This is a genomic window from Arthrobacter sp. NPDC056727 (genome assembly GCF_042790555.1).
GTDB lineage: Bacteria > Actinomycetota > Actinomycetes > Actinomycetales > Micrococcaceae > Arthrobacter.
The window spans coordinates 1-57,245 of the sequence record NZ_JBHTZA010000022.1; the positions used below are offsets into that span (position 1 = coordinate 1).

51 protein-coding genes (1 of these 51 running past the window's edge) are annotated in these 57,245 nt (G+C 67.2%); 28 read left to right on the forward strand and 23 right to left on the reverse strand.

The annotated features are described in order from the left end of the window. Positions 1-161 precede the first annotated feature (161 nt). Positions 162-1,361 (reverse strand): amidohydrolase, encoded by a 1,200-nt coding sequence (locus ACFRAH_RS18785; RefSeq protein WP_377992421.1) that lies wholly within the window; start codon positions 1,359-1,361, stop codon positions 162-164. Between the two features lie 99 nt (positions 1,362-1,460). Beyond that, positions 1,461-2,594 (reverse strand): mannose-1-phosphate guanylyltransferase, encoded by a 1,134-nt coding sequence (locus ACFRAH_RS18790; protein WP_377992422.1) that lies wholly within the window; start codon positions 2,592-2,594, stop codon positions 1,461-1,463. Between the two features lie 257 nt (positions 2,595-2,851). Here ACFRAH_RS18790 and sdhC point away from each other — a divergent pair, with 257 nt between their 5' ends. From sdhC to ACFRAH_RS18815, 5 genes are all read left to right on the forward strand, one after another. Next, on the forward strand, positions 2,852-3,232 hold the full coding sequence (sdhC, locus tag ACFRAH_RS18795) for a succinate dehydrogenase, cytochrome b556 subunit (protein WP_076798412.1): 381 nt from the start codon (positions 2,852-2,854) through the stop codon (positions 3,230-3,232). A gap of 3 nt (positions 3,233-3,235) precedes the next feature. Further along, the gene (locus tag ACFRAH_RS18800; RefSeq protein ID WP_377992423.1) at positions 3,236-3,727 is read left to right on the forward strand and encodes a succinate dehydrogenase hydrophobic membrane anchor subunit; all 492 of its coding nucleotides are present in this window, start codon (positions 3,236-3,238) and stop codon (positions 3,725-3,727) included. A 105-nt stretch (positions 3,728-3,832) separates the two neighbouring features. After that, positions 3,833-5,635, forward strand: a complete 1,803-nt coding sequence (sdhA, locus tag ACFRAH_RS18805) for a succinate dehydrogenase flavoprotein subunit (protein ID WP_377992424.1) — start codon at positions 3,833-3,835, stop codon at positions 5,633-5,635. A gap of 1 nt (position 5,636) precedes the next feature. Then, on the forward strand, positions 5,637-6,419 hold the full coding sequence (locus ACFRAH_RS18810) for a succinate dehydrogenase iron-sulfur subunit (RefSeq protein ID WP_377992425.1): 783 nt from the start codon (positions 5,637-5,639) through the stop codon (positions 6,417-6,419). Positions 6,420-6,522: 103 nt separating this feature from the next. After that, a complete protein-coding gene (locus ACFRAH_RS18815; RefSeq protein ID WP_377992426.1) occupies positions 6,523-7,293 on the forward strand; it encodes an alpha/beta hydrolase family protein in 771 nt (256 codons plus the stop codon). Here the strand turns inward: ACFRAH_RS18815 and ACFRAH_RS18820 are convergent. From ACFRAH_RS18820 to glyA, 13 genes are all read right to left on the reverse strand, one after another. Beyond that, positions 7,250-8,314, reverse strand: coding sequence for a YihY/virulence factor BrkB family protein (locus ACFRAH_RS18820; RefSeq protein ID WP_377992491.1), 1,065 nt, complete (start codon positions 8,312-8,314; stop codon positions 7,250-7,252). The genes ACFRAH_RS18815 and ACFRAH_RS18820 overlap by 44 nt on opposite strands. 37 nt (positions 8,315-8,351) lie before the next feature. Then, positions 8,352-8,960: a 2'-5' RNA ligase family protein gene (locus ACFRAH_RS18825; protein ID WP_377992427.1), complete on the reverse strand. Its 609-nt coding sequence runs from the start codon at positions 8,958-8,960 to the stop codon at positions 8,352-8,354. 4 nt (positions 8,961-8,964) lie between these two features. Continuing rightward, entirely contained in the window at positions 8,965-10,053 is a 1,089-nt protein-coding gene (gene trpS / locus ACFRAH_RS18830; protein WP_377992428.1) for a tryptophan--tRNA ligase, read from the reverse strand. 18 nt (positions 10,054-10,071) lie between these two features. Continuing rightward, positions 10,072-10,905 carry an exodeoxyribonuclease III gene (locus tag ACFRAH_RS18835; RefSeq protein ID WP_377992429.1) on the reverse strand — a complete coding sequence of 278 codons (834 nt, stop codon included), beginning with the start codon at positions 10,903-10,905 and terminating at the stop codon, positions 10,072-10,074. A 10-nt stretch (positions 10,906-10,915) separates the two neighbouring features. After that, positions 10,916-11,473, reverse strand: a complete 558-nt coding sequence (locus ACFRAH_RS18840) for a hypothetical protein (RefSeq protein WP_377992430.1) — start codon at positions 11,471-11,473, stop codon at positions 10,916-10,918. 78 nt (positions 11,474-11,551) lie between these two features. After that, positions 11,552-12,385, reverse strand: a complete 834-nt coding sequence (locus ACFRAH_RS18845) for an ABC transporter permease (protein WP_377992431.1) — start codon at positions 12,383-12,385, stop codon at positions 11,552-11,554. Then, positions 12,382-13,200 (reverse strand): ABC transporter permease, encoded by an 819-nt coding sequence (locus ACFRAH_RS18850; RefSeq protein ID WP_377992492.1) that lies wholly within the window; start codon positions 13,198-13,200, stop codon positions 12,382-12,384. Before ACFRAH_RS18850 ends, ACFRAH_RS18845 begins: the two co-directional genes overlap by 4 nt. 79 nt (positions 13,201-13,279) lie before the next feature. Then, positions 13,280-14,215, reverse strand: coding sequence for an ABC transporter ATP-binding protein (locus tag ACFRAH_RS18855; RefSeq protein WP_377992493.1), 936 nt, complete (start codon positions 14,213-14,215; stop codon positions 13,280-13,282). Between the two features lie 194 nt (positions 14,216-14,409). After that, positions 14,410-14,730: an SHOCT domain-containing protein gene (locus ACFRAH_RS18860; RefSeq protein WP_377992432.1), complete on the reverse strand. Its 321-nt coding sequence runs from the start codon at positions 14,728-14,730 to the stop codon at positions 14,410-14,412. Positions 14,731-14,917: 187 nt separating this feature from the next. Then, complete coding sequence (locus tag ACFRAH_RS18865) at positions 14,918-15,583, reverse strand: response regulator (RefSeq protein ID WP_377992433.1); 666 nt, start codon at positions 15,581-15,583, stop codon at positions 14,918-14,920. Continuing rightward, positions 15,580-16,776: a sensor histidine kinase gene (locus tag ACFRAH_RS18870; RefSeq protein WP_377992434.1), complete on the reverse strand. Its 1,197-nt coding sequence runs from the start codon at positions 16,774-16,776 to the stop codon at positions 15,580-15,582. The genes ACFRAH_RS18865 and ACFRAH_RS18870 overlap by 4 nt, the downstream gene beginning before the upstream one ends. Positions 16,777-16,883: 107 nt before the next feature. After that, entirely contained in the window at positions 16,884-17,783 is a 900-nt protein-coding gene (locus tag ACFRAH_RS18875; RefSeq protein WP_377992435.1) for a bifunctional methylenetetrahydrofolate dehydrogenase/methenyltetrahydrofolate cyclohydrolase, read from the reverse strand. A gap of 3 nt (positions 17,784-17,786) precedes the next feature. Beyond that, positions 17,787-19,091, reverse strand: a complete 1,305-nt coding sequence (glyA, locus tag ACFRAH_RS18880) for a serine hydroxymethyltransferase (RefSeq protein WP_377992436.1) — start codon at positions 19,089-19,091, stop codon at positions 17,787-17,789. 303 nt (positions 19,092-19,394) lie between these two features. On the opposite strand from glyA, the gene purU reads away from it, so the two are divergent. Together purU and ACFRAH_RS18890 are read left to right on the forward strand one after the other, a co-directional pair. Beyond that, complete coding sequence (gene purU, locus ACFRAH_RS18885) at positions 19,395-20,255, forward strand: formyltetrahydrofolate deformylase (protein ID WP_377992437.1); 861 nt, start codon at positions 19,395-19,397, stop codon at positions 20,253-20,255. Between the two features lie 100 nt (positions 20,256-20,355). Next, positions 20,356-20,727 carry a class I SAM-dependent methyltransferase gene (locus ACFRAH_RS18890; RefSeq protein WP_377992438.1) on the forward strand — a complete coding sequence of 124 codons (372 nt, stop codon included), beginning with the start codon at positions 20,356-20,358 and terminating at the stop codon, positions 20,725-20,727. On the opposite strand, the gene ACFRAH_RS18895 is transcribed toward ACFRAH_RS18890, so the two are convergent. Further along, complete coding sequence (locus ACFRAH_RS18895) at positions 20,630-21,661, reverse strand: DMT family transporter (RefSeq protein ID WP_377992439.1); 1,032 nt, start codon at positions 21,659-21,661, stop codon at positions 20,630-20,632. The genes ACFRAH_RS18890 and ACFRAH_RS18895 overlap by 98 nt on opposite strands. Between ACFRAH_RS18895 and ACFRAH_RS18900 the strand changes: the two genes are divergently transcribed. From ACFRAH_RS18900 to ACFRAH_RS18915, 4 genes are all read left to right on the forward strand, one after another. After that, on the forward strand, positions 21,660-23,072 hold the full coding sequence (locus tag ACFRAH_RS18900) for a PLP-dependent aminotransferase family protein (protein ID WP_377992440.1): 1,413 nt from the start codon (positions 21,660-21,662) through the stop codon (positions 23,070-23,072). The two genes, ACFRAH_RS18895 and ACFRAH_RS18900, sit on opposite strands and share 2 nt — an antisense overlap. A gap of 114 nt (positions 23,073-23,186) precedes the next feature. Beyond that, a complete protein-coding gene (locus ACFRAH_RS18905; RefSeq protein ID WP_377992441.1) occupies positions 23,187-23,510 on the forward strand; it encodes a DMT family transporter in 324 nt (107 codons plus the stop codon). A gap of 19 nt (positions 23,511-23,529) precedes the next feature. Then, positions 23,530-24,282, forward strand: coding sequence for a haloacid dehalogenase type II (locus ACFRAH_RS18910; protein WP_377992442.1), 753 nt, complete (start codon positions 23,530-23,532; stop codon positions 24,280-24,282). A gap of 101 nt (positions 24,283-24,383) precedes the next feature. Further along, entirely contained in the window at positions 24,384-24,908 is a 525-nt protein-coding gene (locus ACFRAH_RS18915; protein WP_377992443.1) for a gamma carbonic anhydrase family protein, read from the forward strand. Between the two features lie 65 nt (positions 24,909-24,973). Here ACFRAH_RS18915 and ACFRAH_RS18920 read toward each other — a convergent pair whose 3' ends face one another. Then, entirely contained in the window at positions 24,974-26,707 is a 1,734-nt protein-coding gene (locus ACFRAH_RS18920) for an FAD-dependent oxidoreductase (protein WP_377992444.1), read from the reverse strand. Between the two features lie 33 nt (positions 26,708-26,740). After that, positions 26,741-28,279: an amino acid permease gene (locus tag ACFRAH_RS18925; RefSeq protein ID WP_377992445.1), complete on the reverse strand. Its 1,539-nt coding sequence runs from the start codon at positions 28,277-28,279 to the stop codon at positions 26,741-26,743. Positions 28,280-28,381: 102 nt separating this feature from the next. Between ACFRAH_RS18925 and alr the strand changes: the two genes are divergently transcribed. After that, the gene (gene alr, locus ACFRAH_RS18930) at positions 28,382-29,614 is read left to right on the forward strand and encodes an alanine racemase (RefSeq protein WP_377992446.1); all 1,233 of its coding nucleotides are present in this window, start codon (positions 28,382-28,384) and stop codon (positions 29,612-29,614) included. Continuing rightward, a complete protein-coding gene (locus ACFRAH_RS18935) occupies positions 29,604-31,238 on the forward strand; it encodes a PucR family transcriptional regulator ligand-binding domain-containing protein (RefSeq protein WP_377992447.1) in 1,635 nt (544 codons plus the stop codon). The genes alr and ACFRAH_RS18935 overlap by 11 nt, the downstream gene beginning before the upstream one ends. Before the next feature lie 24 nt (positions 31,239-31,262). Here ACFRAH_RS18935 and ACFRAH_RS18940 read toward each other — a convergent pair whose 3' ends face one another. Next, positions 31,263-32,063, reverse strand: a complete 801-nt coding sequence (locus ACFRAH_RS18940) for a nitrilase-related carbon-nitrogen hydrolase (RefSeq protein ID WP_377992494.1) — start codon at positions 32,061-32,063, stop codon at positions 31,263-31,265. 226 nt (positions 32,064-32,289) lie between these two features. Here ACFRAH_RS18940 and ACFRAH_RS18945 point away from each other — a divergent pair, with 226 nt between their 5' ends. From ACFRAH_RS18945 to ACFRAH_RS18995, 11 genes are all read left to right on the forward strand, one after another. Further along, positions 32,290-33,480, forward strand: a complete 1,191-nt coding sequence (locus ACFRAH_RS18945; protein WP_377992448.1) for an ROK family transcriptional regulator — start codon at positions 32,290-32,292, stop codon at positions 33,478-33,480. A 129-nt stretch (positions 33,481-33,609) separates the two neighbouring features. Then, positions 33,610-35,166, forward strand: a complete 1,557-nt coding sequence (mmsA, locus tag ACFRAH_RS18950) for a multiple monosaccharide ABC transporter ATP-binding protein (RefSeq protein ID WP_377992449.1) — start codon at positions 33,610-33,612, stop codon at positions 35,164-35,166. Positions 35,167-35,211: 45 nt separating this feature from the next. After that, the gene (mmsB, locus tag ACFRAH_RS18955; RefSeq protein WP_377992450.1) at positions 35,212-36,489 is read left to right on the forward strand and encodes a multiple monosaccharide ABC transporter permease; all 1,278 of its coding nucleotides are present in this window, start codon (positions 35,212-35,214) and stop codon (positions 36,487-36,489) included. A 54-nt stretch (positions 36,490-36,543) separates the two neighbouring features. Further along, positions 36,544-37,644 (forward strand): substrate-binding domain-containing protein, encoded by a 1,101-nt coding sequence (locus ACFRAH_RS18960; RefSeq protein WP_377992451.1) that lies wholly within the window; start codon positions 36,544-36,546, stop codon positions 37,642-37,644. Between the two features lie 246 nt (positions 37,645-37,890). Further along, positions 37,891-39,369 carry an ABC transporter permease gene (locus tag ACFRAH_RS18965; RefSeq protein ID WP_377992452.1) on the forward strand — a complete coding sequence of 493 codons (1,479 nt, stop codon included), beginning with the start codon at positions 37,891-37,893 and terminating at the stop codon, positions 39,367-39,369. A 2-nt stretch (positions 39,370-39,371) separates the two neighbouring features. Beyond that, positions 39,372-40,079: an ABC transporter ATP-binding protein gene (locus ACFRAH_RS18970; protein ID WP_377992453.1), complete on the forward strand. Its 708-nt coding sequence runs from the start codon at positions 39,372-39,374 to the stop codon at positions 40,077-40,079. A gap of 153 nt (positions 40,080-40,232) precedes the next feature. Next, on the forward strand, positions 40,233-41,303 hold the full coding sequence (locus ACFRAH_RS18975) for a Gfo/Idh/MocA family protein (RefSeq protein WP_377992454.1): 1,071 nt from the start codon (positions 40,233-40,235) through the stop codon (positions 41,301-41,303). Between the two features lie 498 nt (positions 41,304-41,801). Beyond that, positions 41,802-42,584, forward strand: coding sequence for a hypothetical protein (locus ACFRAH_RS18980; protein WP_377992455.1), 783 nt, complete (start codon positions 41,802-41,804; stop codon positions 42,582-42,584). 87 nt (positions 42,585-42,671) lie between these two features. After that, a complete protein-coding gene (locus ACFRAH_RS18985; RefSeq protein WP_377992456.1) occupies positions 42,672-44,459 on the forward strand; it encodes a beta strand repeat-containing protein in 1,788 nt (595 codons plus the stop codon). Positions 44,460-44,780: 321 nt separating this feature from the next. Then, entirely contained in the window at positions 44,781-45,890 is a 1,110-nt protein-coding gene (locus ACFRAH_RS18990) for a serine/threonine-protein kinase (protein ID WP_377992495.1), read from the forward strand. Further along, positions 45,887-46,393, forward strand: a complete 507-nt coding sequence (locus ACFRAH_RS18995; protein WP_377992457.1) for a mucin-associated surface protein — start codon at positions 45,887-45,889, stop codon at positions 46,391-46,393. Before ACFRAH_RS18990 ends, ACFRAH_RS18995 begins: the two co-directional genes overlap by 4 nt. Positions 46,394-46,464: 71 nt before the next feature. On the opposite strand, the gene ACFRAH_RS19000 is transcribed toward ACFRAH_RS18995, so the two are convergent. Beyond that, positions 46,465-48,681: a catalase gene (locus ACFRAH_RS19000; protein WP_377992458.1), complete on the reverse strand. Its 2,217-nt coding sequence runs from the start codon at positions 48,679-48,681 to the stop codon at positions 46,465-46,467. 272 nt (positions 48,682-48,953) lie between these two features. Between ACFRAH_RS19000 and ACFRAH_RS19005 the strand changes: the two genes are divergently transcribed. Then, positions 48,954-49,814, forward strand: coding sequence for an SRPBCC family protein (locus ACFRAH_RS19005; protein ID WP_377992459.1), 861 nt, complete (start codon positions 48,954-48,956; stop codon positions 49,812-49,814). 106 nt (positions 49,815-49,920) lie between these two features. Here ACFRAH_RS19005 and ACFRAH_RS19010 read toward each other — a convergent pair whose 3' ends face one another. Next, positions 49,921-52,140, reverse strand: coding sequence for an NADP-dependent isocitrate dehydrogenase (locus tag ACFRAH_RS19010; protein WP_377992460.1), 2,220 nt, complete (start codon positions 52,138-52,140; stop codon positions 49,921-49,923). 371 nt (positions 52,141-52,511) lie between these two features. Between ACFRAH_RS19010 and ACFRAH_RS19015 the strand changes: the two genes are divergently transcribed. Both ACFRAH_RS19015 and ACFRAH_RS19020 read left to right on the forward strand, forming a co-directional pair. Further along, positions 52,512-53,513, forward strand: coding sequence for a trypsin-like serine peptidase (locus ACFRAH_RS19015; RefSeq protein ID WP_377992461.1), 1,002 nt, complete (start codon positions 52,512-52,514; stop codon positions 53,511-53,513). Next, positions 53,497-53,667: a hypothetical protein gene (locus ACFRAH_RS19020; protein ID WP_377992462.1), complete on the forward strand. Its 171-nt coding sequence runs from the start codon at positions 53,497-53,499 to the stop codon at positions 53,665-53,667. The genes ACFRAH_RS19015 and ACFRAH_RS19020 overlap by 17 nt, the downstream gene beginning before the upstream one ends. A gap of 233 nt (positions 53,668-53,900) precedes the next feature. On the opposite strand, the gene purH is transcribed toward ACFRAH_RS19020, so the two are convergent. Next, a complete protein-coding gene (gene purH / locus ACFRAH_RS19025) occupies positions 53,901-55,571 on the reverse strand; it encodes a bifunctional phosphoribosylaminoimidazolecarboxamide formyltransferase/IMP cyclohydrolase (protein WP_377992463.1) in 1,671 nt (556 codons plus the stop codon). 179 nt (positions 55,572-55,750) lie between these two features. Between purH and ACFRAH_RS19030 the strand changes: the two genes are divergently transcribed. Next, on the forward strand, positions 55,751-57,103 hold the full coding sequence (locus tag ACFRAH_RS19030) for an MFS transporter (protein ID WP_377992464.1): 1,353 nt from the start codon (positions 55,751-55,753) through the stop codon (positions 57,101-57,103). Between the two features lie 117 nt (positions 57,104-57,220). On the opposite strand, the gene purN is transcribed toward ACFRAH_RS19030, so the two are convergent. Next, positions 57,221-57,245 carry the final stretch of a phosphoribosylglycinamide formyltransferase gene (gene purN / locus ACFRAH_RS19035; protein ID WP_377992465.1) on the reverse strand. 554 nt of this gene lie beyond the right edge of the window, so only the last 25 of its 579 coding nucleotides appear in the window; its start codon lies off the right edge, out of view — the gene reads right to left on this strand; its stop codon occupies positions 57,221-57,223.

Genomic DNA, 57,245 nt, shown 5'->3' on the forward strand with positions numbered 1-57,245 from the left:
TCTATACCTGTGGGGGCATATTCTGTTTGCCACACTTTACGGCCCCCACACACCGCGGCCCCTTACTTTTGGGCCCCTAAAACCAGGGTTTCAGGGGGCCACAACTGTACGTTCGCGCGGGAGGCGGAGCTGAAGTGTCCGCTTGCGGGGGGACGGCCGGCTTAGAGGTCCCGGATGGTGCGGAGTGCTGCGGCGGTGAGGACCTGGATACCGAGTCCAAGGGCACGCTCGTCCAGGATGTAGTCGCCGCGGTGCAGGTCATACTCCTCGCCGCCGGGGGTCTTGGTGCCAAGGCGCATCATGGCCCCGGGCAGCTCGGCGAGGAACCATGCAAAGTCCTCCCCGCCCATGGACTGCGGCGTCAGCACCACTGCGCCTTCGCCGATCTCAGCGCGTGCCGCGGCTTCGATCAGTGCGGTTTCGTGCTCCGAGTTGACCACCGGAGGAACGCCCCGGGTGTGCTCCAGCCGAACGTCCACGCCGTAGGGAGCGGCCACCTGGTGCACCACCTCATCCAGCAGTTCGCCGGCGCTGTGCCAGGCATCCCGGTCCAGGCAGCGCATGGTGCCTGCCATGTATCCGGTGGCGGGGATCGCGTTGGGGGCCGAACCCGCGGAGATGTGTCCCCACACCACCGAGACGCCGCTGCGGACGTCCACCCGGCGGGACAGGACGGCCGGCACGTTCACGGCAATCTGGGCCAGCGCGAACACCAGTTCCTCAGTCAGGTGCGGGCGCGAGGTGTGGCCTCCACGGCCGGACAGTTCGATCCTGATGGTGTCGGACGCCGAGGTGATGGCGCCGATGCGCGTGCCGATCTTGCCCACTTCGATGCGCGGGTCGCAGTGCAGCGCCAGGATGCGCGGGACGCCGTCCAGGACGCCCTGCTCGATACAGGAGTGTGCGCCGCCGGGCATGGTTTCCTCGGCCGGCTGGAAGATGATGCGCACTGTCGCCCCAAGCGGGGACTCCTGGTGCATGCGGTGCAGCACCAGGGCGATGCCCAGCATGGTGGTGGTATGCACGTCGTGGCCGCAGGCGTGCGTGACGCCGTGGTTCTTCGAGGCGAACGGCAGTCCCGTTTCCTCGATGATCGGCAGGGCGTCGATGTCGCCGCGCAGCGCCGTGGCGATCGGGCCCTCACCGATGTCCACGGTCAGGCCGGTGCCCTCCAGGCGGCGGGGCTCGAGGCCGGCGGCCTCGAGGCGCTCTGCCAGCTTGTCCGTCGTCCGGAATTCCTTGAAGGACAGTTCGGGGTGCGCATGCAGGTCACGGCGAAAATCGATCAGTTCCGGCAGCAGGGGCTCGAGCCACGGCCCCACCAGGGCGGTGGGCTCAGCTTCAGTAGTGTAATTGCGCACACCTCAACTGTAGCGATGCCGGAAAAATTAGCGGCATCGCCTTCCCCGCGTTACGTGTCCGCCGCCCCGGGTTCACGTACCCCTGGGCGGTGCCGCCCGCTAGAGAACGTCGGTGTCGCCGCTGGCCTTCAGCGCGTCCACGGCCTGCTTGACCCGCTGGGCGTGCTGCTTGGTGGTGACCAGCAGCGCATCCGGGGTATCCACAATGACGACGTCCTTGATGCCGATCAGTGCGATCACGCGCTTGGTGTCCGAGACCACCACGCCGCTGGCGTTTTCGGTGAAGACGCGCGCGCCCTCCCCGAGGACGGTCACCTCGTCCACCTCTTTGGCGCTGTTCAGCCGGCCCACGGAGGCGAAGTCACCGACGTCGTCCCAGCGGAAGGATCCGGGCACGACGGCGACGTCCCCGGCTGCCGCAGCAGGCTCCGCTACCGCATAGTCGATGGCGATCTTGGGCAGGGTGGGCCAGATGCGCGCGGTGACTTCGTCACGCTGCGGCGTGTCCCAGGCCTGGGCGATTTCCTGGAGGCCGTTGAAGAGCTCGGGCTGGTTCGCTTCCAGGTGCTTGAGCATGAGCGAAACGGGCGCGACGAACATGCCGGCGTTCCAGACATAATCGCCGCTGTCCACGTACTGCTGGGCAACGTCCTCGTCCGGCTTCTCCACGAACTCGACGACGGCCTGGGCGCTGGGCGCCCCGGGGATGTGCAGCGAGTTTCCGGACCGGATGTAGCCAAAGCCCGTGGAGGGGTGGGTCGGCTTGATGCCGATGGTGACGATCTTGCCGGCCGCGGCAGTGTGGATGGCTTCGCGCACGGCGTCCTGGAAGAGGCCGTCGGGGCTGATCACCTGGTCGGCGGCGAAGGAGCCCATGATGACGTCCGGATCGCGCTGGTGCAGGATGGCTGCGGCCAGGCCGATGGCGGCGCCGGAGTCCTTCGGTTCGCTCTCGAGCACGAGGTCAGCGTCCTGGACCTCGGGCAGCTGACGGCAGACGGCCGCGCGGTGGGCCTGGCCGGTGACCACCAGGACGCGGTCTCCGGCCAGCGGCTCCAGGCGGTCGTAGGTGGCACGCAGGAGTGTGCTGCCGGAACCGGTGAGGTCGTGAAGGAATTTGGGAGCTGCTGCACGCGACAGAGGCCAGAGGCGGGTCCCCACACCACCTGCAGGAATCACAGCGATAAAACGGCTGAGAGGTGAATCCTGGCTTGTCACTTTGTCGTTACTCATCACGGCCTACTTTAGCCGACGCGCCCCAGGGCGCCCTTTCGCCGGCCGCCAGCATGCGGATAGGGCGGCAACAGATGTGGTGTTTGTCTCAAAAGAGCCGAAAATCCGTACAGTACGTGGCGGGCAAGGAACACCTGAATTGAATAAGCTGTAAGCGAAGCCTAGATTTAGGCCTGAGCTACGAGTGCTCTCGCAGCAGGCGTTTCCCCCGGCGTGGATCCCGCGCCAGCGCCGCTGTGTTCAGGGAGGTTTATTCAGTGCCGACGAAACCAGCTGGCACCTTGTACCGCGGCCGTGAAGGCATGTGGTCCTGGGTTGGACACCGCATTACTGGTGTAGTGATCTTTTTCTTCTTGTTGGTCCATGTGCTTGACACCTCGCTGGTGAGGGTGTCGCCGGAGGCCTACACCGCCGTAATCGGTGCCTACAAGAACCCGCTGATGGCCCTGGGTGAAACGGGCCTTGTCGCAGCGATCGTGTTCCACGCCTTCAACGGCCTGCGGATCATCGCCGTCGACTTCTGGAAGAAGGGCGCCAAGTACCAGCGCCAGATGCTGTGGGTGGTCCTGGGCCTGTGGGTCGTGACCATGGTCGCCTTCGCCATCCGCCACCTGTCCCTCGCGCTCGGAGGTCACTAAGCCATGTCTGCAACTGAGATCCAGTCCCCGCGCAGCGGACAGATCAGCGGCAAGCCCGAGTCCGGCAAGATCGCCCCGAAGTACCGCCGTAACGGCAGCTCGCGCGGCAACTTCGAAATGCTGGCCTGGCTGTTCATGCGCCTCTCCGGCGTGGTCCTGGTTGTCCTGATCTTTGGCCACCTCATCGTGAACCTCCTGGTGGGCGAAGGCATCCACGCCATCGACTTCGGCTTCGTCGCCGGCAAGTGGGCAGATCCGTTCTGGCAGTTCTGGGACCTCGCCATGCTGTGGCTGGCCATGCTGCACGGCACCAACGGCGTGCGCACCATCATCAACGACTACGCCGAGAAGGACTCCACCCGCTTCTGGCTCAAGATGGTCCTCTACGCAGCCTCCGCCGTCATCATCATCCTCGGCACCCTGGTGATTTTCACCTTCAACCCGTGCCCCGTGGTGGACGGTGTCCAGCTGCCCGGCGGCTTCTGCCCCGCGTAGCATCCCGTGGCGGCCCGCCATCGATTGGCGGGCCGCAATTTTGTGCGGACACGGCTGAGGCCGCCCGCTGTGATCATTGCGAATTTGAGAGAAAGAGCGTCTGGTATGCAGGTCCATAAGTACGACGTCGTCATCGTCGGTGCCGGTGGCGCCGGGATGCGCGCCGCGATCGAGTCCGGTCAGCGTGCGCGAACAGCGGTACTGACCAAGCTCTACCCCACCCGCTCCCACACGGGTGCGGCACAGGGCGGCATGTGTGCTGCCCTGGCCAATGTCGAGGAAGACAACTGGGAATGGCACACCTTCGACACCATTAAGGGCGGCGACTACCTGGTTGACCAGGACGCCGCCGAGGTCATGGCCAAAGAGGCCATCGACGCGGTGCTGGACCTCGAAAAGATGGGCCTGCCGTTCAACCGCACGCCCGAGGGCCGCATCGACCAGCGCCGCTTCGGCGGCCACACCCGTGACCACGGCAAGGCTCCGGTGCGCCGCGCGTGCTACGCCGCCGACCGCACGGGCCACATGATCCTGCAGACGCTCTACCAAAACTGCGTCAAGCACAACGTTGAGTTCTACAACGAGTACTACGTCCTGGACCTCCTGACGGTCGAGGAAGACGCCGTGCGCGAGGACGGCACAACGTACAAGCAGAAGCGCGTTGCCGGCGTCGTGTCCTACGACCTCGCCTCCGGCGAGCTGCACGTCTTCCAGGCCAAGTCCGTGGTGTTCGCCTCCGGCGGCGCGGGCAAGGTCTTCAAGACCACCTCCAACGCCCACACCCTCACCGGTGACGGCATGGGCATCGCGTTCCGCCGCGGCATCCCCCTGGAGGACATGGAGTTCTTCCAGTTCCACCCGACCGGCCTCGCCGGCCTGGGCATCCTCCTGTCCGAGGCCGCCCGCGGTGAGGGCGCCATCCTGCGTAACTCGGAGGGTGAGCGCTTCATGGAGCGCTACGCCCCCACCATCAAGGACCTGGCGCCGCGTGACATCGTGGCCCGCTCCATGGCCAACGAGGTCCGCGAAGGCCGCGGCTGCGGTCCGAACAAGGACTACGTGCTCCTGGACCTGACGCACCTTGAGCCGGCGCACATCGACGCCAAGCTGCCGGACATCACCGAGTTCGCCCGCACCTACCTCGGCGTGGAGCCCTACACGGAGCCGGTCCCCGTCTTCCCGACGGCGCACTACGCCATGGGCGGCATCCCCACGAACATCACCACCGAGGTCCTCCAGGACAACGACACCGTGGTTCCGGGCCTGTACGCTGCCGGTGAGGTTGCCTGCGTTTCCGTGCACGGCTCCAACCGTCTGGGCACCAACTCGCTGCTGGACATCAACGTGTTCGGCAAGCGCGCGGGCATTGCCGCCGCCGAGTACGCCAAGACGGCTGACTTCGTGGAGCTGCCGGAGAACCCGGAAGACTTCACCATCCGGCTGCTGGACGTGGCCCGCAACGCGAACGGCACCGAGAAGGTCTCCGCGATCCGCAAGGAACTGCAGGACACCATGGACGCCAACATGCAGGTGTTCCGCACGGCAGACACCCTCAACCAGGTGCTCAGGGACATCGAGTCCTTCGAGGAGCGGTACACGCGCATCAACGTCCAGGACAAGGGAAAGCGCTTCAACCTTGACCTGCTGGAGGCCGTTGAGCTCGGGTTCCTGCTGGAACTGGCCAAGGTCATGACGGTTGCCGCCCTGCACCGTGAGGAATCCCGCGGCGGCCACTTCCGCGAGGACTTCCCGGACCGCGACGACGAAAAATTCATGAAGCACTCCATGGCGTACAAAGAAGACCACGCACCGGCCGACGGTTCCGCTGAGGAGGCAATCGCCGGTGTCCGGCTTGCCACCAAGCCGGTTGTCTTTACGCGCTACGAGCCGATGGTGAGGAAGTACTAATATGTCCGCTGAACTTGCTGAGCCAGCCTCCAAGATCGAACTTCCTGCCGGTGTTGGCGGCGGCGGGGAAATCCCGACGTTCGACATCACCCTGCGCGTGCGCCGCTACGACCCCGAGGTTTCCGCCGAAGCCCGCTGGGACGAATTCAAGCTGACCATGTACGGCACGGACCGTGTGCTGGACGCCCTGCACAAGATCAAGTGGGAAGTGGACGGCAGCGTCTCCTTCCGCCGCTCCTGCGCCCACGGCGTCTGCGGTTCCGATGCCATGCGCATCAACGGCCGCAACCGTCTTGCCTGCAAGACCCTGCTGAAGGACCTGGAGACGTCCAAGCCCATCACCGTTGAGCCCATCAAGGGCCTGCCGGTGGAGAAGGACCTGATCGTGGACATGGAGCCGTTCTTCCAGTCCTTCCGCGAAGTCATGCCGTTCCTCATCAACAAGGGCCACGAGCCCACGAAGGAACGCCTGCAGTCCGCCGAGGACCGTGAGCGCTTCGACGACACCACCAAGTGCATCCTGTGCGCCGCGTGCACGTCGTCCTGCCCGGTGTTCTGGACCGACGGCCAGTACTTCGGCCCGGCGGCGATCGTGAACGCGCACCGGTTCATCTTCGACTCCCGTGACGACGCCGGCGACATGCGCCTGGAGATCCTCAACGACAAGGAAGGCGTGTGGCGCTGCCGCACCACCTTCAACTGTTCCGAGGCATGCCCCCGCGGCATCCAGGTCACGCAGGCCATCGCAGAGGTCAAGCAGGCCATCCTGGCCCGTAAGATCTAAGGCCGCTTTTTAGCGGACAAAAGAGTACGACGGCGTCGCTCACCACGTGCGGAAAACGTACGGTGAGCGGCGCCGTCGTTGTTTACCGACAGAGAGAGAACAGATGCACCGCTCCGAGAAAGTCTCCTTCGAAGGCACCACCGGCGAACTGCTCTCCGGCATCCTCGACGTGCCGGAAGGCCCGGTGAAGGGTTGGGGCGTGTTCTCGCACGGCTTCACGCTGGGTAAGGACAGCCCCGCGGCGTCCCGGATGTGCAAGGCGCTTGCGGACAACGGGATCGGCATGCTCCGGTTCGACAATGTGGGCCTTGGCGGCTCCGCAGGCCAGTGGTCCGCAGGCTCCTTCAGCCACAAGGTGGCGGACACGGTGCGGGCGGCGGAGTACATGCGGGCCGAGGGCCGGGCGATTTCCCTGCTGGTGGGGCATTCCTTCGGTGGCGCGGCTGTCCTCGCGGCGGCATCCGAAATTGCTGAGGTCGATGCGGTTGCGACCGTTGGCGCGCCCTTCTCCCCCAAGCACGTCGCGCACGTGTTCGATGCGGCGCTGGACAAGATCCTCAGCGAAGGCAGCGCCGAGGTGGACCTGGGCGGCAAGCGTGTGGAAATCCGCAGGCACTTCGTGGAGGACCTCGAGAACGCCGACCTCACAGACTGCATCCGGCGGCTGCATAAGCCCCTGATGGTCCTGCACTCCCCCACGGACAACACCGTGGGCATCGAGAACGCCAGCACGATCTTCCAGACGGCCCGCCACCCGCGGAACTTCGTCTCGCTGGAGGGCAGCGACCACCTGCTGACCGGCAAGGGGCAGGCGGCACGGGCGGCGAAGATTATCGCGGCGTGGGCCGACCAGTACCTCGACGCCGGACAGTGACACCCACGGGGCGCGGATGCTCGGCCGGGTGGTGCCGTTCCACCGGCGTCTTACCGGGCTGCACCTGCCGTGCGCCCCAGCCTGTGGTTTTGGCTGCCGGCGAGGCCTTCAGGTCCTCCTCCCGGATGGCCGACCAGGAGGCGGACACGAGGTAGACCTGGCTGACCAGGTTGAACCAGATCAGCAGCCCGATGATGATGGCGAACGGCGCCAGGATGGGGTTGCGTCCGGCACCGGCGAGCAGTTCGGTGCTGAAGACCTGCAGGACGGTGGTGCCCACGCCTGCGAGGATGGTTCCCTCCAGCAGCGCCTGCCGGGAGAGCCTGAGTCCGCCGGCCAGACGGAACATGATGAGCGCGGTGATCCAGTTGAGGACCAGCGGCACGGCGATCTTGATCAGCGCAGCCACCGGCCCCGCCACTGCCGGGTCCAGGCGCAGCTGGTCCATTGCCCAGCCGGCCGCCGTGCCGAACACGAGCGACGCACCCGAGCTGATGACCAGGGCGACACCGAGCAAAAGCAGCGTTCCGGCGTCGTGCAGTTTGAGGACCACGGGGTTGAGCTTGAGCGGGCCCAGCATCATCACGCCGCGGAGCCCCTCACGGAGGCCGGCGATCCAGCCCAGGGACGTGACGATGGTGACGACGGCGGCGATGACCGCGGTCCACCCCAGCCCGTCGGGGTTCAAAAGGTCCTTCGGATCCACCAGCCCGTCGCCGCCGTCGACCTTCAGCAGGCCGGGGGCGCTTTCGGCCACGCTGGCAACGATCCGGTCCAGGAGCGCTGGCTGGCCGCGGAGCGCCAGCCCCGCGATGGAGAAACCGGTGGCCAGCAGGCCGGTGATGGAGAAGAACATGTTGAAGCCGGTGCCGGCGCTCATCAGCGGGCCGTGCTGCAGCGTGTAGTGCTGCCAGGCGCGCATCGGGCGGAAGGCATTGAGGCGGGCCTGGCGCCACTGGACCAGGGCCCTGAGCTGCGGAAAGGCTCCCTGGCCGGACCGGCGGGCCTTGCCCCACTCCACCTGCTTGCGGATGACCTCCAGCTTAAGGCGGGCCCGCTCAGTGGGGAGCGGTGGCTCCGTCGGGGTTGTTTGCTCGGAGGGCGTCCCGTTCGTCGTCTGGTTCGGTACCAAAGTCAAGCTCTTCCCGTAGCTGCCAAATACCGTCGGTGTCGTGCTCGTAGAGTCCCATGCTAACCACCGGGAAGGTGGCCCTGTAGTCTTTCAGCACCGTTTCGGCCTCATCGAGGCTTTCCGGTGCCACATCGTGGGCGATGGTCACATGGGGGTGGTAGGGAAAGGGCAGCTCGCGTTCCAGCGGTCCGGTCTGGAGCTTCTCGTGGAGGTCGACGCACTCCTGGAAGCCCTCCTCCACGTTGATGAACACCACCGGGGAGACGGGCCGGAAGGACCCCGTTCCGCAGATGGTCACCATGAACGGGGCCTGCGTCCGGGCCACCTCGCGCACGTGGTCCCGCGCCGTTTCCCAGTCCTGCGTGGGGGTGGTGGTCACGAGGGTGATGTGCGCCGGAATGACCGTAGCCATGGGGTCCCCGAAGGACGCCCGCCACCGCTGCAGTTCCGCGGCGATTTCAGGCGGGAAGCCCAGAATGACCCCGAGGCTCATTCCTTCGCTGACTCCGCTGTTGGCGGGCTTGGGGGCCGGCATCTCGCTAGCGGGCTCCGGCATATGGAAGGAAACCGGTCTTGGCATAGACGTCCTGGAGGGTGGCCGAGGCAATCTCGCGGGCTTTGTCCGCGCCCAGCGCGAGCAGCCGGTCCAGTTCAGCCGGGTCCGCCAGCAGTTCGTTGGCGCGGTCACGGATGGGGGTCAGGTGCTCGGTCACCACTTCGGCGAGGTCCACCTTCAGGTGGCCGTACATCTTGCCATCGTACGCTTTGACCAGCTGCTCGACCGTCTGCCCGGTGATGGCCGAGTAGATGGTGAGCAGGTTGGAGACGCCGGGCTTGGTTTCGCGGTCGAACCGGATCTCGGTCTCGGCGTCGGTCACGGCGGACTTGATCCGCTTGGCCGTGACCTTGGGCTCGTCGAGCAGGTTGATCAGGCCGGCGGGCGACTCCGCGGACTTGGACATCTTGGCCGTGGGAAGCTGCAGGTCGTAGATCTTCGCCGATTCCTTCTGGATGAAGGGTTCCGGAACCGTGAAGGTCTTGCCGAAGCGCGAATTGAACCGGGTGGCGAGGTCGCGGCTGAGCTCCACGTGCTGGCGCTGGTCCTCGCCCACCGGAACGCCCTGCGGCTGGTAGAGCAGGATGTCCGCGGCCTGGAGGATCGGGTACGTGAACAGTCCAACGCTGGCGGAGTCCGAGCCCTGCCGGAGCGCCTTGTCCTTGAACTGGGTCATGCGGGAAGCTTCGCCGAAGCCCGTGATGCAGTTCAGGACCCAGGCCAGCTGGGCGTGTTCGGGCACCTGGGACTGGACGAACAGGGTGCACTTGTTCACATCCACGCCGCCGGCGATGTACTGGGCAGCAGTGACGCGTGTCCGGCGGGCCAGCTCTGCGGGGTCCTGGGGGACGGTGATCGCGTGCAGGTCCGGGATGAAGAAGATAGCGTCGTACTCATCCTGCATCCGGACCCAGTTCACGAGGGCGCCGAGGTAGTTGCCAAGGTGCAGCGAGTCGGCGGACGGCTGCATGCCGGACAGGATGCGGTGCCGGATGCCGGCGGCCGGCCCGGTGCCGTTTGCTGCTTCGGGCTGCGCGGCGGCGGTGTCGGTCACGGTGGAAGTGGAAGTCATTCGTCGGAGCCTTTGGAACTAGAGCCGGTAGTCCACTACCAGCGGGGCATGGTCAGAGAAGCGGGTGTCCCACGACGGCGCCCGGTCCACGACGGCCTGCACTGCGGCAGCCGCGAGGGCGGGCGTGGCCAGGTGGTAGTCGATGCGCCAGCCGGTGTCGTTGTCGAAGGCCTGGCCGCGCTGCGACCACCAGGTGTAGGGGCCGTTGACGGTACCCGCCAGGCCCCTGTGAACATCCTTCCAGCCGATCTCCTCACCGAAGAAGCGGTCAAAGTAGGCACGCTCCTCGGGCAGGAAGCCGGCACGCTTGACGTTGCCCTTCCAGTTCTTGATGTCCAGCTCGGTGTGCCCGACGTTCAGGTCACCGGTGACCAGGGCGTGGTCGCTGTGCTTGGTGAGCTCGGGCAGCCGGGTGGTCATGACATCCAGGAAGCGGTACTTGTCCTCCTGCTTGGGGGTGCCGGCCTCGCCGGAGTGCACGTAGGCGCTCACGACGGTCAGCTGGGACGCGTTGCCTTCGGCGTCGCGGACCCGGAAGTCCGCCTCCACCCAGCGGCCGGCCGTGGCGAAGTAGTCGTCGCCGATGTGGTCGCGGGTGACCAGGGGTTCCTCGCGGGAGGCGATGGCGACGCCGGCGCGGCCCTTGGCCTCGGCTTCGGCGTGCAGGATGTGCCACCCCTCGCCGATGAGCTGGCGGACGATGGCGTCCGGGGCCCGGACTTCCTGCAGCGTCAGGATGTCCACTTCGCGGGCCGCGAGCCACTCGGCCATGCCCTTTTTGTAGGCAGCGCGGAGGCCGTTGACGTTGACTGTTGCGATGCGAAGGTGGTCCTTCTTCAATGCCGAGCTCACCCGTTCCACTCTAGTCGATGATGGTTCCGGTCACGGGCTCGCCGGAGCCGCCGGAGGACTTGATCATGTCACGGGCGTTGGTGGCGGTGATTTCGATGGTCTCGAGGGCGCGGCGGATGGTGTCCTGGTCCGCGGCGGCGCCCTTGGCCCGCTCCTGCTCCACCACGCGCACCTGCACCTGGACGATCTTGAAGGAGTGGTCGAGCTTCATGTCGCGGAGTTCCTCCGCCTCGCTGCGCTCCTGGACCAGGCGGGTTCCGCCGTGGCCGGCCATCGCGGGCGCGCGGCCAGTGGCGGCATTGAATGCGTTGTGTGCCTCGTTGATCTTTGCCCCGGCCTTCTTGGCCGCCCGCTGGATGCTGAAGACCACGAAGGAGGCGAGCGCCAGCCAGAACAGGGCGACGACGGCAACTACCCAGCCGACGACGTCGTTCTGGTTGGCGGCGAAGATCACTGCCACCAGAAAGGCGGTGATCAGGACCAGCAGGCCCGGGCCGCTGATGCGGAACAGGGAGAAACCGCCCCGGCCCGGGGTGGATGAAGACTTGGGGCTGCCCAGAGATTGCATGAAGCTATTCTCTCAAATCCCGGGAGCGCCCCAGGACGCTTCCACCGGCGGCGAACACCGGCCGGCACCGGCAGGCACCTACTTGAGGAACAGGCTGCGCAGCCTTCCCGTGGTGAGCATGAGGCCCAGCACGATCATCACCAGGTAGTAGCCCACGTGGATGGCCGTGGCCGGCGTAAAGGAGGCGGCGCTGATCTGCCGCAGCAGCTCCACCCCATGCCACAGCGGCATGGCCTGGATCAGCCACTGGATGTACTGCGGGTAGACACTCAGCGGATAGAAGGTGGCGCTGAACAGGAACATCGGCAGCATGATGAAGTTCACCCAGTCCATCTGCTGGAAGGTCTTCATGAAGCTGGTGATGCCCATGCCGAAGCTGGCGAACCCGAAGGCAATGAGCACCGAGACAGGAATCATCAGCAGCGCCCACGGTGTGGTGATCAGGCCCATCACGCCCATGACCGCCGTAAACCCGGTGGCGTACAGCAGGCCGCGCAGCAGGGCCAGGAAGATCTCCCCGATGGCCACATCCAGCGGTCCGAGCGAGGTGTACAGCATCCCCTGGTAGAGCCTGGCGAAGTTCATCTTGAAGAAGACATTCCAGGTGGAGTCGTACACCGCCCCGTTCATGGCCGATACCGCCAGGAGCGCCGGCGCGATGTACGCCGCGTAGCTGATCTCCTGGCCGCCCGGGCCGGCGACGGAGCCCACCACGGCCCCCATCCCCACACCCATGGAAATCAGGAACAGCACCGGCTCGAAGAAACCGGACAGCATGACCAGCCAGTTGCTGCTCTTGGTGGCCATCAGCCCCCGCCCGATCACCGCGCGGGCATTGCGTGAATACAGCGGGCCGAAGCGCCGGTTCCGGGCCTCCTCGGTGACGGCGTGGCCCTGGGTCAGGAGTGTCACTGCCCCATCCTCCTGGCGAATTGGCGCCTGGTGAGGACCCAGCCGAACCAGGCCAGTCCCAGCAGGAACACGACATGGATGATGGTCAGTACCGGGGATTCGTCGTAGCCAAAGGTCATGACACGCCCCAGCTCGGTGCCGTGCCAGATGGGCGAAATCCAGCCGATCCAGCGGACCAGCACTGGCAGCGTGTCCAGCGGAAAGAACGTACCGGAGAACAGGAACAGCGGCATGACGATGAACCGCATCACCATGGCGAACTGGCCCTTGTCCTCCTTGATCGACGCCGCGTAGGCCATGAGTGGAAGCCCGAACGAGAGCCCGGCCAGGGTTGCCACCAGCACGGAACCCCAGCCCCAGCCGCTCGGTGATGCGCCGAACAAGGCCACGATGACGAAGTAGATGACGGACTGCAGCAGGAACCGCAGGGTGACAGCGATGATCTGCCCGGCAGCGATCTGCTCCGGGGTCAGCGGGGAGGCGTGCGGCCCGTAGTAGACCCGGCGCCACTTGAAGCCGTCCATCACCGGGAACGTGAACTCGTTGGCGGCCGTCATGACCGCGGCGGAGACCAGCAGGGCGGGCGCGATGAAGGCGATGTAGCTGACCCCGCCGAACGCGGAGGCGCTGTTGGTGTCCACCAGCGTCGCCAGGCCGACGCCCATCGCGAACAGGTAGGCCGCCGGCTGGCCCACGCTGTACAGGAAGATGGACCAGCCGTAGCCCTTCATGACGCGCAGTACCTGCTCGGCGTAGTAGAAGGCGCCCCAGCGCCGCGCCTTGGCGGCCGACACCTCGGGAGGGTGAGCGCGCAGGGCGTGTCCCGCCGTCGGACTTTCCGGGGAACCAGCGGTGAGGGACCCGGCAGACCCGGCGGTGCGGCCCGCGGTTGGCTCAGTCAATGAGGCTCCTGCCGGTCAGCCGGAGGAACACGTCCTCCAGCGAGGACCTGCGCACCAGCGAGGTCAGCGGGCGGAGCCCGCGTGCGGAGACTTCCTCCAGCGCCGCCTCGCCGTCGTGGGTGTAGATCAGCACCCGGTCCGGCAGCGTTTCAAGGCGTTCGCCGATGCCCCCGAGCTCGGCGCCGATGCTGGCATTGCGCTCCGAACCGAACCTCAGCTCCAGGACCTCCCGCGTGGAGTAGTCGCGGATGAGCGACGCCGGCGAGCCCTCCGCCATGATCCGGCCCTTGTCCACCACGATCAGCCGGTCGCAGAGCTGCTCGGCCTCGTCCATGTAGTGGGTGGTGAGGATGAGCGTGACACCCTGCTCCTTCAGCCGGAACAGCCGGTCCCACAGGATGTGCCGCGCCTGCGGGTCCAGGCCGGTGGTGGGCTCGTCGAGCAGCAGGATGCGGGGCTCGTTGATGAGCGAGCGTGCGATCGTGAGGCGGCGCTTCATGCCGCCGGACAGTGCGTCCACCTTGGACTTGGCCTTGTCCGTCAGCTGCGCGAACTCGAGCAGCTCGTCCGCCTTGGGCCTGAGGTAGCTCATGGGCAGGCCGAAGTAGCGGCCGTAGACCAGCAGGTTGTCCCGGACCTTGAGCTCCTCGTCCAGGTTGTCCTGCTGCGGCACCACGCCTAGGTGCGCGCGGACCTCGGGACCGTTCTGCTCGGGGTCCAGCCCCATGATGGTCAGGTTCCCGGAGGTCCGCTGGGACACCCCGCCGATCATTTTCATGGTGGTGGACTTGCCGGCACCGTTGGGTCCGAGCAGCCCAAAGGACTCCCCCGCGGGAACGCTGAAGGAAATACCGTCGACGGCGGTGACGTCGCCGTAGGTCTTGGTCAGGTTCTCCGCGGTGATCACGTACCGGGGCGCGGCGGGCAGTGGTTCCTTTTCGGGCACAGGCTTCTTGGATGTTCCTTCGGCGGAATGGAGTTCGGGCACCCCATTACGCTAGTACGCCCCGTTAGCCAAAGGAATAGCTAAATCTCAAAAACCCCGAACAGCAACGCGGGGTCACTTTCCGCCCCATCCGGAGCCTCCATTGGGCGGTATCTGACCCCGCGTTGCGGTTGACGTTACCGGCGGTTCCCCCGCGAATCCCCCCGCGCGTCGCCCCGCAGGACTTCGAGGCGCTGGCGGTATTCGGTCTCGTCGATTTCGCCACGTGCGTAGCGCTCTCGCAGGACGCTTTCCCCGCCGCGGGCGGTGGCCCACTCGTGGTTCCTGCGCCAGGTGCGCCGGGCGAGGAAGATGAACAGGCCGATCACCAGGATCCAGAACAGCGGGAACAGCAGGAACCATGGCGAGAATCCTGTGCCCCACGGGCCGTGGGCGACGGGATCGGCCAGCAGCTGCGCGGACTGGGCCGCGAAAGTGGTGGCTAGGGATGAAGTCATGTCATGCTCCCAAAAACTCGGTAAGGGCCGGCTTTCGGCTCTGCTTCGAGTCTGGCGGTCCGACGGCGGCGGGTCGTCCGACGCCGGGAGTCACCTTGGGTGCCCCGCGTACTCCGCCGGGAGGCCGCCCCCTGCTGCCTCGGCCAGCAGACCCTCTCTCCCTGCTGCCTCGGCCGGATGTGCAGCCCTAACCCGCCCAGCCGGGCCGGACGAGGCCCGATTCGTAGGCCAGCACCACCAGCTGGGCCCGGTCACGCACCAGCAGCTTGGTCATGATGCGGGAGACGTGGGTCTTGGCGGTGAGCGGCGTGATCACCAGCCGCTCCGCGATCTCGGCGTTGTTCAGGCCCTCCCCCACGAGCTTGAGGACTTCGCGTTCGCGCTCGGTGATGTTGTCCAGTGACACCGGAGCCGAGGCCGCCCTGGACTGCTGTGCCAGCTGGGCCATGATGCGCCGGGTGACCGACGGCGAGAGCAGGGCATCACCGTCGTGGACAACGCGCACGGCGCGGATCAGCTCCTCAGGTTCGGTGTCCTTCACCAGGAACCCTGCCGCGCCGGAGCGCACCGCTTCCGCGATGTATTCGTCCAGTTCGAAGGTGGTGAGGATGATGATGCGCGTGCCGGCCAGGCCGCGGTCCGCCATGATTTTCCGGGTCGCTTCCAGCCCGTCGGTCTCCGGCATGCGGATGTCCATCAGGACCACGTCGGGACGCTCCCGGGCGGCGAGACGGACGGCGTCGCGGCCGGTTCCGCACTCGGCCACCACCTCCATGTCCGGTTCGGCGTTCAGAAGGGCACGGAAGCCGGCACGGATGAGGTTCTGGTCGTCTGCCAGCAGGATGCGGATCACCGCGACTCCCGTTCCGGTCCGGCCACTGGCCCGGCGGGCGGCCCGGCCACCGGAATCACGGCGCGGACCCGCCAGCCCGGGTGCGGCCGCGCAGGGTCCAGCGGCGCAAGGTGCAGCGAACCGCCCACGGCGGCCGCCCTCTCCCGCATCCCCGTCACCCCGTTGCCTTCCGGCACGCCGGCGGCCCCGGCGCCGTCGTCGTCAATGGTCACGGTGAGCTGCTTTCCCCGGTTCCCCGCCGCCGTCGGGCCCTCCAGGGCGAGTACGACGGCGGCCTTCCGGGCGCCGGAATGGCGCACCACGTTGGTCAGTGCCTCCTGCACAATCCGGTACGCAGCCTCCTGGACGGTGTCCGGCAGCTGCTGCACGGCAATTGCGTCGGGCTGGGTCAGGCTGACCTCGAGCCCGGCGCGGCGGGCGTCGTCGGCCAGCCCGGGCATCCGGTCCAGCCGCGGCGGCGGCGCGGGGCTCAGCGGGGCGTCCTCGCGGAGCACGCCCAGGAGCTGGCGGATCTCGGCCAGCGAATCCTTGCTCGCCGCCTTGATGGCTTCCAGCGCCGGGCGGAACTGGGCGGGGTCCTTCTCCCCCAGGTGCAGCGCCACCGAGGCGCGCACGTTGATCAGCGACAGGGAATGGGCAACGACGTCGTGGATGTCCCGGGCGAGGGCCAGCCGGTACTCGTCGCGGGCCGCCTGTTCGCGGGCCTCGCGCTGGCGGTGGCGTTCCGCCACCCGTTCGGTGCGCAGCCGGATGCCCTCCCCCATCAGCACCAGAATGGCCAGCCACGAGGAGCCGGCGAAGGCCCGGACCAGTCCGAACTCATCGCCACCGGCCGCCGCTGCCGCCACCAGGACGGCCGCGCACACGCCGGCCACGGTCCAGGTCTGCCAGCGCTTCCCGGCCGCGGCGGAGAGCACGATCGCCAGCGCCAGCGACAGGAACACCGGACCCCACGCGTAGCCGAGCGCGAGGTACGCCCCCACGGAGGCGGCCGCCGCGGGCAGCATCACGAGCGGGGCGCGGCGCCGCAGCGCCAAGGAGGCGGGCCCGGCCAGCAGCAGGACGAACGCAAGCGCATCCAGCGGCCGGTGGTCCGGCTGCCGGGCGGAGGCGAAGACCGTGCCCACCACCTCGATGACGGCCACCGCAGCCACGATGGCTGCTGTGGGCGGTCCCCGGAAACGGCGCTGCATAGGTCCGAGCCTAGCCGGGAAGGCCACGCCCGTCGTCGGCTTAACGGCGTAGGGCGCCTACTCCAGGAGGAGTAGACGCCCTACAACGGTCTGGCTGAATCAGCGGATTAGCTGATGCCTGCCTGGCGTTCCGCGGTTTCCACCACGTTGGCCAGGAGCATGGCGCGGGTCATCGGACCCACACCGCCCGGGTTCGGGGACAGCCAGGCGGCGACGTCGGCGGCGTCGGGGTGCACGTCCCCGGTGACCACGGCCTTGCCAGTGCCGTCGTCCACGCGGCTCACACCGACGTCGAGCACGATTGCGCCGGGCTTCAGGTCCTCCGCCTTGACCAGGTGCGGCACGCCGGCCGCGGCGATCACGACGTCGGCCTGCCGGAGTTCGGCGGGCAGGTCGGCGGTGCCGGTGTGCGCCAGCACCACGGTGGCGTTGACGTCCTTGCGGGTCAGCAGCAGGCCCACCGGCCGGCCGATGGTCACGCCGCGGCCAACCACGAGGACGCGCTTGCCCTTCAGGTCGATGCCGTGCCGGCTGAGCAGTTCCACGCAGCCCTTGGGGGTGCAGGGCAGCGGGGACTTCATGGGTCCGCTGATGTTGGCCACGAGCCGGCCCAGGTTCATCGGGTGCAGGCCGTCGGCGTCCTTGTCCGGATCCATGGCCTCCAGGATGACGTCCTGGTCGATGTGCTTGGGCAGCGGCAGCTGGACGATGTACCCCGTGCACTCCGGGTTGTCGTTCAGCTCGCGGACCACTTCCAGGAGCTCGTCCTGGGTGGTTTCCTCGGGCAGGTCGCGGCGGATGGAGTTGATGCCCACCTCGGCGCAGTCCTTGTGCTTGCCGCCCACGTACCAGGTGCTGCCGGGGTCGGACCCCACCAGAATGGTGCCCAGTCCCGGAGTGACGCCCTTGGCCCTGAGTGCGGCCACGCGTTCGGTCAGCTCGGCCTTGATGGCAGCGGCGGTAGCCTTGCCGTCAAGGATCTGCGCGGTTTTTGCGGTTTCAGTCATGGATCACCACTGCTCGTGCTGCGGGTACAGCGGGAAGTCGGCTGCGAGCTTGTCGACGCGGGCCTGCAGGGCCTCAACGTCGGTGGCGGAGCCGGCCTTCAGCGCGGTGGCGATGATTTCGGCCACCTCGGTGAATTCGGTGGCGCCGAAGCCGCGGGTGGCCAGGGCCGGGGTGCCGATGCGCAGGCCGGAGGTGACCATCGGCGGGCGCGGGTCGAACGGCACGGCGTTGCGGTTGACGGTGATGCCCACGGAGTGCAGGAGGTCCTCGGCCTGCTGGCCGTCCAGCTGCGAGTTGCGCAGGTCGACCAGGACCAGGTGAACGTCTGTGCCGCCGGTGAGGACGGAGACGCCGGCCTCGGCAACGTCGGACTGGTTGAGGCGGTCGGCGATGATCTTGGCGCCTTCCAGGACGCGCTCCTGGCGCTCCTTGAATTCGGCGGTGCCGGCGATCTTGAAGGCCACGGCCTTGGCGGCGATGACGTGCATGAGGGGTCCGCCCTGCTGGCCCGGGAAGACTGCGGAGTTGAGCTTTTTGGCCCATTCCTGCTTGGCCAGGATCACACCCGAGCGGGGACCGGCGAGGGTCTTGTGCACGGTGGAGGTGACGACGTCGGAGTGCGGCACCGGGCTCGGGTGCAGGCCCGCGGCGACGAGGCCGGCGAAGTGTGCCATGTCCGTCCAGAGCAGGGCACCCACTTCATCGGCGATGGAACGGAACGCGGCGAAGTCGAGGTGGCGCGGGTACGCGGACCAGCCGGCGATGATCACCTGCGGCTTCTCGGCGATGGCCTGCTCGCGGAGCTTGTCCATGTCGATCCGGAAGTTGTCTTCCTCGACCTGGTAGGCGGCGACGTCGTAGAGCTTGCCGGAGAAGTTCAGCTTCATGCCGTGCGTCAGGTGACCGCCGTGGGCCAGGGAGAGGCCCAGGATCTTGTCGCCGGGGGTGATCATGGCGTGGAGTGCTGCGGCGTTGGCCTGCGCGCCGGAGTGCGGCTGGACGTTGGCGTATTCGGCACCGAACAGGGCCTTGACCCGGTCGATGGCCAGCTGCTCGGCGACGTCGACGTACTCGCAGCCGCCGTAGTAGCGGCGGCCCGGGTAGCCCTCGGCGTACTTGTTGGTCAGCACGGAGCCCTGGGCTTCCATGACGGCGCGGGGGGCGAAGTTTTCGGAGGCGATCATTTCCAGGGTACCGCGCTGGCGGCCGAGTTCCTGGTCCAGTACTGCGGCGATCTCGGGATCGAGCTCAGCCAGCGGCTGGTTGCTGACGAAGGAGGTGCTAACGGAAGTCGGTGAAGTAGTCACGAAGAACTCCTGGCTAGGGATGGGCACTGCTAAGGTCAGGCTACCGGCTGGAACGTTGCTCCGCCCTTCGATGACCACCATCCGGAAAAAGGGTTCCGGGCGCAGGTCTATGAGGGCGCCGCAGCGCACTGGGTGGCTGCTCTTCGAGAAGCGCAGCGCTACCGGCAAAACATGACCCTCGGCCCAGGCGTACGATCCGTGGTCTTCGTGAATGCCGCTCCCTGGTGGTTAGCCACCCAAACGCCAGTTGCGACGGAACCACACTATCAAAAGCGGGACCAACCCGCGGGTAGGCTGTTCTTCGTGAATGAAGACCAGCTCGCCAAATCGTACGTTGTGACCCTCTCCTGCCCCGACCGCCCCGGAATCGTGCACGCCGTTGCCGGCGCCCTGCTCGTGGCGGGCTGCAATATCACGGACTCCCAGCAGTACGGCAGCGACACCACCGGCACCTTCTTCATGCGCGTCGAAGCCACCACCACCGCCTCCCAGAACGAGGTGCTCGCCGCCCTGGAACCGGTGGCCGAAGCCTTCGGCATGCAGTGGAGCCTGAACCCGGTGGGCCGGAAGGTCCGCACCCTGCTGATGGCCAGCAAGTCCGCCCACTGCCTGAACGACCTCCTGTTCCTGCAGCGCTCCGGCACCCTGCCCATCGAGATTCCCGCGATCGTCTCCAACCACCGGGACCTCGCCGGGCTGGCCGAGTTCTACGGCATCCCATTCCACTACATCCCGGTGACGCACGAGACCAAGGACCAGGCCGAGGACCAGCTGCGCAAGATCATCGCCGAGGAGGGCGTCGAACTGACCGTGCTGGCCCGCTACATGCAGATCATCTCCGACGAGCTCTGCACCGAGCTGACCGGCAAGGCCATCAACATCCACCACTCCTTCCTGCCCTCCTTCAAGGGCGCCAAGCCGTACCACCAGGCCCACGCCCGCGGCGTCAAGCTGATCGGTGCCACCGCCCACTACGTCACCGCCGCGCTGGACGAGGGCCCGATCATCGAGCAGGAAGTCATCCGGGTGAACCACGCGCGGACGGCGGAGCAGTTCGTGCAGATGGGCCGGGACGTGGAAGGACGCACCCTCGCCCAGGCCGTGCAGTGGCACGCCGAGCACCGCGTGCTGCTGGACGGCAACCGGACTGTCGTCTTCAACTGACCGCTTCCTCACCGCCGCGGGCCCGTGCGGCCCGCGGCGGTTTTGGGATTCCCTGCGGCGGTTCACACCGGCCGGGTTTTAACCAAGACTGGTTAACACGATGACTCTGCTGACGGAAACCTCGCTCGAACCCTTCATCGCCCTGCTCAAAACCCAGGGCAGGCACGCCGTACTGGACGTGTGCTGCGGCCCGGGCGACGACGGCCTCCGGTTCGTCCAGGCCGGCATCCACTACACGGGCGTTGACCCCTTCGACGGCAACGTCAGGTTCGCCATTGCCCGCCGGCTGAGCGTCTCGGTGGCCGAGCCCACGCGCCTGCCCTTCGCTGCCAGCACCTTCCCGGCAATCTGGGCGGTCCAGTCACTGGAGGGCCTCACCGCTGACCAGGCGGACGACGTCGTCCGGGAGCTTGAGCGCGTGGCAGAACCGGGGGCGCCAATCGCCGTCGCCCTCCCGCCGTCGGCGGGCTGAGCCGCACCCGGACCGCGGCGCCGGCGCAAAGTATGACCGCAGGTCCGCCGATAACGGTGGCCCACGTCAGCGGCTCCCCGAGCAAAAGCGCAGCCCAGCCAATGGTCATCACGGGCTGCGCGAGCTGGACCTGGCTCACCTGCGCCATGGGCCCGATGGCAAGGCCGTGGTACCAGGCAAAGAAGCCCAGGAACATGCTGACGACGCCGAGGTAGGCGAAGGCGGCCCATTCCACCGGCGTGCCCGAGGGCGGCTGCTGCAGCACGGAGAATGCCATAACCACCACCATCAGCGGCGAGGCAAGGACAAGGGCCCAGGATATGGTCTGCCACGCGCCCAGTTCGCGGGCCAGCAGCCCTCCCTCGGCGTACCCCACGGCGGCAGCCAGAACGGCGCCAAAAAACAACAGGTCCGTCCATTGCACCTGCCCGAAGCCATCCGGCTGCGCGAAGGCGAAAGCGACGGCGGCAAAGGCACCCGCCCCGGTGGCGGCCCAAAACGCTGCCGGCGGACGCTCACGGCCGCGGAGTACCGCCGTCGTGGCAGTTGCGGCGGGCAGCAGTGCGATCACAACAGCGCCGTGGCTGGCCGGCGCGGCGGCCAGCGCGAAGGACGTCAGCATAGGGAAGCCGGTGACGACCCCGCCGGCAACCACCCCCAGACGGAGCCACTGGATACCGTGGGGCAGGCGCTGCCGTGACAGCACCAGGGCCGCGGCGGCCAGGACAGCGGCGGCCACCGCCCGGCCGGAGCCGATGAACAGCGGCGACAGGCCCCCCACTGCCACCTTGGTAAAGGGCACGGTGAACGAGAAAGCCGCTACCCCCAGGAGGCCCCACCACAGCCCGGTGCGCGATTGCCCGGCCAGCGACGAGGGTGCGGGTGACGGTATCAGTGGGCGAACAGGAACAGTAGCGCTACTATTGTCTCTCATGAACAACGATAGCAGTCAGCGGATCGCGTCGCGACTGAGGGAATGGGTCGCCAAGGCGGCGCCAGGATCGCAGCTGCCGTCGACCCGGTCGCTGGTCGCGGAGCACCAGGCCAGCCCCGTTACCGTACAGAAGGCACTGCAGGTGCTCACGCGGGAGGGCGTCATCGAGAGCCGGCCGGGCGTCGGGACATTCGTGCGGGCCGTCCGGACCGCGCGGCCCTCGGACTACGGCTGGCAGACGGCGGCCCTGCGTTCGCCGCAGGCGCCGCTCCGCCCCACGTCCGCCGCGATGCGGAGCGCGCCGAACGATGTCATTGCGTTCCATTCCGGCTATCCGGACCGCGAACTCCTGCCGGAGCGGCTGGTCCGGGCGGCGCTCACGCGGGCGGCCCGCGGCGATGCGGCTTTGTCCCGTCCCCCGGCGGCTGGGCTTCCCGAGCTGCAATCCTGGTTCGCGCAGGAGCTCGGCAGTTCAACACCGGCCGGTACTACCCCGCCGGCCCCGAGCGACGTCGTCGTTCTTCCGGGCAGCCAGAGCGGCCTCAGCTCCATCTTCAGGGCGCTCGTCGGCTACGGGCAGCCGCTGCTCGTGGAGTCCCCGACCTACTGGGGCGCCATCCTGGCCGCGGCGCAGGCCGGCGTCCGCGTGATCCCCGTGCCCAGCGGGGCGGGCGGACCGGACCCGGAGGAATTGGCCCGCGCCTTCGAGGAGTCGGGGGCACGGATGTTCTATTCCCAGCCGAACTATGCGAACCCCACCGGGGCACAGTGGGACGGCCCGCTCGCCGAAAAGGTCCTGGACGTCGTGCGAAAAAACGGCGCCTTCCTCCTCGAGGACGACTGGGCGCATGACTTCGGCATCAGCGCCACGGCCCATCCTGTGGCGGCCCGCGACGATTCCGGCCACGTGGTGTACCTGCGCTCCCTGACCAAAAGCGTCTCCCCTGCCATCCGGGTGGCCGCCGTCATCGCCCGCGGCCCCGCACGCGAACGCATCCTCGCCGACCGGGCAGCCGAATCGATGTATGTCAGCGGCCTGCTCCAGGCCGCAGCACTCGATGTCGTCACACAGCGGGCCTGGCAGACCCACCTCAGGAGCCTCCGGCACCAGCTCCAGTCCCGCCGCGACCTGCTCCTGACGAGCCTGCTTCAGCACGTACCGCAGGCCCACATCGAGAATGTCCCAAAGGGCGGGCTGAACCTCTGGGCCCGCCTTCCGGACGGGACCGACGTCGAACAGCTCGCCCAGAACTGTGAAAGGGCCGGCGTCATTATCGCGGCCGGAACGGAGTGGTTCCCCGCCGAACCTACGGGGAAGTTCATCCGGCTCAACTATGCGGGTCCCAATCCGGCAGCCTTTCCCGAAGGGGCCCGGATCATCGGCCGTGAGCTCCCGCGGGCCCTTGGGTAATTTCGCTGTGCTGCGCGCATCTAGGATGGGATTGGCTGGGTGCGCGGCTCGTCTCCGGGTTCGCAGCGACGGCAGCACGCCGGTTAAGGTTCCGGCAATGGGAAAGGACAACACTTGTTGGGCTATGTCTATCTGGCACTCGCCATCGCGGTGGAGGTTCTGGGCACCAGCCTGCTGAAGTCAACGGAAGGATTCACCCGGCTCTGGCCCAGCGTCTGGTGCCTGGGATCCTACGGGGTTGCCTTCGCCCTGCTGTCGCAGGTGGTCAAGAGTGTCCCGGTCGGGGTCGCGTATGCCCTGTGGTCGGGTCTCGGAACGGTGGCCATCGTGGCGATCGGCGCCATGTTCCTCGGTGAAGAGCTGAACCTGACGAAGATCCTCGGCATCGCCCTGGTGGTGGCCGGCGTCGTCGTCCTGAATGTCGGCGGGGCCCACTAACGGGCAGCCTGAGAGCCTCGTGACCCCCGCCGCGTTCGTTTCACCTTCCACAGGACGGCAGGTCAAGGCCGTGCTGTTCGACACCTTTGGAACTGTGGTCGACTGGCGCTCCGGCGTTGCAGCGCAAGTGGGCCGCTTCGCTGAACGGCACGGCCTCGCGCTGGACCCGTTCGGCTTTGCGGACGCATGGCGGGCGGAGTACCAGCCGGCCATGGAACTGGTCCGTTCCGGCCAGCGTGGCTACGTGCCTTTGGACCGGCTGCACCTGGAAAACCTGAACCGCATCCTCATGGCGAACGGGCTCTCCCCTGATGGGTTTCCGTCCGGCGGACTCGAGGAGCTCAACCGTGCCTGGGAGCGCCTGCCGGCGTGGCCGGACAGCCGGGAGGGCCTGCGGCGGCTGAAGGGCCGCTATATCGTGGGGCCGCTGTCCAACGGCAACACCGCCCTGCTGGTCAACATGGCCAAGAATGCGTCCCTTCCATGGGATGTGGTTGTTGGCTCGGACCTGCTCCAGGCATACAAGCCCGACGCCGCTGCCTATCTCGGTGCCGCAGCACTCCTTCGGCTCGATCCCGCTGAGGTCATGCTGGTCGCAGCCCACAATAATGACCTTGCCGCGGCCCGGGACGCCGGACTGGCCACCGCGTTCGTCCAGCGGCCCACCGAGCACGGACCCGCGCAAACCACGGACCTGGCCCCGGCCTCCAACTGGGACGCCGAGGCGGCGGACTTCATCGGGCTGGCGCAAACCCTCACCCTCTCCGGATGAGTTTTTGTACACGTATCGCGGCCTCATGGCCCTTTAACCCGCGACAAATGGACAAAAACTCAACAGGAGTGCCGGCGTCATCGTGTCCTAGGCTTGGGGGCATGGCTCCCATTTACCCTTTCGCCGGGGACACCCCGGACATCCACCCTTCCGTCTTCGTTGCGCCGACGGCGTCGGTCATCGGCCGCGCCACGCTCGCCGAGGATTCCAGCGCGTTCTACGGCGTTTCGGTCCGCGCGGACACCGCCGCCATCGCAGTCGGCGCCGGAAGCAACCTGCAGGACAACGTGGTGCTGCACGCCGACCCCGGCTTCCCCTGCAGTGTCGGCGCCCGCGTCAGTGTGGGGCACAGCGCCGTCGTCCATGGCTGCACCGTCGAGGACGACTGCCTCATCGGCATGAGCGCCACCATCCTCAACGGGGCAGTGATCGGCGCCGGCTCGCTCGTGGCGGCCGGCGCCGTCGTACTGGAGGGGACGGTAGTCCCGCCCCGCTCCCTGGTGGCCGGGGTCCCGGCCAAGGTGCGCCGCGAACTCACCGATGAGGAGTTCGACGGCGTGAAAGGCAACGCCGCGCGCTACCGCGAGCTCGCCCGGGCGCACCGCGAGATGCACGCCGCCAAGTAGGTCGCAGCACAGGGCGTTCCCAGCGCCGGGAACGCCCTGAAGTGCTGCCCCGTTGGGCTCCGCACCTAGTCCAGGCTGATCGGGCCCAGTTCGTCCAGCAGCTCGCCGGGGCCGGGGTTGCCCGGTGCCGAGGAGCCGCCGAGGTGGTTCACGACGCCCCACACCGCGTTCAGGCCCGTGGTCACCGCGCCCTCCGCCCAGCCGGCGGTGAAGGACACGTCGTCGCCGGCGAGGAAGATCCCGCGCTGGGATTCGGGCAGCTTGTCCTGCTTGAAGTGGGTGAACAGCCGCTGCTGGTAGCGGTAGTGCCCGGGCAGGTTCGCCTTGAACGCGCCCATGAAGTTGGGGTCGGCCTCCCAGGAGACGGTGATCGGCTGGCCCACGATGTGGCTGGCGATGTCCACGCCCGGGTAGATCTGCTCGAGCGAGTGCAGCATCAGCTCCACCCGTTCGTCGGCGTCGAGCGCCAGCCACTTCAGCGCGTCGTCGTTCCAGGTGTAGGACAGCAGGATCACGGCGGGCTGGTCCGGGCCGTTGTCCAGCAGGTAAGTGGCGCGGTTGAGCCGGTCCGTCAGGGTCATCGACAGTACCTCCCTGCCGGTTTCCGGATCGATGTCCTTCCAGAACGGCCGGTCCACCATCACGAACGTCTTGGACGACTGCATGTAGTGCGAGCGCTCGATCGCCGTCCACAGCTCCGCCGGGAACAGCGCCTCCTCTGTGTGGATCCGGGTGGACAGCAGCCACGACTGGCAGGTGGTGACCACGGCCGGGTAGGACGCTTCCCTCCCCCACCGCTCACGGATGCGGAGGTTCCCGTCGGCGTCGCGGCTGATCCGTTCGACGGCGCCGCGCGGAGAGCCGGAGTGCAGGGACGCCAGGGACGTCCCTTCCGGCCAGTGCACCATGCCCGACGGCGTGTGTCGCCAGAGTGCCTCGGGGAGCCTTTGCGCTCCGCCGGCGATGAGGCGGTGCTGGTCGTCGGCGTCGGTGTACACGACGCGGAGGATTTCCAGGATGGAGTTGGGGAAGTCGGTGTCCCAGCCGCCGGTTCCGAACCCCACCTGGCCGAACGCCTCGCGGTGCGCGAAGCCCGCCTTCCGGAACGCCTGGCTGCCGGCGATGAAGCCGTAAAAGGTTTCCTCGTCGAGTTCCGGAAGAAGCTCGTTCCAGAGTTCCTTGATCCGGGCCGTGTCCCGCGCCCGGATGGCCTCCTGCATCTGCGTGAACTGGGCGCCGTCGTTCACGGCGGCCTTCCACGCGTCGGCCACCTCGCGGAAGAACGGCGGCAGGTCCGCCGAGGTGTTGGCGTAATGCTTCTGACCGGCCAGCTCAATCACGGTGCTGGAGGTTGCGGGGGCCAGCGGGTTGGGGAAGTCCCGCGTCTCCAGCCCCAGCAGGTCAACGTAGTGGTAGAACGCCTTGCCGGAGACCGGGAAGCGCATGCCGCCCAGGTCTGCCACCACATCAGGGGCTGCCGGGAAGCTCGCGGTGCGCAGGCGCCCGCCCAGTTGGTCCGCTTCGTACAGCACCGGCCGCAGCCCGAGCTTCATCAGCTCGTACGCCGTCACCAGCCCGGACAGCCCGGCGCCCACGACGGCGACTTCGGTGCCGTGCAGCTCCGGCGGAACCGACCCCAGTCCGTCCGGGTGGGACAGGTAGTGGTCGTAGCTGAACGGGAAATCGGGGTTCAGCATGGTCACCGGCGCCTGGTCCGGTGTCCCGGCCCCGGGCAGGCCTGGCGCCGTGGTGGTCGCGCTGGACGGGTCGGATGCCGGCAGTTCGGTAGCGGTTGTCATGGAAGGTACGTCTCCGTGGTCTCGTCTGTTTACTTACTGGTGAAATGTTGTCTGTTCAGCGGGTGCGGGCGCTGTGGAAAAATCACGGCCGGATAGTTCACGGTATTCCTCCTGCCCCAGCGCGGCTACCCGCGAGTGCCGCCTGCCGTAGCCGAAGTAGGCGGCAAGGCCCACGAGCATCCAGACCCCGAAGGTCACCCACGTTTCGCCACTCAGGTTGGCCATCAGGTAGACGCACATCAGCGCGCCCAGGATCGGTGTCAGCGGGAAGAGGGGAACGCGGAAGGTCCGCCTGAGCTCCGGCTGGGTGCGGCGGAGGTGGATGACTGCCACGTTCACCAGGGCGAACGCGAACAGGGTGCCGATGCTGGTGGCGTCCGCGAGCGCCCCGAGCGGGACCAGCCCTGCGGTGAGGGCGACGGCGGTTCCCACGATCAGGGTTCCGGCGACGGGGGTGCCTGTACGGTGCGAGACGCGGCCAAAGACGCGGGGAACCAGGCCGTCGCGGGACATGGAAAGCAGGATGCGGGTCTGTCCGTAGAGGACGGTGAGCACGATGCTGGCAATGGCAAGCACGGCTCCGACGGCGAACACCAGTGCGATCCACGGCTGCCCGGTGGTTTCCTCGAGGATCTTCACCAGTGCAGCCTCGGTGCCGTCGAACCAGCCCCACGGGCGGGCGCCGATTGCTGCCACCGAGACGAGCACGTAGATGGTGGTGACGATCAGCATGGAGAGCATGATGGCCCGGGGCAGGTCGCGCTTGGGGTTGCGGGCTTCCTCGCCCGCCGTGGAGGCGGCGTCGAAGCCGATGTAGGAGAAGAACACGCGGGAGGCCGCAGCCGAGACACCGGCAGCGCCCATCGGCAGGAGCGGCTCGAAGTGGCCGCCGTTGAAGGCGGTGAAGGCCACCGCGCAGAAGAAGACCAGGATGCCCACCTTGACCAGCACGATCGCGGTGTTGATCCACGCGCTTTCCTTGGCACCCCGAACCAGCAGGACCATGGCCAGGACGACGATCAGCATCGCCGGGATGTTCACCAGGCCGCCGTCCCCGGGTGGCTGTGACACCGCATCCGGCAGGACCTGTCCGAAGACGGCCAGCGTTTCGTTGACGTACTGGCCGGCGCCCACTGCCACCGCCGCCACGGAGACGGCGTATTCGAGCACGAGGCACCAGCCGCAGATCCAGGCCATGCCCTCCCCCATGGTGGCGTACGTGTACGAGTAGCTGGATCCGGCGGCCGGCACCAGGCCGGCCATTTCGGCGTAGGACACGGCAGAGAGCAGCGCGGCCAGGCCGGCGATGGCGAACGAGATCCAGATGGCCGGCCCGGCCAGCGGCACGGACTCGCCCAGGATCACCAGGATGCCGGTGCCGAGGGTGGCGCCCACGCTGATCATCGTCAGCTGCAGGACCCCGAAGCTGCGGACCAGCCGGGTTCCGCCATGGCCCGTCTCGGCCTCCTGCACCATCTGCCCGATCGGCTTGCGGCGGAGCAGCTGGGCTGCCAGTCCGGGGCGTTGGGCCTGCACCGGAGGCCGCTGTCCTGCTTGGGTTGGCACAGTCATCGTTGACGTCCGTTCGTGAGTAGTTGGGGGCTTTCCGTGCCTCCAGCCTAGGCATGTGAGCCGTGTCTCACGGTTGTGCAAAATGACCTATAGTGTTCTGGCATGAGACGTAATGCACAACAGATGAGCACGCCCGAAGCGGTGCTTTCCGGGCAGGTCAGCGTTGACCTGTCCGCCATTTCAGACAATGTCCGCGCACTCCGGGCCCTCACGCCCGCACCCCATTTCATGGCCGTGGTGAAAGGAAACGGCTACGGCCATGGACTGGTCGATGTGGCCCGGTCTGCCCTCGCCGCCGGTGCCGACTGGCTGGGCACCGCGCAGCTCACGGAGGCCCTGGCCCTGCGCAAGGCGGGCATCACGGCACCTGTGCTGTCGTGGCTCTACCTCGCCACCGCGTCAAGCGAGACGATCCGTGAGGCAGTCAGCCACGACGTCGACATCTCCCTGGGGAGCATCACCCAACTGGACATCGTGGCCGGCATAGCCTGCTCCCTGGGACGGCCGGCCGCCGTCCACCTTGAGCTGGACACCGGCCTCAGCCGCGGCGGCGCCCGGGCCGAGGACTGGGCTGGCCTGGTGGCGGCGGCGCGGGAAGCGGAACTCGCCGGGCACCTTGCGGTGAGGGGCGTCTGGACCCATCTGGCGTGGGCGGACGTTCCCGCCCACCCCGGAAATGCCGCCGCGGTGGACGCCTTCGAGGAAGCCGTCCGCCAGGCCCGCGGCGCGGGACTGGACCCGGAGCTGCGCCACGTTTCCAGTTCGGCGAACATCCTGGACCGGCCGGAATTTGCGTTCGACATGGTGCGGGCGGGGCTGGCCATCTATGGACTGGCTCCCGCGGACCACCTTGACCCCGCCGATTACGGTCTCCGGCCGGCCCTGTCGGTGACGGCCCCGGTGGTGCTGGTCAAGAAGGTTCCGGCCGGCACCGGTGTGAGCTACGAGCACCAGGCCATCACGCACGAGCCGAGGTCCCTGGCACTGATCCCGCTGGGCTACGCCGACGGCATCCCCAAGGGCATTTCGGGCCGGAGCGTGGTGCAGCTGGGCGGCAGGAGAGTTCCGGTGATCGGCAAGGTGTGCATGGACCAGTTCATGGTGGACCTGGGGCCCGAGCCTGGCGGAGTCAGCGTTGGTGATACTGCCGTCCTGTTCGGTGACCCCCGGAGCGGGGCGGCGAGCGCCGATGAGTGGGGAGCCGCGATCGGAAGCCACGGGGACGAGATCATCAACCGGATCGCACCGCGCCTGCCCAGGGCCTACGGCCTCCCGCAGGCTCACGAGTGCCCGGATTACGAGGAGCCCGGGGACGGGGCACCGGATGTCGCCTGACACGGAAAGGCGGACCGCCCCGGCAGCCGGCGCCGCGGCTGAGCGGCTCAGTGCCGTCACCCTGGAACAGTTCCTGGCGAAGCTGCCGTCCGAGCTCACCGTGCTTCACGACGGCGGCAACGGTGAAGGGCTGCTGAGGTGGGTTGAGCCCAGTGAGCTGGAAGATCCCACACCGTACCTGCTCGACGGCGAATTCCTCCTCACAGCGGGCCTGCCCTTCGTTGGCGATGCAGGTGACGCCGCCCGGGTTGATGCCTATGTCCGGCGTCTGGTGAAGGCGGGGGTGGGGGCACTGGGCTTTGGCCTGGAGCCCTACTTCAGCGCGGTCCCGGACACCGTGGTGGAAGCCTGCGTCCGGCACAACCTGACCCTGGTGAGGGTGCCCAGCACGGTCCCGTTCGCCGCCATTGGGCTCGAGTTCTCCCAGCTGCTGGAGTCGGACAATGCGAAGGTGTTCCGCCAACTCGCGGACACGAACAGGCAGCTGATGCGGGCCGTCCTGTCCGCCCGGCCTGAACATGAGCTGCTGGCGGCCCTGGTCCAGCGGGTTCCGGTGTGGGCCATGCTGGTCGGCGCGGACGGGCGGGTGCGCGCCCGGGCCGGCTCCGGCGTCGAGGCGGCCGCCCTGCAGCCGCTGCTCGACCGCCTCCTGTCCGGCAGCGGGCCGAGGGTGGAGATGGATTCCTTCGAGGCCCCCGGCTCCGCGCTCGTGTTCGGCCATCCGCTGCGCAGCACCCGCGACGCCAACCTTGGCGCGCTGGTGCTGGGCACAGACGCGCCCCTGACGCCTGCGCAGAACAGCGTGGTCTCCTCCGCCGTCGGGCTCCTCGAGCTGTTGGTCCGGCAACGGACCAGCGGATCACTGGCACCGAGCCAGCTGGCGACATCGCTGCTGCTGCACCCCGAGAGCATGACATCCGGCGGGGCGCGGCACATCAACGGGCTCCGGGACCTGCTGGCCCAAAGCACGTCCTCCACCCGGTCCGGGCCGCTCCGCGTTGTGCAGGGCATCAAGGCGGAGCAGGGCATCGGGGCAGGGCAGCCTGCCGGACGCGCCCGCGAGAGCCCGGTCCGGGAACTGCTGCAGTGGCGCCGCCTCTTCGACACCAAGCTCGTGGAGCTCACGGACTACGGCTTCGCCGCCATCACCCGGCTCAAGGTGGATGACGCTCTCCTGGCCGAAGTAGAAAAGCTGGGGTGGCGGCTGGTCATCGGGGACTCGAGCGAGCTCACGGATCTGAACAGCGCCTACCAGCGGGTGACGGCCCTGCGGCAGCGCGTCCAGGCCACCGGCAGGAGCGCGCGGGTGGGTGAAGTCACGTGGACGGTCGCCGGGCTCCTGGGCCAGGAAGCCGGAACCATGCTGGCCGGCCGGCTGCTGGAGCCGCTGCTCAGCCAGGACGGCGAGCGCCGGACAGCCTTCCTGTCCGTGTTGAGGGCATGGCTCGGCGAGAACGGCAACTGGGATGCCACCGCCAAGGCGCTGGGCCTGCACCGCAACAGCGTCCGGCGGCAGATCAATGCGGTGGCTGAGCTCCTCGACACTGACCTGAACCAGGCGCAGGTGCGGGCCGAACTCTGGATTGCACTGCAGTACGTCGACGATCTGCAGGCCGGCACCTAGCCCCGGGCGCTAAGAGGGCCGGGCTTAGGGCATTCCCGCGCCGCCTGCCTCATCCCAGGCACGGTAGACATCAGGCCGCCGTTCGCGCAGGTAGGGCACGGCATCCCGGGCCTGGCGGGCCGCCTCGGCGCTGACCTCGGCGTACAGCAGTTCCTGCCCGGGGCCGGCGGCAGCCAGCAGTTCGCCGTCGGGGCCGGCAACGACGCTTCCGCCCAGGAAGGTGCAGCCATCCTCCTCCCCAGAGTGGTTGGCGTAGGCCACCGTCAACTGGCTTTCCAGCGCGCGGGCCCGCAGCAGCACCTGCGGCACCGATTCGAAGCCATGGGCAAGGGCCGTGGGAACCATGAGCAGGTCGGCGCCCGCCGCGGCGGCCGCGCGCACCGTCTCCGGGAACTCCACGTCGTAGCAGATGGCCAGGGAGACTTTGATGCCGCCCAGATCGACGACGGCGGGGGCTGCTTGCGCGGGGCTGAACGCCTTACGCTCGTCAGGGCCAAAAAGGTGGACCTTGGCGTAGCTGAGAAGTTCGTTCCCGCTGTGGTCCAGGACGGTGGCGGTGATCTGCCATTCGCCGCCGTCGGTGACGGCGGGCAGGCTGTAGACGAGGGCGATCCGGTGCCGGGCAGCGATGTCGGCCAGACTCCGCCGGATGCCGGGCAAGGTGTCAGGGTCCAGCTCCGCCCGGACGCGCGGAGGGGCGTAGCCCACCGGGAAAAGCTCAGGCGTCAGGAGCACCTCGGCGCCCGCTTCCGCGGCCGTCTGCGCCGCGCGGTCAATGGCTCCGCAGTTCCGGTCGATGTCCAAAACACTGGAGTTCGCCTGCATCAGCGCCAGCTTCACCGTGATCACCTCAAGTCTTCGTGGCCGCCCCGCCCAACACCGGACGTCATTTCCTTCAGCGTATCCGCGGTCAGCAGCTGCGGATCCGGTCCATTTGCACCGCTCCGCATCGCCCGCAGGGCGGATCGCCCGCCACCTGCATCAGTCCACCCGCCGGGGCGTTGCGTTAACTTCTTGACTACAAGGCCGCCGATGGTGCAATGTTCATTTCATGCCCTCACCATCGCGCTCAACGAGGAGCCGAACCAAAAACCCCGGGTCGCAATCGGCGCTCAGGAGCCTGAACCAGCAGCGGATCATCGAATGCCTGCTCAACGGCCCCTCGACCCAGGCGGAGCTTGCACGGCAGACGGGACTGTCCACGGCGACAGTCTCCAACATCGTCAAAATCATGCAGGACTCGGGACTCGCATCCACCGAGCCGACTACCAGTTCAGGGCGGCGCGCACTCAATGTCCGGCTCAACAGCAACGGCGCCGTGGCCGTGGGCATCGACTTCGGCCGGCGGCACCTGCGCGTGGTTCTCGCCTCACTGAGCTACCACATCATCGCCGAGGAATCCGTGCTCCTGCCCCTCGGCCACCAGGCCGAGCAGGGCATCCAGGCCGCCGTCGCCCTGCTCGACAAACTGCTGGCCGACAGCGGGGTGGAGCGCACGGCAGTGGTGGGTGCCGGCGTCGGAATTCCCGGCCCGATCGACCGCCGGACCAGCACCGTCGCCCAGGGGGCGATCCTTCCCGAATGGGTGGGCATCGACATCCAGGAGCGCCTCGAGGAGGCCTTCCAGTTCCCCATATTCATTGACAACGACTCGAATTTGGGCGCCCTGTCCGAAGTCACCTGGGGACCCCACAGCGGCATCAGCAACCTGCTGTTCATGAAGATCGGTTCCGGCATCGGCGCGGGGCTGATCCTCAACGGAAACCCCTACTACGGCAACGTCGGGATCACCGGCGAAATCGGCCACGCGACCATCCACGAACACGGCCTGATCTGCCGCTGCGGCAACAGGGGGTGCCTGGAAACCATCGCCTCAACCACCACCATGATCGAACTGCTGAGCCGGGGGGAAGAACGGCCGCTCACGCCTGAGGACATCGTCCGCAAGGCGCTGGCGAGGGATGCCGCCACCCTGCGGGTGGTGGACGACGCCGGCCTCGCGGTGGGCCGCGCGCTGGGGAATGTAGCCAACCTGATCAACCCCGAAGTGATCGTGGTGGGCGGCCCGCTGGCCGGGCTGGGCGACATCCTCCTGGATCCGATCCGGCGCGGCCTGGTGCGGCACGCCGTGCCGGTTATTGGCGAGACCACCACCCTGACCATGTCCTCGCTGAACGACCGGGCCGAGGCCCTGGGCGCCGCCTCACTGGTGTTCCAGCACGCCGGAATCCGGCGCACGTAGCGTTTCGTTATCCCGCTGTTGCGTTAAAGACTTGACGACAATGGCATGCTCCATCTACTTTTTTCATCAGACGGCCCTGTGGTTTGCAGGGAAGACAACGAAGTCAATGCATTGGAGGCGTAAGGGCAAATGACGTCCCTCAACACGCAGAGCGAGCCGGTTCTCCTGGAGATGCGGTCCATCACCAAGGAATTCCCCGGCGTTAAAGCCTTGTCCGATGTGAACCTGGTGGTGAAGGCCGGGGAAATCCACGCGATCTGCGGGGAAAACGGCGCCGGCAAGTCCACGCTCATGAAGGTCCTCTCCGGCGTGTACCCCTACGGCAGCTACAACGGCGACATCGTGTACCAAAACGAGGTGCAGCAGTTCCGGGACATCCGGGCCAGCGAACACGCGGGCATCGTGATCATCCACCAGGAACTTGCGCTGATCCCGGAGCTCTCCATCACGGAGAACATCTTCCTGGGCAACGAGCCGGTCAAGCGCGGCGTGATCGACTGGGCCGAGGCCCGGACCCGGTCGCGTGAACTGCTCGCCCGGGTGGGCCTGCGCGAGGACCCGGACACCCCCATCAAGGAAATCGGCGTCGGCAAGCAGCAGCTGGTGGAAATCGCCAAGGCGCTGAACAAGTCCGTGAAGCTGCTCATCCTGGACGAGCCCACGGCGGCCCTGAACGAATCCGACTCCCAGCACCTGCTGGACCTGATCCTGGGCCTGAAGGGCCGCGGCATCACGTCCATCATCATTTCCCACAAGCTCAACGAGATCGAGCAGATCGCCGACTCCATCACCATCATCCGCGACGGCAAGTCCATCGAGACGCTCAACGTCAAGGCCGACGGCGTGGACGAGGACCGCATCATCAAGGGCATGGTGGGCCGCACCCTGGAGTCACGGTTCCCGGACCACGAACCCAAGATCGGGGACGTGCTGTTCGAGGTCAAGGGCTGGACCGTCGGGCACCCGCAGGTCCAGGACCGCCTGGTCTGCAAGGGTTCCAACTTCTTCGTCCGCCGGGGCGAGATCGTCGGATTCGCCGGACTCATGGGCGCAGGCCGCACAGAACTGGCACGGTCGGTGTTCGGCCGCTCCTACGGCCGCTTCATCAGCGGCCAGATCTACAAGGACGGCAAGGAACTTCACCTGAAGAACGTCAAGCAGGCCATCGACGCCGGCCTGGGCTACGTCACGGAGGACCGGAAATCCCTCGGCCTGAACCTGCTGGACGACATCAAGACCACCACCGTCTCGGCCGCGCTGCACAAAATCAGCAAGCACTTCGTCGTGGATGCCAACAAGGAATTCACGATCGCCGAGCAGTACCGCAAGTCCCTGCGGACCAAGACGCCGTCCGTGGAGGAGGGCGTGGCCAAGCTGTCGGGCGGGAACCAGCAGAAGGTGGTCCTGGCGAAGTGGATGTTCACCGACCCGGACCTGCTGATCCTGGACGAGCCCACCCGTGGCATCGACGTCGGCGCCAAGTACGAGATCTACGGGATCATCCAGCAGCTCGCCAACCAGGGCAAGGGCGTCATCGTGATCTCCTCCGAGCTCCCCGAACTGCTGGGCCTCTCGGACCGGATCTACACCATCTTCGAGGGCTCCATCACCGGAGTCCTGGACAAAGACGACGCCAGCCAGGAAAGCCTCATGAAACTCATGACTTCCGCCCGAAAAACCGCCTGACCCTCTGGAAACCCTCCAGAACCTTCCAGAACAAGGACTGACAAAATGAACGCGCTCAAGAAGCTGTTTGGCGGCAACACCCGCCAATTCGGCATGATCTTCGCACTGGTCGCCCTGATCATCTTCTTCCAATTCGCCACGGCGGGCCGCACGCTGACGCCCGGAAACGTGATCAACCTCTTCAACGGCAACTCCTACATCCTGATCCTGGCCATCGGCATGGTCCTGGTGATCATCGCCGGCCACATCGACCTGTCGGTCGGATCCGTGGCTGCCTTCGTCGGCGTCACGGTGGCCCTCATCATGCAGGACTGGAACGTTCCCTGGTACGCCGGCATTCTCCTTGGCCTCGTCCTGGGTGCCCTGATCGGAGCCTGGCAGGGGTTCTGGACCGCCTATGTGGGCATTCCCGCATTCATCGTGACGCTGGCCGGCATGCTCCTCTTCCGCGGATTCAACCAGTTCGTCGGCAAGTCCAACACCATCCCCGTCCCGGCCGACTTCCAGTACATCGGGTCCGGATACCTGCCTGAGGTGGGACCCAGCACCGGCTACAACAACCTGACGATGCTGCTCGGCCTCCTGGCGGTCGCGTTCGTGATCTTCGGCGAGCTCCGCGCCCGCCGCACGGCCAAGGCCCTCGGTGCCGAAGTCCCCGAAGGCTGGGTGATGATCACCAAGCTGGTGCTGGTCTGCGGCGCCATTCTTTACGCGACGTACCTGTTCGCCACCGGCCGGCCCGGCACGTCCTTCCCGATCCCGGGCCTGATCCTCGCCGTCCTGGTGCTCATCTACGGCTTTATCTCCTCCAAGACCGTTGTGGGCCGCCACATCTACGCCGTGGGCGGCAACCGCCACGCGGCGGAGCTCTCCGGCGTCCAGTCCAAGAAGGTCAACTTCCTGGTCATGATGAACATGTCCATCCTGGCCGGCCTCGCCGGCATGATCTTCGTCGGCCGCTCCACGGCATCCGGCCCGTTCGACGGCGTGGGCTGGGAACTCGACGCCATCGCGGCCGTGTTCATCGGCGGCGCAGCGGTGACCGGCGGCGTCGGAACCGTGATCGGCTCGATCGTCGGTGGCCTGGTCATGGCCGTGCTCAACAACGGCCTGCAGCTCCTGGGCGTCGGCGCCGACCTGACCCAGATCATCAAGGGCCTGGTCCTGCTGGTCGCCGTCGCCTTCGACGTCTACAACAAGAGCCAGGGCAAGCGCTCCATCATCGGCCTGCTGACCCAGGGCTTCAACCGCCCCAGCGGCGGTGCCCCCAACCAGCCGGACGAAGTGACCTCCACCAAGGAAACCATCTCCCGGGAAGCCTGAGCACCGCCGCTCCCCGGATGCATTTCCCACCCCTATAGAAAGTGAACCGAGCAAATGCGAATGATTGGTAAGGCAGGAAAGGCGGCAGCAATCGCTGCCATTGCGGCACTGGCGCTGACCGCCTGCGGCCGTTCAGACAGCGGCACAACGAGCGGCGGCAGCTCCGGCGGCGAGGCGTTCCCCAAGGACTCGCCCATCGGCGTCGCACTTCCACAGAAGACCAGCGAGAACTGGGTGCTTGCCGAGAAGCTGTTCAACGACGGCCTCAGCCAGGCAGGGTTCAAGCCCGACGTCCAGTTCGCCAACGGCGGCGTCTCGGAGCAGCAGAACCAGATCAGCGCAATGATCACCAAGGGTGACAAGGTCATCATCGTCGGCGCGATCGACGGTGCGCAGCTCGGCACGCAGCTGAAGCAGGCCAAGGACGCCGGCGCCACCATCATTGCCTACGACCGGCTGCTGCTGAACACCCCGAACGTGGACTACTACGTGGCCTACGACAACTTCAAGGTGGGCGAACTGCAGGGCAAGGCCCTGCTGGACGGCATGAAGGCCAAGAAGCCGAACGGCCCGTACAACGTTGAGCTCTTCGCCGGTTCTCCCGACGATGCCAACGCCAAGGTCTTCTTCGACGGCGCCATGAGCGTGCTGCAGCCGAAGATCGACGACGGCACGCTGAAGGTGCTTTCCGGCCAGAAGTCCTTCGAGCAGGCCGTGACCCAGGGCTGGAAGGCAGAGAACGCCCAGAAGCGGATGGATACCCTGCTCGCAGGCACCTACACCAGCGCCGCGATCGACGGTGTGCTCTCCCCCAACGACACCCTGGCCCGCGCCGTCCTGACGTCGGTGAAGGGCGCCGGCAAGCCGCTTCCGGTGGTTACCGGGCAGGACTCCGAAGTTGAATCGGTCAAGTCCATCATGGCCGGCGAGCAGTACTCCACCATCAACAAGGACACCCGCAAGCTCGTTGAGCACGCGATCGTCATGGTCAAGGACATCCAGGCAGGCAAGACGCCCGAGATCAACGACGACAAGTCCTACAACAACAAGGTCAAGACCGTTCCCGCCTACCTGCTGGAGCCGGTCATCGTGACCAAGGACAACGTCAAGACGGCCTACGTGGACGATCCGGTTCTCGGACCGATCACCAAGTAGCACCGCAGGCGCCACAGGGCCCCGGCTCCCCCGCAAGTGACCAGTTCACCAGGGAGGGCCGGGGCTCTTCCGTTGCCACCCGACGCCCTCTCACTTACCGCAGCATCTGCCCAAACGCTCTCTCACTTTCCCCGTTGAAGGCCTCACAGCGGAAACATAGGTTCAGCCCGTTTCCCGCACAGCAGCGGGCACCAGAGTGGGATCCGAAGCCGGCCAATCCCCCGGCATGTGATCCCAAGGAGTGCAGTGAGCGTCCTCGCCCGAAGTGTAGGCAATGCGTTTAGAAACAAGGTCCGGACAGCCGCAGTAGTGGCCGTGCTGGCCGTCGCGATCGGACTGGCCCTGGCCATGCTGGTGGCCAACCAGGCCGTCGGCGCCAAGGTCCAGGAGCTGAACGCGTCGGTGGGGACCGTGCTGACGGTGAACCCGGCCGGCGGCCAGGGCTTCGAGGGCGGCGGCGAGCCGCTGACCGCCGGGCAGGCGGCAACCGCAGCCGACGTTCCCAACGTGACCGCCGTCGTCGGAACCAAGGCGTTGCGGCTGCGCAACGCGACCGAAGCCGCCGCGCAGGCGGCGGCCGGAACCCAAGCCGGCACCCAGGCCGGTCCCGGCGGCGGGCAGGGCGGCCCGGGCGGCCAGACCACCACGACGCTGACCACCAGCCTCACCGCCGCCGTCGACGCCGGAACGCTCGGCGCGCGTAACCAGGACAGCACTTCAGGCACTTCAGGCAGCACGGGCACCACCGGGACCACCCGGCCGGCGCGGTCCCTTCCCATTACCGCCACCGGAACCGGCGCCGAAGTGGACAGCACCGGCAAGGCACTGGAACTGACCTCGGGCACCGGCCTGGGCGACTACACGAAGGAGTCCACCAAGGCGCTGCTGGGCACCACCCTGGCCGAGAAGAACAACCTCAAGGTGGGCTCCACCTTCACCATCAACAGCAAGACCTTCACCGTCGCCGGCCTGTTCGACGCCGGCACGGCTTTCGGCAACAACGCCCTCTACGTCACGCTCCCCACGGCCCAGACCCTGGCCGAGCTGCCCGGCGAACTGTCCACGATGATCGTCACCGTGGACAGCATGGAGCACGTCGACGCCGCCAAGACCGCGCTGCAGAGCGCCCTCGGCACCGACAAGGCTGACGTCACCCAGGGCCAGCGCAACCTCGAAACCGCCGTCACCTCGCTGGACAGCGTCAAGAACATTTCGATGGTGGCGTTCATCGCCGCGCTGGGCACCGCGGGGCTGATCATCCTGCTGATCATGGTCATGCTGGTCCGCGAGCGCCGCCGTGAAATCGGTGTCCTCAAAGCCATCGGCGCACCGAACCGCACCATCGGGCTCCAGTTCGTGCTCGAAGCCCTGGTCCTGGTGGCCCTCGGCAGTGTGGTGGGCGCCGTCATCGCCTCCTTCGCCAGCGGCGGCATCGCCTCCGCACTGGTCAGCTCCAGCACAAGCACGACGGCGGCCCCAGCCGGCCAGCGCGGCGGCGGTTTCGCCGGGGCTGCCGGCGGCTTGCCGGGCGGCCAGTTCCCGGGCGGCCAGGGCGGGCCGTTCGGCGGCGCGTCCCAGCTGCTCACCTCCGTCACCGCCAGCGTGTCCCCGGGCGTTCTTGCCGCCGGCATTGCCGCGGTGTTCGGCGTCGCCATCATCGGGGCGCTGGTTCCGGCCCTGCTCACCGCCCGCATCCGCCCCATCGAAGTCCTCCGAGGAGAATAGCCATGATTGAAGTCAAGGATCTGGTCCGCACGTTCAAGTCCGGCGACCGCACCATCAAGCCGGTCAACGGCGTCAGCTTCGAGCTGGAGCAGGGAACGCTGGCGTCCATCGTCGGTAAGAGCGGCAGCGGCAAGAGCACACTCCTGTCCCTCCTGGGTGCGCTGGACAAGCCGACCGGCGGAGACGTCGTCGTCAACGGCGTGAGCCTGGCGGGCATGCCGGACGGCAAGCTGACCGAATACCGGCGACGGGACATCGGCTTCGTGTTCCAGCAGTTCAACCTGGTTCCCAACCTCTCCGCGCTGGACAATGTCATGCTGCCCATGGAGTTCGCCGGCGTGCGGAAGTCGGCCCGGACTGAGCGGACGCGGGCGCTGCTGGAGCAGGTGCAGCTCGACCCGGACAAGCACGGCCGCCGCATCAACCGTCTCTCCGGCGGCGAGCAGCAGCGCGTGGCGATCGCCCGGGCCCTGGCCAACGAGCCCAAGCTGATCCTCGCCGACGAGCCCACGGGCAACCTCGATGAACAGACAGGCGAGCACATCATCGAACTGCTCAGCTCCCTCAGCCGCGACCACAACACCACCATCCTGGTGGTCACGCACGACCGCACGCTCGCCAACAAGACGGACCGCAGATTCCGGCTGCAGCAGGGCAAGCTCACGGAGGAGCCCGTCCGCGGCCGTGCCGCGGAGCCGGCAGCCGTGTAAGGATCCGTGTAGGTCGCCGGCCGCGGGTTGGCGCGGAAAGGTGGGGGCGGGCCGAAAACCCTCCCTCACCTTTCACAGGTTTTACCCGGACCCTTCCTCACCTTTCGCACGTTACGACCCGCCCCCTCCTCACCCGGGTGAGAGGATGGCGTCATGACGTCACCGATCGCCAAGCCTTGGCTCTTCAGCCAGTCCAACCAGGATCCCCTTGCCGCCACCGGCCGCCGGCTGCGGTGGGGTGTCATCGCCACCGGCCGGATCGCCTCCCTGGTCTCGCAGGACCTGGCGCTCTTGGAGGACGCGGAACTTTATGCCGTGAGCTCGCGCGGGCAGCACACCGCGGACGCGTTTGCCAGCGAGTTCGGCTTTGCCGTCGCATACGGGGACGACGGCGGACAGCACGGCTATGAACGGCTCCTCGCCGATGACTCTGTGGACGTGGTCTACGTGGCCACGCCGCACGCCCAGCACCACCGGATGGTCCTGGCTGCGCTGCGGGCAGGCAAGCATGTTCTGTGCGAAAAGGCGTTCACCATCAACGCCCGCGAAGCTGCCGAGCTGATCGGTGTTGCGCGCGACAAAAAGCTGTTCCTGATGGAGGCCGTGTGGAGCCGCTTCCTGCCCAGCATGCAGAGGGCGTTCGAGATCGCGCATTCCGGCGAGCTGGGGACCCTCCAATGGGTCACGGCGGACCTTGGTTTTCCGGCCCCTTACTCCCCCACCGCGAGGCTGTGGGCTGTCCAGGACGGCGGCGGCGCCCTTCTCGACATCACCGTCTATCCGCTGCTGTGGGCCCTCGGCACCCTGGGTTTCCCGCAGACAGTCAGTGCCATGGGCACTTTGAACGACGACGGCGTGGACGCCCAGAATGCGCTCACGCTGGGTTACCACCACGGCGCGCAGGCACAGCTGACCTCATCCCTGCTCGCGCACGGCCCCCGTACGGCCACGGTGGCCGGCAGCCTGGGTTACCTCCAGACTCTCGGCTCGATCAACAACCCCAGGAAGCTGGTGGTGGGGATCGGGCAGGAGACACCGCGGACGGAACACTTCGAGGTGACGGGACGGGGCTATACGTACGAGCTTCGTGAGGTGACGCGGTGCGTTCAACAGGGCCTCACCGAGAGCCCGGTCATGCCCCTGGAGGACTCGCTGAACACGATGCGGTTGTTCGACGGCGTGCGCGCCCAGCTCGGTGTCGCATATCCCAACGACGCCCACTGAGCACCCCGCGCTTTCCTCGAATCGAAAGAATTATTGCTCGCGGGTCTGGACTCTCACTTTGGGGCAGGCTTAGGCTGTAGACGATCGTCGACTGACTCGGTGAGCTTGGGGGTGTTAAGCATGACCATAGCGGCTTTGTCGTGGTCTGCGCTGCGCCCTCTGCGCCCTGTGCTGTTGGCCGGCGCCGCTGCAGTGGCTTGGCTGGCTGTATCCGCCCCGGCTGCCGACGCCGACAATTCCCACCGATCTGACTCGCTTGGCGGCAGTATTTCGTCGGCTGTCTCGTCGGTCAAAGGCAGTGTGGCTGGAAGCGTTGGCGCACTGGTTTCTTCAAACGCACATGAAGCCCGCGCCGCTGCAGAACCCACACCGGCCGTAGCGCCGCTGCCACTGCCAGCCGTCGATCCGGCGGCCATCCCGGCACCATTGCCGGCGACGGTCGCACCGGCGCCGCCCGCTGCGGCTCCCGTTCCCGCCGCTCCATCCTCGACCACGCCTGTGGCAGTCGTTGCGCCGGTCGTGGCGGAGGTTGTCGAGCCGATTGACGAGGCCCTGGGCGGACTGCCGGTCGGAGAAGCCCTGCCGGAAGGCACCCTGGCAGGGGTTACTAACCCCGTTGTCTCCGTTGCTGATGGAGCACTGGCTGACACAGCTGAAACGATCGTGAAGCCGGTGGCCGAGGTCGCTAAGCCAGTAACCGACGCCGTGAGCCCGGCAACCGATGCCCTAAGCCCGGTGACCGACTCCCTGCCTGTTGAGCTTCCCCTGGAGCCGGTCACGGATGTCCTCACGCAGACTCCCGTAACTGCGCCCATCGCGGATGTCGTGGCGGGAATTGTCACGGTCCCGGAACGGCTGGCCGCCGCGGTTGATCTCGCCAGGACGGGCCAAATTTCCGCAGATCCAGCGGGTTCAATCGGCAGCGTCGCAGGGCCTTCTGCGGTGCCCGCGCCGCCTGTTCAGCGTGCCATCGGATCGCCACCTGCGCATTCCAACCATGGAGTCACGCCAGCCGCAGCCCCAACGGGGTCTGCCCCCAAGGTTCCTGCCGGCGGAGACTCACCATCCGGTGGAGACCGCACGCCCACCCCCGAGGCGCTGCTTCCTGCTCCGGCCTCAGGCTCGGGCAGCGGGACATCCTCCGGCAGCCCCTCCGCGTCGGCCGCCTGGCTGAACAGCCCCTTTGAATACCTGCCGCTCATGGGCTTTGTCCCCGTCAGCGGACCCCTTCAGCATGTTCCCTCGCCGGTGGCCATCGACCCCGGCTCCTCTCCTGACTAGTTGGGCCCCTTCTGCCATCCTGCGGCAGACACACGGCCAATCAGGCTGCCATGAGCGCCTGACAACAACTTTTCAGGAGACATCACAATGCACCAGACAGTTCGCAGGGGCCTGTTAGGCACCCTCTTTGCCGGAGGGCTATTGGCCCTCGGCGCAACCGCGGCGAGCGCGGACACCACTGCCACGGGCGCGGTCAACATCGCGTCTGAAACCGCTTCGGCGGACCTCAATGCTTCGACGTCGCTGGGTCTGCTGGGTGGCCCAGCGCCGTCGAATTCTTCCACGGTCAGCGTGAATGCCGACCTTGACCTCAACACCGGAACCACGAACGGCAGCACAGCCGCCGTGGCACCAGCTGCGACGGCCTTGGTCGACGTCAACCTCGGCAACACCGCCGCCACCGGAACGGGCACCACCGTTCCAGCCGCCGACGCCACCGCCCTGGTCGACGTCAACCTCGGCAACACCGCCGTGACCGGAACCGACACCACCGTTCCCGCCGCGGACGTAACCGCTGCCGCGGACGTCAACCTTGGCAACACCGCAGCCAGCGGAACGGGCACCACCGTTCCGGCCGCCGACGTGGCAGCTGCGGTAGACGTGAACCTTGGCAACACCGCAGCCGGCGGAACGGGCACCGCCGTTCCCGCCGCCGACGTGGCAGCTGCTGCGGACGTCAACCTCGGCAACACCGCCGTGACCGGAACCGACGCCGTCGTTCCCGCCGCGGACGTAACCGCTGCCGCGGACGTCAACCTTGGCAACACCGCAGCCAGCGGAACGGGCACCACGGTTCCCGCCGCCGACGTGGCAGCTGCGGTAGACGTGAACCTTGGTGGTACTGGCACCGGGACGGGCACCACCGTTCCCGCCGCCGACGTAGCCGCTGCTGCGGACGTTAACCTCGGCAACACCGCAGCCAGCGGAACGGGCACCACGGTTCCCGCCGCCGACGCCACCGCCCTGCTCGACGTCAACCTCGGCAACACCGCCGCGACCGGAACGGGCACCACCGTTCCCGCCACCGACGTGGCAGCCGCAGTAGACGTCAACCTCGGCAACACCGCCTTGGCCGGAACCGACACCGTCGTTCCCAACGCCGACGTGGCAGCTGCAGTAAACGTGAACCTTGGTGGCACAGGCACCGGAACGGGCACCACTGTTCCCAACGCCGATGCGACGGCCGCTCTGGACCTCAACCTCGGCAACACAGGCCTGCTGGGAACCGGCACTGACGGCACCCTCGCCGACGCCCTGGTCGACGTCAGCCTCGGCAACAACAGCGGAACGGGAACCGGCACCGCCGTCCCTGACCTGGCCGCCGTCGTCGACCTCACCCTTGGCAACACGGGTTCGCTGGGAACTGGTGCTGAAGGCACCGTGGACCTTGGGCTCGGCACGGGAACAGGCGCATCCGTGGACCTGGGTGTCGACCTGGGCATCGGACTCGGCACGGGAACTGTGACCACGCCGCCGGCTACCGATCCGGGTGACGGAACGGGCACCGGCACCGATCCGGGTGACGGAACGGGTACGGGTGGCACCGGTGGAACAGATACCGGTAGCACCGGCGCCGAAGGAACTGGCACTGACGGAACTGGCACCGACACAACCGGCGGAGCTGCAACGGGCACTGGCGCTGGCACCGGAAGCACCGCTACGGGTGCCGCCATCCTGCCTGCGGGCTCGGTGACCACTGGCGTCTCTGCATCCGAGGGCACGGCGGCCATGGCAAACGCAAGCATGGCCAACGGAAACATGGCCACGGCACAGCAGACGCTCGCCAACACCGGAACCGACGCCGGGCTCCTGCCGCTGGCACTGGTCCTGCTCGCCATCGGAGCACTGCTCGTAATCCGCAGGAAGAAGGCCTGACAGTCGGGATCCTGCCTGGACAGGAATAACCGCCCTTCGTCGGCGGTCCGCATTTGGAAAGTCCACAAGACTTCCGGGTGCCGGGCCGCCGGCGAAGCCGCGCCCTGCCCGGGCACCCGACTGCTCACCATTCGCAAGAACCCATCCGCCCCAGCTCATCAACCGTCACCCGCGGCCTGATTTAGTAAGTAGACGTATTACTCTTAACACCGAGCCAGAGCTGAAAAGGACGGCAACGTGTTGGAAAAAACGCCCGGCGGGGTGACGACGGATGTACTGGGCGGGCGCTACCGGCTGGGTGAGGTAATCGGACGCGGCGGCATGTCGTCGGTCTATGCGGCCACCGACCAGAACCTCGGCCGGGAAGTTGCCCTGAAGCTCTTCGCGCCCCAGACCGCAGACGCTGACGAACTCAAACGGCAGGAAACCGAGATCCGGCTCCTGGCAACCCTGAACCACCCCAGCCTTGTCACCCTCTTCGATGCCGGCGTGGACACCCGCGTGCCGGACCAGCCCAGACCCTTCCTGACCATGGAACTCGTGGAGGGCCAGGACCTACGCAGCCGGCTCCGGCACAGCCGCGTTCCGCTCGACGAACTGTCCGTCATCGGCGCCGGTATCGCTGACGCCCTCGCGTATGTTCACGGGCTCGGCATCATCCACCGCGACATCAAGCCCGCCAACATCCTCCTCGTCCAGGTCCGGCCCGGCGAGCCGGTCCGCCCCAAACTGACCGACTTCGGCATTGCCCGGATTGTGGACGGCACCCGGCTCACGGCCACCGGCACCATGGTGGGCACGGCGGCTTACCTAAGTCCCGAACAGGCCATGGGCTCCCCGCTTTCGCCCGCCTCAGACATCTATTCGCTCGGCCTCGTGCTGCTCGAGAGCATCAAGGGCACCGTCGAATATCCGGGCAGCGCGGTGGAATCAGCGGTGGCACGCCTGCACCGGGCGCCTGAAATCCCCGACGACCTGCCCAGGGAATGGCGGCACCTGCTGGCCTCCATGACCGCCCTGGAACCGCTGGAGCGGCCCTCCGCGGCGGACCTCGAAGCGGCTCTCCGGCATGCCCTCGTGTCACCCGAATCCGCGCCGGCAGAGCTGCCAGAGGAGCACACCCGCATTCTTCCCGCGCTGCCATCCCGGCCGCCGTCCATTGTTCCTTCAGCGCTTTCCGAGACGCAGCCAACCGCCAAAACACCAGCACGCGAAACACCAGCACGCCCAAGCGGCCGCCCCGGCGGTGCGAAGAGACGCCGCCGGCTGCGGATTGGCGCCGGCCTTGCCGCAGCCATCCTGCTCGGCGGAGCAGCCGCGCTCACCGTCGCTGCCAACTCACCTGTAACGCCCGACGTCGTCCCCTACCCCAGCGTCAGCGGCACCTTGGGTGACCATCTCGAGAAGCTGCAAAGGAGCGTCAAACCATGAGCCCAGGCAGGGCACCGGCCGCGATGCGCCGGGCGATGACCGTTCTCACGGGCTGCATCCTGGCAGCCGGACTGGCCGGCTGCGCCAGCGCCGCCCCGGATCTCGAAACAGGCGCGGCCGTAAAGCTTCAGCAGCGGGTCCTGGATGTCACCCGGTCAGCCGCAGGAAGTAATCCCACCGCCGCGCTGGCCTCCCTCGACCGGCTGTCCACTGAGCTGGATGCTGCGGCAGCCACCGGACAGGTTTCCTTCAAGCGCCACCAGAGCATCATGGCAGCCATCAACTCTGTGCGGGCCGACCTTACCGCTGCGCAGTCCGCCAAAACGGCGGCCGCCAAGGCCGCAGCCGCGAAGGCCGCGGCTAAAGCGAAACCATCGCCGACGGCCGCCCCCGTGGCGGCGGTCCCCGCACCGGCTCCGGCAAACGGCGGACAACGGGACAACTCCGGGAAGGGCAGCCCGGAAGTCAACAAGGACAAGGGGCGGGGCAAGAACAAGGACTAGTTCCGCCGGGGACCAGTCCTTGTTCTTCAATCTTCGGGAAGGCTCACCGCCCGCCAGGTGTTCTTCAACCGTCAGGAAGCCGCTGCCGGGAAACGGTCCCAGGTCCGGTGCGCGGCCAGCAGTTCCTGGATCTGCGGAACCACCTGCCCGGCGCTGTCGCCGAGCACCACGCCTGCCGCGTCATCCGGAATGCTCGCCGCGTCCACACCGGCTGCCCCTGATCCCCATGCCCCGATGGCCTTGGCGTGGCGGAAGGCCTCCGACAGCAGCAGCACCACACGGGGATCCAGCGAGGCACCTGGCTCACCGGCCTTCGCGTCCAGCCCCTGTTCGGCGTCGTCCGCCGGCGCACCGGACCCTGCCACGATGACCGCGTCGAACTCGGTGGAGCGGGCGGTGAGGTAGGTCCGCTGAACCGGGATCCCGCCGTCGGCCTCTCCCCCGAGCGTCCCGCCGGACGGTGCGATCACCAGCGGAACGATGCCCGCGGCGTCGAGCGCCTTGCGCGCATCCCGGACGGCCTCCAGGTCGCTGGATTCGTCCGCCACGATCCCGACGATGCGGCCCGCCACAGGCCAGGTCTTGCCGAGCTGGGAAAGGGCCGGGCTGGGCTGGGACTCAGGAACGTCCTCGGTGGCCTCGGGGCCCGGCATGCCCAACCCGCGGGCGACAGCGGCGCACAGCGAGGCGTCGATGTTCGCCAGCGCGAGCAGCTGGCGCTCACGCACGGGCTTCTCGTAGCACTTGCCCAGCTCGAACGTGTACGCCTGGATCACATGGTCCTGCTCCACCGGAGTGAGGCTCCGGAAGAACAGCCGGGCCTGGCTGTAGTGGTCATCAAAGGACGCCGGATTCTTGCGCTGCTTGATGGCGTTGGCCACGGCCTCCGGCACGTCAACGAACGCCCCAAGGTCCGCGCCTGCTTTGAAGGGGCAACCGCCATCGAGGGAATTGGGCCGGTAGGGTGCCACCCCGGCGTGGACGGCCGTCTGGTGCATGCCGTCGCGCAGCATGTCGTTTACCGGCGCCTGCGGCCTGTTGATGGGGATCTGCGCGAAGTTCGGGCCGCCCAGCCGGGAGATCTGGGTGTCCAGGTAGGAGAAAAGCCTGACCTGCAGCAGCGGATCGTTGGTGACGTCGATGCCCGGCACCAGGTGCCCGGGGTGGAAGGCCACCTGCTCCGTTTCCGCGAAGTAGTTGACCGGGTTGGCATTGAGCGTCATCAGTCCGATCGGCTGGACCGGGGCCAGCTCCTCGGGCACAAACTTGGTGGGATCCAGCAGGTCGATTCCCTCAAACATCTGGTCCTCGGTGTCCGGGAAGGCCTGGATTCCCAGCTCCCACTCCGGGTAGGCGCCGGCCTCGATCGCGTCGGCCAGATCGCGCCGGTGGAAGTCCGGGTCCATGCCGTTGATGATCTGGGCTTCCTCCCAGGCCAGCGAGTGCACGCCCTGCTTGGGCTTCCAGTGGAACTTGACGAGCGTCGTGGCGCCCGCGGCGTCAACCAGACGGAAGGTGTGGACGCCAAAGCCCTCCATGGTCCGGTAAGAGCGCGGGATGCCCCGGTCGGACATGTTCCACATGGTGTGCGCCTGGGCCTCGGTGTGCAGCGACACGAAATCCCAGAACGTGTCGTGGGCGCTCTGGGCCTGCGGGATCTCGCGGTCCGGGTGCGGCTTTGCGGCGTGCACGATGTCCGGGAACTTGATCCCGTCCTGGATGAAGAACACGGGAATGTTGTTCCCCACCAGGTCATACACGCCCTCATCCGTGTAGAACTTGGTGGAGAATCCCCGGGTGTCCCGGACGGTGTCGGCCGAGCCGCGCGAACCGAGGACAGTGGAGAACCTGACGAAGACGGGTGTCTCCACATCCTTGGCGAGGAAGCCCGCCCGGGTGATGTTGGCGGCGGTGCCGTATGACCGGAACATGCCGTGGGCGCCGGCACCCCGTGCGTGCACCACGCGCTCGGGGATGCGCTCGTGGTCGAAGTGGGTGATCTTCTCCCGGAGGTGGTGGTCCTGCAGCAGGATCGGTCCCCGCGGGCCGGCCTTCAGCGAATGGTCCGTATCCTCAAGCCGGAGCCCCTGCGCGGTGGTCAGGTACTGCCCGGACTGGGCCCGGGCATGTTCCGGGGCGCCGGTGGGGCTGCCGGTCGGGGACACTGCTTCCGGCCCCTGCTGGTCCGGCTTGGGCGGCAAAGGTTCCCTTGGGGTGGCGGGTTCGACGACGGCGGGCTGCTCGCCTGCCGGGGCTCCCGGAATGTTGATTGCTGATTTTTCAGGCACAGAGTCATCCTTTCCGAAGCGGCGGCCTAACCGGACTCGGCCCTGGGCGCTGGGCCCCCGACCGAAAGATAAGCCTGCTTAGTACCCTACGAAACCCGGCGGCCGGCCACAACCGCGGGCCGTCATTCGGGCATCCCGCCCTTCATAGTCAGCAACCTTAGTTTCTCTCTTCAAATGCCACGTGCTTCCCGCTACGTTGGAGGTGTTCCATCCGAACAAGGGCAATCAGAACCACGGGCCATCCGCCCGTACGCTGAAGGAGTGAACCAAGCATGGCAACTGTCCAGGAATCGATCACTGTCGATGTCCCCGTACGCCAGGCCTACAACCAATGGACGCAGTTTGAGGATTTTCCCAATTTCATGAGCGGCGTGGACGCCGTCCGCCAGCTCGATGACACCACTGTTCATTTCGAAACCAGCATCGCGGGGGTGAAGCGCGAGTACGACGCCCAGATCACGGTCCAGGAGCCGGACCAGCGCGTCACGTGGGAGAGCCTAAATGAGCCGCGCAACTCGGGAACAGTGTGGTTTGAGTCCGTGGGCGACAACGAAACCAAGGTAAACGTCGAACTGACCTGGGAGCCCGAATCAGCGGTGGAGAAGCTCGGCGCAGCAACCGGCCTCGACTCCCGGCAGGTGGCCTCGGACCTGAAGAAGTTCAAGAAATTCATCGAGGAGCGGGACACGGAGACCGGCTCCTGGCGTGAAAGCGTGAGCGGCGGCGAAGTCGAAGGTGGCACTGGTACGACGGCGGCGGGTGCCGGCGTCGGTAGCGGAACCGGCGGCGTCGGTAGCGGAACCGGCGGCGTCGGAAGCGGAACGGGCGGCGTCGAAACCGGAACAACGGGAGCCGGAGCGGCCGCCGGGACGGGAACGTGGGAGGCCACGGCAGCCGGCGGCAACGGCGATCCGGGTGCGGGCACCGGCTACTCCGAGGGCGCGGGCATGGACGCGGTCCCGGGACGCAGCTACGAATCCGGTGACGCCTATGACGCCTCGGCAACCGAACGGCCGGTGAGCGCCGACCCGGACCTCGCCGTCGACGCCCCGTACGGCGACGAGAACACCGGCGAGCCGCGCAACGAAACTCGTCACACGGATACCCGCCGCGACGCTATCCCCGACCGCTAGGTCGAGGCCCGGCCAACAGCCGTCAAACACGGAAACGCCCCGCCACTCAAACGAGTGGCGGGGCGTTTCTGTGACTGGCTCGTCAGCGCAGCCGCGGGCCGGGGTATCAGCCCAGGCTGGCGACGATCTTGTTGAGCGTTGCGGACGGCCGCATGACGGCGGCTGCCTTCTCGGCGTCGGGGCGGTAGTAGCCGCCGATGTCCGCCGGCTGGCCCTGGGCGCCCAGCAGTTCAGCGACGATAGCGTCCTCGTTGGACGTCAGGGCTTCGGCGACGGGGGCGAACGAGGCTGCCAGCTCGGCGTCCCCGGTCTGCTTGGCGAGTTCCTGTGCCCAGTACTGGGCCAGGTAGTAGTGGCTGCCGCGGTTGTCGATCTCGCCGGCCTTGCGGCTCGGGGACTTGTTCTCCAGCAGGAAGGTGCCGGTGGCGCGGTCCAGGGTATCGGCCAGGACCTGGGCACGGGCGTTGTCCGTGGTGTTGGCCAGGTGCTCGAAGCTGACGGCCAGCGCCAGGAATTCGCCCAGGCTGTCCCAGCGCAGGTGGTTTTCCTTGAGCAGCTGCTGGACGTGCTTCGGAGCGGAGCCGCCGGCACCGGTCTCGAAGAGGCCGCCGCCGTTGATCAGCGGAACGATGGAGAGCATCTTGGCACTGGTGCCCAGTTCGAGGATCGGGAACAGGTCTGTGAGGTAGTCGCGGAGCACGTTGCCGGTGACGGAGATAGTGTCCTCGCCCTTGCGGATGCGCTCCAGGGTGAAGGCGGTGGCCTTGACCGGGGAGAGGATCTCGATCTGCAGGCCCTCGGTGTCGTGCTCCTTCAGGTATTCGCGGACCTTCTCGATGAGCTTGGCGTCGTGCGCGCGGGTCTCGTCAAGCCAGAACACTGCCGGGGTCTGGGATGCGCGGGCGCGGTTCACGGCCAGCTTGACCCAGTCGCGGATGGGCAGGTCCTTGGTCTGGCAGGCGCGCCAGATGTCACCCGGGGCAACTTCGTGTTCGATCAGGACGTTGCCCGAGCCGTCGACCACCTGGATCTTGCCGGGGACCTGGGCCTCGAAGGTCTTGTCGTGGCTGCCGTACTCCTCGGCGGCCTGGGCCATGAGGCCGACGTTCGGGACCGTGCCCATGGTGGTGGGGTCGAAGGCGCCGTTGGCGCGGCAGTCGTCGATGACAACCTGGTAGATGCCGGCGTAGGAGCTGTCCGGGAGGACTGCCAGGGTGTCGGCTTCCTTGCCGTCCGGGCCCCACATGTGGCCGGAGGTGCGGATCATGGCCGGCATGGAGGCGTCCACGATGACGTCGCTGGGGACGTGCAGGTTGGTGATGCCCTTGTCGGAGTCGACCATGGCGATCGCGGGGCCCTCTTCGAGGCCCTTCTTGATGGCGGCCCGGACGCCATCGCGGACGTCCTCGGGCAGCTCGTCCAGGCCGTTGAGGATGGAGGCAAGGCCGTTGTTGGGGCTGAGGCCGGCCGCGGCGAGCTGCTTGCCGTACGTCTCGAACAGCTCCGAGAAGTAGGCCTTGACCACGTGGCCGAAGATGATGGGGTCGGAGACCTTCATCATGGTGGCCTTCAGGTGCGCGGAGAACAGCACGCCCTCTTCCTTGGCGCGGACTACCTGTGCCGCCAGGAATTCGTCCAGGGCAGCCGCACGCATCACGGTGCCGTCGATGACTTCGCCGGCGAGGACCGGGAAGGCCTTCTTCAGGACCTTGACGGTGCCGTCTTCACGGACCAGCTGGATTTCGATGGTGCCGTCGGCCGGGACCACCACGGACTTCTCGTTGGAGCGGAAGTCGTTGGCATCCATGTGGGCCACGTTGGTCTTGGACTCGGGGGTCCAGGCACCCATGGAGTGCGGGTTCTGCCGGGCGTAGTTCTTGACCGACAGCGGCGCGCGGCGGTCCGAGTTGCCTTCACGCAGGACCGGGTTCACGGCGGAGCCCTTGATCTTGTCGTAGCGGGACCGGATGGCGGTCTCTTCGTCGGACGTGGGGTTGTCCGGGTAGTCCGGCAGGTTGTAGCCCTGGGACTGAAGCTCGGCGACGGCGGCCTTCAGCTGCGGCACGGATGCGCTGATGTTGGGCAGCTTGATGATGTTGGCTTCCGGCTTCTTTGCCAGTTCACCGAGTTCAGCCAGGGCGTCACCAATCCGCTGCTCTTCAGTGAGGTAGTCGCCGAAGACGGCGATGATGCGGCCGGCCAGCGAAATGTCGCGGGTCTCCACCTGCACACCTGCCGTGGACGCGAACGCCTCGATGATCGGCAGGAACGAATATGTGGCCAGCATCGGCGCTTCGTCGGTGTGGGTATAGATAATTTTGGCCATGCTCGGGCGTCTCCCTGAAGGTCGGCTTGTATCTGGTATTCCGGCTATTTCACCAACCTTTAACTTACCCGAGGTGAACCGGTTGAACCTTACCCGGGCGGCCGGATGCCCCTGCATGACCCTCCGCCCGTGACTTCCGCCACACTATCCATTGTCCCCGGGGCGCAGGAGTCCTAATCTTTCTCTCATAAACGAATACCGCTTCGGCGGCTGAACCCAGTTGGAACCCCTTGCGGCAGGGGCAGATCAGCACACCCCTACCTGGCAAATAAAACTTGAATCGTCACTAACCGAGCTTGTCATCCCCGGGTAGGTTAATCAGTCACCTGGCGTGCCTCCCGGGCCCGCCCCACCTGATAGGTAGGACCGCAATGACGAGCAAAAAGACTCTGGCCGGCAGCCTCCTGAGCCTCTCCACAGGCCTGCTGTTGGCCGTGAGCGCCATCGGCGGCGCAACAGCCTCTTCTGCAACGTCGCAGGACTTGACCCAACTCCAGGTCGCCAGCACCCCGGTGTCCAGCCCGCAGGGCTACTGGACACCCGAGCGAATGCGCGCCGCCCTTCCCGGAGACGTGCTGGCCGCCAAGGTCGTGGGCCGGCAGGACAACACTGGCGCCCCGTCCCCGGCTGCCGTCGAGACGGGAGCGCTGACGAGGTTCGCCGGCACGGCCCCCCAGACCACGGCAACCACGGCCCTGCACGCAAACGAAACCCCGGTCAGCCACGTCGGCAAGGTTTTCTTCACCCTCGGCGGGATCAACTACGTCTGCTCCGGCAATTCGATTGCCGCACAGAACAAGAGCCTGGTGGCCACCGCCGGCCACTGCGTCAATGAGGGGCCCGGCGCCTTCGCCAAGAACTGGGTCTTCGTTCCCGGCTACATCAACGGAAAGGCCCCCTACGGTCAGTGGGCGGCCAGGTCGCTGTACGCCCCACGGAACTGGACGTCCGGCGGCGACATCCGGTACGACACCGGCTTCGCCTTGGTGGCACGCGTCGGCGGCAAGACCCTGGCCGACGTCGTCGGGGCGTCCGGAGTGGAGTTCAACCAGTCCCGCGGCATGACGTACAAGTCCTACGGGTACCCCGCCGCGGCCCCGTTCACGGGCCAGACCCTGGTCAGTTGCACGGGCACTGCCCACGATGACACCATCAACCCGCAGTTCAACTCGCAGGGCATTTCCTGCGACATGACGGGCGGCTCCTCGGGCGGCCCCTGGTTCGCACAGGGCGACACGAATGCTGTGAGCGGAGCGGACGGCTTCCAGAACTCCATCAACAGTTATGGCTATGGAACCAGTTCCACCACGATGTTCGGGCCGTACTGGGGTTCCACCATCATGAAGGTCTACAACTATGCACAGAACAAGTGATGAACCTGACGGTGCCGAGGTAAGCCACAACGTCAGCGAATCGCCCGAGGAGATCCTCGCCTACTGGACCCCCGAACGGATGGCTGGTGCCGTCCCGAGGGACATCCGGTTGCCGGACCCGGAGGAAAGCCAGCCCCAAACAAAAGAAGACTGAACCAGGTTAAAGCCCGACGGCGGCCGGACCCCTTAAGGGGGCAGCCGCCGTCGCGCATTAACTTGGGCCCACGCCGCCCGGGTTCCCTGGCCGAGCGCAACGAGGTTAGGGAGGCGGTTGGGCCCACGCCGCCCGGGTTCCCTGGCCGAGCGCAGCGAGGTTAGGGAGGCGGTTGGGCCCACGCCGCCCGGGTTCCCTGGCCGAGCGCAGCGAGGTTAGGGAGGCGGTGGGGATTAGTGGAAGAAGTGGCGGGCGCCGGTGAAGTACATGGTGATGCCCGCAGCGTTCGCTGCGGCCACGACTTCCTCGTCCCGGACCGAGCCGCCGGGCTGCACCACAGCCCGGACGCCGGCGTCGATCAGGATCTGCAGGCCGTCGGCGAAGGGGAAGAACGCGTCGGAGGCTGCCACCGCACCGCGGGCACGGGCAGGCGCGCCGGCCGCATCGGCGTTGGAGGCGCCGCCGGCACCGTCGACGTCGGAGTCCACCTGCACACCGAGGGTGTTGGCCCGTTCGACGGCGAGCTTGCAGGAGTCCAGGCGGTTGACCTGGCCCATGCCGATGCCCACTGCGGCACCGTTCGAGGCGAGCAGGATGGCGTTGGATTTGGCTGCGCGGCAGGCGGTCCAGGCGAAGGCGAGGTCGGCCAGAGTGGCGTCGTCGGCCGCTTCGCCGGCGGCGAGCGTCCAGTTGGCGGGGTTGTCGCCGTCGGCGTTCACCTTGTCACTGACCTGCACCAGCACGCCGCCGGAGACCTGGCGGATTTCGGTCGGGTAGCGGCCGTAGCCCTCGGGGAGGGCGAGCAGGCGGATGTTCTTCTTCTTGGAGAGGATCTCCACGGCCTCCGGCTCGAAGCCGGGCGCGATGACCACCTCGGTGAAGATGTCCTTGACGGTGTTCGCCATGCCGGCGGTTACCGTGCGGTTGGCCGCGATAACGCCGCCGAAGGCGGAGACGGGGTCGCAGGCGTGTGCTTTGGCGTGGGCATCGGCGATCGGGTCGGCGGCATCGGCGGAGGCCACGGCCACCCCACAGGGGTTCGCGTGCTTGATGATGGCCACGGCGGGCTCGGCGAAGTCGTAGGCGGCGCGCAATGCTGCGTCAGCGTCCACGAAGTTGTTGTAGCTCATGGCCTTGCCGTGCAGCTGGTCTGCCTGGGCGATACCCACCGGGGCTGCCTTGTCGACGTAAAGCGCGGCCTGCTGGTGCGGGTTCTCGCCGTAGCGCAGCACCTCGGAGCGTTCCAGGGCAAGGCCTGCGTAGGCGGGCCAGTCAATGACGCCGTCGCCGTCCTCATCGAGGAACTGGCTGGCGGTCCAGGTGGCCACGGCGGTGTCGTAGCTGGCGGTGTGCGCGAACGCCTTCGCGGCGAGCCGGCGGCGGGTCTTGAGGTCGAAGCCGCCCTCTGCGGCGGCGCGGACCACGTCGCCGTAGAACGTCGGGTCCACCACGATGGCGACGGCGGCGTGGTTCTTCGCGGCGGAGCGCACCATGGCGGGGCCTCCGATGTCGATCTGCTCCACGACGTCGTCCTGTGCGGCGCCGGACTTCACCGTCTCCACGAACGGGTACAGGTTCACCACGACGAGGTCGAAGGCCTCGATCTCCATCTTGGCGAGGGTCTCCATGTGGGCGGGGACGCGGCGGTCGGCGAGGATGCCGCCGTGGACGCGCGGGTGCAGGGTCTTGACCCGGCCGTCCAGCATCTCCGGGGAACCGGTGACCTCTTCGACTTCCTGGACCGGGATGCCGGCCGCGGCGATCTTCTTGGCGGTGGAGCCGGTGGAAACAATTTTGACGCCTGCTGCGTGCAGGCCCTTGGCGAGCTCCTCCAGACCGGTCTTGTCGTATACCGAGATAAGGGCCCGGCGGATGGGAACACGGTCAAGCTGCGTCAAGCTCACAAAAGTCTCCGTCTTTATAACGCGGTTGATGTGCCGCGGTTGGTGGGGATAGGGCCAGTTTATCGTGTCGACGGGCCTCGTCCGGCTGGCGGGCACAGTGTGAAGCCGGGGACCCTCCCTTCGCCAGGCCCCGGCGCTCCGGTGCATGACGCAACGTAAGGTTTAAGCAGGAGGCCGAGATGAACATTTACACCGCTGTGCCCAGCGGCGAGCAGGTAGTCCAGGAACTGCCGTGGCGCTGGAAAGTGCAGGGCCGGATCTTCGTGATCGGCGGCCTGGGATTCATGTTCGATGCCTGGGACGTCACCCTCAATGGCATCCTCATTCCGCTGCTGTCCACGCACTGGAGCCTCACCCCGGGTGAGGCCGGCTGGATCGGCACGGCCAACCTGATCGGCATGGCCCTGGGTGCCTTCATCTGGGGCACCATCGCGGACACCGTCGGCCGCAGGAAGGCCTTCACGGCGACGCTGCTGATCTTCTCGGCGTTCACGGTGCTCGGCGCCTTCTCCCCCGACTTCATCTGGTTCTGCGTGTTCCGCTTCATGGCCGGCTTCGGCCTGGGCGGCTGCATTCCCGTGGACTACGCGCTGGTGGGTGAATTCACGCCGCGCAGGCAGCGCGGCCGGGTTCTCACCGCCATGGACGGCTGGTGGCCCGTGGGTGCCGCGCTCTGCGGCTTCGTGTCCGCCTGGCTGGTGGCCGCGTTTGCCGACTGGCGCCTGACCATGCTCGTCATGGTTCTGCCCGCGCTGCTGGTGTTCTGGGTGCGGCGCAGCGTGCCGGAGTCGCCGCTGTTCCTGATCCGCAAGGGCCGCCGCGACGAAGCGGCCAGGGTGATCGACGGCCTGGTCGAGGCCACCGGCGCCGAGCCCCGCGCCTACAGCCTGCCCGAGCCTCAGGCGGTACCGCGGCTTTCAGCCGGCAGCGCGTGGCAGCAGCTGCGTGGTGTCTGGCAGTTCAACTGGAAGGTCACGGCCGCAGCCTGGGCCCTGTTCATGAGCATCCTGCTGGTCTACTACCTGTCCCTGACCTGGATGCCGCGAATCCTGATCGGCGCCGGGTTCGCCGAGTACAAGGCGTTCCTGACGACGGCGGGAATGGCCGCCGTCGGGCTTCTGGGTGTCATCGCGGCAGCGCTGCTCGTGGAGCGCGTGGGCCGCAAGTGGCTCTTGGCCATCACCGGGCCGCTGTCCGCGCTGGTCCTGGTGGTGGTGGCGTTCGTGGTGGATGTGCCCACCGCCGCGGTGTTCTGGCTGCTGGTGTTCGGCTTCGTGGTGCAGGTGGCCATCCCGGTGCTCTACGCCTACGTTTCGGAGCTGTACCCCACTGAACTGCGCGGCAGCGGCTTCGGCTGGGCGTCCACGTTCTCGCGGCTGGGCGCAGGCTTCGGCCCGCTCATCTTCGCGAACTACTTCTGGCCGCAGCTGGGCCTGGCGACGTCGTTCGCCCTCGCCGGCGGCCTGGTGGTCCTGTCCGTTCTCTGGATGGCGTTCTCCTCCCCCGAAACCCGCCAGCGCCGCCTCGAGTAGCACTCCCGCTACCCAACTGACTGGCAGTTGTTGTCGTTTTGAGGGCTCAAAACGACAACAACTGCGAGCTAGTTGGGTGGGGAGGACGGGATCGGTCTGTCGGGCCCCGGGCGGCTGTTACTTCGCGGCGGCGTACTCGGCA

Bases quoted from the DNA above. Each gene is read 5' to 3' on its own strand.
- ACFRAH_RS18960 (WP_377992451.1), top strand. From the start codon at position 36,544: ATGCGAATGATTGGTAAGGCAGGAAAGGCGGCAGCAATCGCTGCCATT.
- ACFRAH_RS19020 (WP_377992462.1), top strand. From the start codon at position 53,497: ATGCACAGAACAAGTGATGAACCTGACGGTGCCGAGGTAAGCCACAAC.
- ACFRAH_RS19005 (WP_377992459.1), top strand. From the start codon at position 48,954: ATGGCAACTGTCCAGGAATCGATCACTGTCGATGTCCCCGTACGCCAG.
- ACFRAH_RS18895 (WP_377992439.1), bottom strand. From the start codon at position 21,661: ATGAGAGACAATAGTAGCGCTACTGTTCCTGTTCGCCCACTGATACCG.
- ACFRAH_RS18925 (WP_377992445.1), bottom strand. From the start codon at position 28,279: ATGACTGTGCCAACCCAAGCAGGACAGCGGCCTCCGGTGCAGGCCCAA.
- ACFRAH_RS18815 (WP_377992426.1), top strand. From the start codon at position 6,523: ATGCACCGCTCCGAGAAAGTCTCCTTCGAAGGCACCACCGGCGAACTG.
- ACFRAH_RS18975 (WP_377992454.1), top strand. From the start codon at position 40,233: ATGACGTCACCGATCGCCAAGCCTTGGCTCTTCAGCCAGTCCAACCAG.
- ACFRAH_RS19030 (WP_377992464.1), top strand. From the start codon at position 55,751: ATGAACATTTACACCGCTGTGCCCAGCGGCGAGCAGGTAGTCCAGGAA.
- mmsB (WP_377992450.1), top strand. From the start codon at position 35,212: ATGAACGCGCTCAAGAAGCTGTTTGGCGGCAACACCCGCCAATTCGGC.
- trpS (WP_377992428.1), bottom strand. From the start codon at position 10,053: ATGACTTCCACTTCCACCGTGACCGACACCGCCGCCGCGCAGCCCGAA.
- ACFRAH_RS19015 (WP_377992461.1), top strand. From the start codon at position 52,512: ATGACGAGCAAAAAGACTCTGGCCGGCAGCCTCCTGAGCCTCTCCACA.
- ACFRAH_RS18900 (WP_377992440.1), top strand. From the start codon at position 21,660: ATGAACAACGATAGCAGTCAGCGGATCGCGTCGCGACTGAGGGAATGG.
- ACFRAH_RS18890 (WP_377992438.1), top strand. From the start codon at position 20,356: ATGACTCTGCTGACGGAAACCTCGCTCGAACCCTTCATCGCCCTGCTC.
- sdhA (WP_377992424.1), top strand. From the start codon at position 3,833: ATGCAGGTCCATAAGTACGACGTCGTCATCGTCGGTGCCGGTGGCGCC.
- ACFRAH_RS18940 (WP_377992494.1), bottom strand. From the start codon at position 32,063: ATGCAGGCGAACTCCAGTGTTTTGGACATCGACCGGAACTGCGGAGCC.
- ACFRAH_RS18870 (WP_377992434.1), bottom strand. From the start codon at position 16,776: ATGCAGCGCCGTTTCCGGGGACCGCCCACAGCAGCCATCGTGGCTGCG.
- ACFRAH_RS18985 (WP_377992456.1), top strand. From the start codon at position 42,672: ATGCACCAGACAGTTCGCAGGGGCCTGTTAGGCACCCTCTTTGCCGGA.
- mmsA (WP_377992449.1), top strand. From the start codon at position 33,610: ATGACGTCCCTCAACACGCAGAGCGAGCCGGTTCTCCTGGAGATGCGG.
- ACFRAH_RS18915 (WP_377992443.1), top strand. From the start codon at position 24,384: ATGGCTCCCATTTACCCTTTCGCCGGGGACACCCCGGACATCCACCCT.
- ACFRAH_RS18800 (WP_377992423.1), top strand. From the start codon at position 3,236: ATGTCTGCAACTGAGATCCAGTCCCCGCGCAGCGGACAGATCAGCGGC.
- ACFRAH_RS18810 (WP_377992425.1), top strand. From the start codon at position 5,637: ATGTCCGCTGAACTTGCTGAGCCAGCCTCCAAGATCGAACTTCCTGCC.
- ACFRAH_RS18920 (WP_377992444.1), bottom strand. From the start codon at position 26,707: ATGACAACCGCTACCGAACTGCCGGCATCCGACCCGTCCAGCGCGACC.
- ACFRAH_RS18825 (WP_377992427.1), bottom strand. From the start codon at position 8,960: ATGCCGGCCCCCAAGCCCGCCAACAGCGGAGTCAGCGAAGGAATGAGC.
- ACFRAH_RS18995 (WP_377992457.1), top strand. From the start codon at position 45,887: ATGAGCCCAGGCAGGGCACCGGCCGCGATGCGCCGGGCGATGACCGTT.
- ACFRAH_RS18945 (WP_377992448.1), top strand. From the start codon at position 32,290: ATGCCCTCACCATCGCGCTCAACGAGGAGCCGAACCAAAAACCCCGGG.
- ACFRAH_RS18875 (WP_377992435.1), bottom strand. From the start codon at position 17,783: ATGACTGAAACCGCAAAAACCGCGCAGATCCTTGACGGCAAGGCTACC.
- ACFRAH_RS18860 (WP_377992432.1), bottom strand. From the start codon at position 14,730: ATGACTTCATCCCTAGCCACCACTTTCGCGGCCCAGTCCGCGCAGCTG.
- ACFRAH_RS18935 (WP_377992447.1), top strand. From the start codon at position 29,604: ATGTCGCCTGACACGGAAAGGCGGACCGCCCCGGCAGCCGGCGCCGCG.
- ACFRAH_RS18840 (WP_377992430.1), bottom strand. From the start codon at position 11,473: ATGCAATCTCTGGGCAGCCCCAAGTCTTCATCCACCCCGGGCCGGGGC.
- ACFRAH_RS18970 (WP_377992453.1), top strand. From the start codon at position 39,372: ATGATTGAAGTCAAGGATCTGGTCCGCACGTTCAAGTCCGGCGACCGC.
- ACFRAH_RS18790 (WP_377992422.1), bottom strand. From the start codon at position 2,594: ATGAGTAACGACAAAGTGACAAGCCAGGATTCACCTCTCAGCCGTTTT.
- ACFRAH_RS18990 (WP_377992495.1), top strand. From the start codon at position 44,781: ATGTCGTCGGTCTATGCGGCCACCGACCAGAACCTCGGCCGGGAAGTT.
- alr (WP_377992446.1), top strand. From the start codon at position 28,382: ATGAGACGTAATGCACAACAGATGAGCACGCCCGAAGCGGTGCTTTCC.
- ACFRAH_RS19010 (WP_377992460.1), bottom strand. From the start codon at position 52,140: ATGGCCAAAATTATCTATACCCACACCGACGAAGCGCCGATGCTGGCC.